Origin of the sequence: Reinekea blandensis MED297, assembly GCF_000153185.1 — a bacterium.
Taxonomy (GTDB): Bacteria; Pseudomonadota; Gammaproteobacteria; order Pseudomonadales; family Natronospirillaceae; genus Reinekea; species Reinekea blandensis.
Genome location: NZ_CH724155.1, coordinates 29,678 through 76,452 on the forward strand (window position 1 = coordinate 29,678; position 46,775 = coordinate 76,452).

A 46,775-nucleotide genomic window follows, 5' to 3' on the forward strand; every position below is an offset into this window, starting at 1 on the left:
CGGATGACTGTCTAAAACCGGTCACAAAGCCCTATAATAAGAAGTCATTCTGCAGTGGTTTCTCATGCGCGGTTCGCGTGCATCAAGTGGTGAGTTTGCGGTTTATGACGGCGTTTTCTCCGGAAAGTTTCGTCATCAGCTGCACACAGCACCCTTTTCTTGAGAACCTGGAGAACACCATGAACATTGTCATTGTAGGAGGCGGAGCAGGCGGGGCCGAACTGGCCACCCGACTGGGACACAAATACGGCAAACGAAAAAAACACAACATTACCCTCATCGACAGAAACAACACCCATCTGTGGAAGCCGCTGCTGCACGAAGTCGCCAGTGGCAGCCTGGATATGGGCGTTGATTCACTGAGTTATCGGGCCCACGCTTACAACCATCATTTCCGCTTCAAACTGGGCTCCCTTGAGGCCGTTGATCGGGAAGCGCAGGAAATCACCCTGTCACGGTTGGTGGACGAGGACGGTAACGAAATCCTGCCGGAACGGAAGCTGCCATACGACATACTGGTACTGGCCCTGGGCAGTGTCACCAACGATTTCGGCACGCCCGGTGTGCGTGAACATTCGATTTTTCTGGATGCCCCGAAACAGGCTGAACGCTTTCATCGCAAGTTGCTCAATGGCTTGCTCAAGCTGAACCGCAGCGCCATGACCGATCGTGATGCCGCCTATCGAATCGCCATTGTCGGTGGCGGTGCCACGGGCGTTGAACTGTCGGCCGAATTGCACCACACCTTTAACACCATGAAAGCCTATGGCCTTTCCGAACTGAAAACCGAACAGTTAAAAATCAGCCTGCTCGAAGCCGGACCCCGCATCTTACCCGCCCTGCCGGAACGGATATCGGGCTCGGCACATAAAGAGCTGGAAGAGCTGGGTGTACAGGTACGCACTCAAACCATGGTCGCCGAAGCGCAACCTAACCGATTTATCACCAAAGATGGCGAAGCCATTGAAGCCGACATTCTGGTCTGGGCAGCGGGCGTGAAAGTGCCGGATGCGTTCAAGGGGCTTGCCGGGTTGGAAACCAATCGCATCAACCAATGGCAGGTAAAGGGCACGCTGCAAACGACCGAAGATGAACACATCTACGCGATCGGTGACTGCGCCGCCTGCATGATGGCCGACGGTAAACAGGTCCCCCCACGTGCGCAATCGGCACACCAAATGGCCACTCATGCGTTTAAAAACATCTGCCGGCAGATCGAAGGCAAAGGCGAACTGACGGACTACGTTTACAAGGACTATGGCTCGCTGGTGAACCTGAGCCGCTATTCCACCGTCGGCAGCCTGATGGGCAGCCTGACCCGTGGCAGTATGATGATTGAAGGACGCATTGCCCGCTTTATGTATGTGTCACTTTATCGCATGCACCAACTGGCGCTGCACGGCTGGTTCCGCACCGGCCTAAGAATGCTCAGTGACAGCATCAACAAGGTCATCCGACCGCGTCTGAAACTGCATTGATGCGTCCTTCAGCCGTTGCCGGAATATCGGCAACGGCAACGCCTTTTCATAATACCAACCCTGCGCGAACCGAATGCCCTGTTGCTGCAACCAGTCCCGTTCCTGTTCGGTCTCGACACCTTCGGCAATGATGATCAGATTCAGCGATTGCGCCAGTTGCACAATGGTTTTCAGCAACTGAAAATCAATACTCTCCGGTGAGTCGATGGCGTTCACAAACCGTCGATCAATTTTCAGAAAATCCGGAGACAAGTTGGAAAAATACTCCAAACCGGACTGTCCAGTGCCAAAATCATCCAGCCCAAACAGAAAGCCCTGTTGTTTTAAGCGGCTAACCACGTCTTGAAAGCGGCGTCGACCGGTTTCCTGCAAGCCGTGTTCAGTTATCTCAAAACGAATATTGTTCGTGTTAAATGCCGGGTACTGCTCCGCCAATGCCACAATGGCCGACTCGGTGCGCTCATCCACATGATTCGGTGACAGATTGATGCTGATGTAAAAATCGTCAGGTAGAGTGCCCCCGTCCAGCGACTTAAAGACACGCTCAGTCAGCACACGGGTCAGGGTTTTAATACGCCGGCTTGCTTCGGCCGCCGGTATAAACTCGTCAGGGTAAGCGACGGTTCGGCCGGCACGGCGCCAACGAGCGAGCATTTCAGCACCCACCCATTGACCTGTTTCCATATCGACAATTGGCTGCAACTCCGGCTCAAACTCGTGCTGTCTCAAGCCAACCTGAATCTGATATTCAATGGAATTAACCTTGTTGTGGCGGTAGGCCAACCAACCCCAAGCCGCCAACAGGCTAAGGGCGATGAACAGGCTGACCTCCGGTAAGCGCTGTTGAAGTGCACTCAGATAGGAGGGCGGGTTATAGAAATAACCGACTGATACGGATGGGTATTGCAACGAGGTCTGAGTCATCAAGCTGCGACGCTCTATCACGTCAAATTCCGGATCGCCCTGTCCTAAGCCTTGCTCCAATTGCGCTATCTCTCCGGAGTTTAACAGCCCATTCATTGCAATGTGTTTTCGGGCAAAACTATTAAACAACACAATGGAATCGCCAATTGGAATATTCTGAGCCAATGCTTGGCGTAAGTAAGTCGAAGAGATCAAAGATACGATCAATGTGTTCTCAGAACCCGGTCGATACGCCAAAACGCCGGTTTTGCCAACCAAGCCAATGTACTCTTCACCGCTCAGATGCAAACCTGAATGCTGCAAGGGTAAATCAAGAGATAAGTTGCCCAGATTGCGCAACCAATTGGTACAGCGAACCTCATTGAACTGATTCACCATTGCAAAGGCTTCAACGCCAGGAAGGTCATAACTCAGACGATGCATCAAATTCCGGGTCTCGGCATCGCAATGATCGGAAGCAATTTTCAAATTGATCAAGGCACCATTCAGATGATCCAGAACAATTTCAAAATTACTCAGTGTTTCCTCGGTCAACTCCGCTACCTGTGTTTGCTTTTGCTGATGATCGACCGCTAAAACCATCAAACTGTAACTGCTGAACGGAATCAGTAGCAGAGCTAACGCGACCGCAATACTGAGCCAGTCTCGTAATGTGTTTAGCCAAGTTACCTTCACAATGTGACCCTAACGAAAAATTCTTTGGCAGATAAATTTCGATCTCCTTTCCCAGTGTCGACTGCAATCCCAGCTAGTCTCGAGGTAAAACCTAGTAGACAGACGCTTGGTTATATGACCATTCAGTGACAATTTGATGACAACCGTTTACTGCAACGCTTAAGCCTCTCTAGATGTCAGAACTTTGGCGCAAACAGCACCGATATTGCCCATTAAAACTTTATGACAGTAATGAAATGTTCGGTGTCACAAAACGTTCATCAAATTCACACACCCTCGCGCCGCTATCGTTTTAAACCTCAAAGAATCTCTGCTTATGAAAGTGAAACACAAGCTCATCATCCTGGTCTGCTTTCCAGCGCTGATCACGCTCACTTTGGCAATCGGCATTAGCCGGACGATGACACTTTTATCCGAGTCCACCGATACGGTGATCGAGCAACGACTCAAGCCCACCTTGTTGTTGAAAGAAATCAACACCCTCTACTCACGTGACATTATCGATCTGACGCATAAAACCCGAGCCCAGATGATGTTCTGGGACGAATCCGACGCTGCGCTTACCGCCGCTACGGCTGAGTTGGACAATTTGTGGACTCAGTACCGCAACCTACCTTTATCATTGGAAGAACAGGTTCTGTTAGATGAAAACGCATTGGCCTTTGAACGCGCTGAGAGCGTGGTCAATCAATTGCGCCGCTTCATCGACGACAAATCCAGCTACTCAATGGGTACTTTTGTCGACCTGGAGCTCTATGGAGAAATTGAGCCCATCTTGACCCTGTTATCGGATCTGATCGATCTGCAGCAAGCCAAAGCCGAGGAAACCGCGACTGAAGCCAATGCCCTGCGACAACAGAATCAGCTGTTTCTGATCATTCTTGGCGGCAGCCTGATATTGCTCAGCTCGATTCTGGGCATTTGGATCATCCGTGGTCTGCAAATCGATCTGAACCAACTGCTGACGGCCATTACCCACATTGAACGGACTCAAGATCTCTCTGTACGAACCGGATTGAACAAACGCGATGAGTTCGGTGACATGTCTCGGCGCTTTGATCGGATGATGGATGGCTTCGCTGCTGTCATTGAACAAACGCAACAATCAACAAGCTCTCTGCAACAGGCGACCGAAACCCTGTTGCAAGTCAATGAGGACAATCGAACGCAGAGCCATCAGCAGCGTACCTCACTGTCGTCGAGCGAGTCCGCCATGCAGCAACTGGGCGAATCTGCCGGCGTGGTGATGCATCACGTTGAACAGACCCACGCCCTTGCCGCTAACGTTCGTGAACTGTCCGAAAGTGGGAATCAAGCCGTCATCAACACCGTTCAGACCATCAATCAGGTTTCCGATCTGGTGTCTAACACCTCCGAGAGCATGGCGGCCCTGCGCAGCCACATCGAGGAAATCGGGACCGTTGTCACCGTCATCCGGAACATTGCAGAACAAACCAATCTACTGGCGCTGAACGCCGCCATCGAAGCCGCTCGTGCCGGTGAACAGGGTCGGGGCTTTGCCGTCGTGGCCGATGAAGTTCGCAGCCTCGCCAGTCGAACCGGTGAAAGCACAGCACAAATACAAAGCATCGTTGAACAGATTCAGTCCAGCACCCAGTCAGCCTGGGAACTGATGCAACGCGGAGAACAGGCCACGCACGACGCGGTCAGTCAAGCGGAAGACTCCGGAGAGAAAATTGAACGCATCACTGCACAGTTTGGTGTAATCGAAAACAGCGCCAATGCGATCAAGGAAGCATCCATGAGCCAAACGCAGACGATTGAAGAAATGCGACGTCAGATAGCGGCGCTCAGTCACCTGTCTGAAGACGGCGAGCGCCTATCAGAACAAGGGATGGAGGTTGCACGATCAATGGCAACCACGGTCGAGGACGTCGGTCTTAACATCGGTCGTTTTCGTTTGACTCAGGACGAACCGCGTTCTTAACAGGAAAGTCATCTTTGTCGACTAGGGTATCGACCATTCCCTTTGGGTTGGAGCAAAACATGAATCAACGACTGTTCGCTGCACTTGAACACCAGGTTATTGCTATCTTTGATCAGCACGGCTGCCCCGCGCATTGGCCAGAACTGGCAGACTTTCTGCGCCGAAAGGCTTCGATCGGTTTACGGGAAATCGGTCGTCAAACCTACCTGGTTGCCGACAACGGTTACGATCCGCAAACCTTCGGACTGAACCGATCGTATGTGGTGATGCTGAAACTGGATGCGCCGCTCAACCTCAAAACACTGACCGAGCCAGACTCATCAGCTGCTGCAGCTTAAACTGACCGATGCCGGGTGCTCCGGTGCCCGGTGCCACACCACCCACTCATCGCGTGATTCAAACGGCGACTGCAGCGCCGCAAACAGGCTTTCAAATGGCGCAAAGTCCTGCTGGTGAGCGGCATCGATGACGGCCTGCAAATGATGTGTTCGGGCAACTGTGGCCGGATTGACCGCGAGCATCTGTTCCTGGCGGCACTGATCATCGTTGTCCAACTGTGGCTGGATGTCAGCAAACCAGCGTTTAAACCGATCCCGATCCACAAAGTCATCTGCCAACGTTACCCAATCCTGCAAAGGTGTCGACGACAGCTCCCGAAACTTCAGATGGAAGTCCTGCTGCTCTGAGTTCAACAGCTGTGTCCACTCATTGATCTGCGCCATCGTCAGCACTGTGCCTGGGCGAGCACCCAACCGTTTGGACATCAGACGTTGATACGCCTGTTGATACAGATCGTGATACTCAGCCAGACATTCGGCCAAAGCTCGCGCATCCGAAACCGTTGACAGGGCCTGCCCAAGCCGCTGTAGATTCCACAGACCCACACTGGGTTGCTGATCGAACGCGTACCGACCCAACTCATCGGTATGATTAAACACCGCGTTCAGCTGTGTCTGATCCAAAAACGCATAAGGCCCATAGTCGAAGGTTTCGCCGAGGATGCTCATGTTGTCGGTGTTCATCACACCATGCACGTAACCATAGGCTTGCCAGCCGGCGATCAGGGTCGCCGTGCGTGAGATTACGCTCTTAAACAACGCGACCACCGGATCTGTCGCCGTGGCGGCCTCCGGGTAATGATGACGGATGACAAAATCGATCAATGCACTGAGTTTTTCAACTTGGCTGGAAAACGCAAACCACTCGAAGTGACCGAACCGGATGTGACTTTCGCTGACCCGCAGCAACGCCGCTCCGGGCTCCACGGTTTCCCGATACACCGCCTCGCGACTGCCGATGAGTGCCAGGGCGCGCGTGGTCGGAATGCCCAGCCCATGCATGGCTTCCGAACCCAGAAACTCCCGAATGCTCGAACGCAAGACAGCACGACCATCGCCAAAACGACTGTAGGGCGTTTTGCCAGCCCCTTTGAGATGCATTTCCCAGACAGTGCCGTCCGGTCGTTGCCATTCACCGAGTAACAACCCACGACCATCGCCCAGCTCCGGATTCCAGCCACCAAACTGATGACCGGCGTACTTTTGCGCGATCGGTTCATGCCCCTGAAACAACGCGCGTCCGGAGAGGACGGCGAGCAAATTGTCATCAGCCTGCGCCGGAAACTGAAGGGCTTCGGCCAGCTCAGCGTTCCAGCCCACCCAATAAGGGTCTGGCAACGGTGTCGGCATCACCTTGCTGTAGGTGTCTGGCAGTTCATTCAGGTATCGGGTGGTGAACACTCTGGTGACTCGTCGAAGGGTGTCTTTGCAGTATACGAAGACTGAGCCAAAAAAGACGGGGCTTTACTTCAATTTACCCGGACGCAAACGGCTCAAAAACGGCCGACACTGAAAACGCATGGAAATCGCATCGAGTGGAACAGGATGTCTAAAGGTTAAGAACCCGCCATGCGAACCAAGGCATCGCCTTCAAACCGGTAATACTCTTTATCGGTGACCAATCGGGCACCGATACTTCGATAGTACTCACCTGCTGTAGGATTGGTTCTTTCTGCGGTCCAATCCATACGCCAACAATGGTGATCAACGGCCAGTTTTGCCAAATATTTAATGAGGGTTAAACCAACACCTTGACCTCGGGCCGATGAGGATACAAACAGCTCTTTCATATACAGCTGCCCGGATTGCTTTGGTGCAGGGTACATGATGGCATAGGTAGCAAAGCCGATTATCGTCGTCTCTTCATAGACCGCAACGATCTTGACTCCAGAGTGCTCGGAAAACACTTGCTGTTGCAGGTAGTTCTTCAACTCTTCCTTAGTCGCCGCCTGCTCGCCGAAGTAATAGACTTCGAGTTCGCGAAAGATATCGACGAGATCAAGGCAGTGATCACGGCTCAGATGTTTTATATCCACTCGGATTCCTCTCTATTCATAAACTGGAGTTCATATCATGGTGGTCGCCGTCAAAAAACGAAACCAGCACTGCTTATTCTTTCGGGCAACGATAACGTCCTTACAATGTCGTCCAGAAGTCTGTCGTTCCTTAAGCTCGATTAGGCTGTTTGAAGACCTCAGCCCTTGGTAAACTCCACTCATCTGAGAATACGGCAACTCAAATGCGCGCAATCCTTCGAATAACTCCCTTGTTGATCATTTGTCTACAGGCACAAGCTTGGGATCGTGAACCAGCCATTGCGGCCTCCGTGGTCAGCCTGTTGGTTTGGAATCCAATGCAGTTAAACGGTGTTGGCTTTGACCAGATGAGTGATCATGATTTTGACCGGACTCGCATGCTGTGGCTTTGGGGTTTCGATGACAGCATAAAAGAATGGGGATGGCTGACGTTGGAGGGTCATCTGGAACTGGGTTTTGGTCAAACGACACCCACCCCTCCCGACGTATCAATTGGCTTAACCCCTATCCTGGAATGGACCGTTGAACGGGGTCCATGGCGGGGATTTGTCGAAACTGGTCTCGGTGCACATTACCTAACCCGAACCACGCACGAAGACCGCGATCTGTCGACACACTTCCAGTTTGGTGAGACATTAGGAGCCGGTGCCCGATACAAAAACCTACAGCTCAGTCTGCGTTTTCAACACCTGTCGAATGGCGATATCGTCAAACCGAATAACGGATACAACTTCTATGGCATCGCGCTAAAATTCTGGTACTGACGCGATGCCATAATCTGCGGTTAAAATCAGACCATCAGGTTCGCGACGGTTTTCAGAATATCGGCTTCACGTTGATGCAGGTAGCCGTCACTGACCGCCAGCTCGCGTAACATAGTCAGAACGTGCGCATCACTTTTCAATGCCGGGACTATCGGTTCCAGATAGGCGGTAATCTGGTGTTCGGCGAGAGCGTCACGACTGCGGGCAATCATGTCATGGTGAAAAGCCGACTTCGATTGTGAGCTTTTATCCCAGGGCAGTTCGGCCAACAAACGATCGAACAGTTCCTGTTCTTCCATTTTAACTTTGCCGTCAGCCTGATAGAGCAAGGTGGCGAGCTTAATGATCGCTTCTGACTTTTCCTGATCAACGGTCTCGCGCAGCTCCAGCCACTGCAGCAGTTCTTTTAGCATGGGATGGTTCCTTGTCTGTTGTTATCGTTATAGGGCGTTCAGTCTACTGAAAGCTCAATATGCTGAACAGCCAAAAACGAAATCATGCTAGTGTCCTGAGTCAGGGCACTAACTTAATCAATGCGCGACACTCTGTACCGTTTCCCGCAACCAATAGCGGGTTTTCGCGGTATCCGAAACCTGTGGCGTCTGGTAACTGTCCAAGCCACTCAACCAGGCATCCACCACGCTTAAAATAGGCTCCGGTGCGTGCAACTGCGGTTCAGACTGCTGATACCCTTCGGCTTTTTCCCACTCACTGACCAGATCGTATGCCTGATGAAACGCGTACCGGAACGAGTGCGTTTGCGGTAATGCCTGTTCAAAGAAGGCCCGACCGAAAAAGGTGAAGTCATTATCGTCGCTGCAACCAAAGGAGGTTCGATCCGCCCGGGCGGCGGTAAAGATCAGCGTGTTCGGATCTTTAAGCTCAGGTATGAACCCACCGGAAAAGCACGCACTGATACCGATGATTTTATGTTGCACAGGCAAGTCGGCAAGCACCGTGGCCAAATGCGACGCCGGCAGATCGGTCAATTCGATCTCCGGGTGTTTCAGCGACAACTGATGATCGCGGCTGCCATGGCTGGTCATGTAGACGAACAGAATGTCCTCTGGATTCATCTTCTCCGCTATTGCTTCCAGTGCGCGGGTAATCGAGGTTATGGTCGCCAACGCAAACTCGTCCGAGGTTTCATGGCTGTTGATCAGCACCTGCGTTCTGTCGACGGCTTGAAACTCACGTTCAAGCAACTGCTGAGCAAACAACACTTCCCGTTCAAATACCCGTTGTGAGCCATCCCCGGCAACGCCCAGAAAATACAGTTCGGTCTGTTCCGGATCACCTTGCGCAATCTGTTGCAGTGATTTTTCCAGCAGATCAGTCTGTGTATAGAGCGCCCGTTCGGCGGCAGGGCTTTGGTACTCACCGGTCGGTTGAAAACGTTGTTCATCCTGAAACCACTGCCCGCTGATGGTGTCACCGCTTTCAGCCAAGGTCAGCTCCCCTTGGCCGTGGCGCTGTTCACCCATCAGATACCCGACATAGTGGTCCCCGTTTGCATAGGTGACGGTCATGCGACCACTGGGCTGGCCCCATTCGAAGTCGCCTTCAATGACCATGCCCTCAGCCGTTTCCAACACGCCCTGACCGTGAAACATGCCGTGCTGAAAATCTCCCGTGTAGGTTCGGTTGTTAGAGCTCAGTGCCCCCTGACCGTGATAAGACCATTCCTGAAACTCACCCTCGTAACGTTCATCCTCGCCATCGCTGTAGGTGCCGGCGCCGGTCAGTTCACCCTGTTCAAACGTGCCTTCCCAAACCTGACCATCAGCGGTCACCACTTTGCCGGTGCCGTGCAGCAGACTGTTTTCAAAGGTTCCTTCGTAGCGGGTGCCATAAGCATCGATTTGATGACCGCTCACCAGCTGGCCATTGTCGAACTGCCCTTCAGATTGCTGACCCGTAGCCGCGGTCAGGTCGCCGGGTCCTGCTGGCACACCTTCAACAAACTCACCTACATAGCGGCGCCCATCCGACCAGACCCGTTCACCCAGCCCGTGCATGCGCCCGTCACGAAAGGCGCCCTCATAATAAGCGCCGTCCGGCCAGGTTAATCGGCCCTCACCGTGAAAACGCTGATCCTGCAGTTCCCCTACGTAGACACTGCCATCCGGCAAGGTTATCGATTCCGCCAAGGCCAATGGCAAACAGCAGTACAACAGGAGTATCCGTAGAAAAGGCATGCACCATCCTTGTCATTTTAAAAGGTTTAGTCGACATCATACCGGGCACTCGCGAACAGAAACAACAAACCCCGGCTCAAGGGCCGGGGTTTTCAATCAGCAGATTACTCGAGTCTGACGTCAGGCCGTTTCCGCGGTCCGGGCCGTCAGGTTCACCCGGGCCGCAGCGCGACCAACCGCGGAAAGCAACGCCTGCAGGTTGGCGGTGGTGGTGTCTTCGTGAATGTAGGCGGCCACCGATTCTTCGCCGTCCACCGTGACACAGACACTGGCAATGGCATCTGAGTCGGTGCCTTGGCGCAGGGCGTGTTCATCGAACTGAGTGACCTTCATGGTCACCCCATAATGCTGACTGAGCGCGTCAGCCAGGGCTTCCAAAGCGCCTTGCCCGCGGCCTTTCAGCTCCAACGGTTCCGCGGCTTCAATACGGAAGGTCGCGACCGTTTGGGAATCCTGATTACTCAGGTCGTAGCCGCGCAGATCCCAACCGTCCGGCACCTCAATAAAGTTCTCATCAAAGAGCTTCTTGATTTGCGGTCCACGTAACTCGGCACCGGCATCTTCGGCCGCTTTCTGCACAATCTTGGACACATGACCGTGCATCCATTTCGGCAGTTCAATGCCATGATCCCGCTCCAGCACGTGCGCTACACCGCCTTTACCGGACTGTGAATTAATGCGCACGACCGCCTCATAGTCGCGACCCAGATCGGCCGGGTTAATCGGCAGGTAGGCCACTTCCCAATGCGGTAACTGTTTCTCGTTGTGATACTGCAACGACTTGCGGATGGCGTCCTGATGCGAGCCGGAAAAGGCGGTGTACACCAACTCACCGACCCATGGGTGGCGAGGATGCACCGGCAAATCGGTCACATCGGTGCAGACATCAATCATTTCCTGCACATTGCTGAAATCCAGTTCAGGATCGATACCCTGCGAATAAAGGTTCATGGCCAATGTGACCGTATCCATGTTGCCGGTACGTTCGCCGTTACCCAATAACGCCCCTTCCACACGGTCGGCGCCGGCCATTAAACCGAGCTCGGTTGCGGCCACACCGCAACCGCGATCGTTATGTGTATGTAATGACACGATGACGTGGTCACGCTGCGCCAGTCCACGGCACATATATTCAATCTGGTCGGCAAACACATTGGGTGTGCTCATTTCTACTGTGGCCGGCAAATTAATGATCACCGGTTTGGTGGCCTGTGGGTTCCAGGTTTCAATGACCTGGTTACAAACATCGATGGCGTAGTCCACTTCGGTACCGGTAAAGCTCTCCGGCGAATACTGGAAGGTCCACTCGGTCTGTGGGTATTTGGCTGCATAGTCCTGCACCCACTGAGCGCCCTGTACGGCAATGCGGGCGATCTCATCTTTGTTCATGCCAAACGTCTGTTCACGCTGGACCGTCGACGTGGAGTTGTAGACGTGGACAATGGCTTTTTTTACACCGTCGAGCGCTTCGTAGGTTTTCTGAATCAGATGTTCGCGCGCCTGGGTGAGCACCTGAATCGTGACGTCATCCGGAATCAGATCCTCTTCGATCAACTTGCGGGCAAACTCGAACTCCGGCTGCGCCGCCGACGGAAAACCAATTTCAATCTGTTTAAAACCCAACTTCACCAACAGCTGGAACATGCGAACTTTTTGTTCGACGGTCATGGGTTTGATCAACGCCTGGTTGCCGTCTCGAAGATCCACCGAACACCAGATCGGGGCTTTGGTCAGCTGCTTGTCGGGCCAGGTTCGGTCACGCAGGGCTAGAGGCGCATAGGACTTATATTTACGATGATCAAAAGACCCGGCTTCAGCCATTTGCTGTGCCACGGATTTGCTGTCGTTTGCCTGTGAAATACTCATGTTGATCCCTGCGTTCATCTGGTTCGGAAAGTTTAGCGGATACGACGGCGAAAGGTACGACCAGATGGGGGCTGGACGTACCTTTCTGAAATCGTTCTGTTTTACACCGAGGGTATCGGATTGTAGGCGCGGATTTCGCGTGGCTGAGTGGATAAGGCATCACCGCCGATAAGCTGTGTGTGCAAAACGCTCAGTGGGTAGGCTGAGCGTCAAACCCGTCTGTGCCTGACTGATGAAAATAATACGAAGATCCCCCCGCAATGTCCTTGCGTTTTTTGTCTATTTCTTTATTTTTACGCAATAGAACGTTAAAAAATATCATATTTAAGCAATAAATCATCTTAAAGGTTAATAATCATGGCGGGCTCCCCTCAATTGGACCGGTTTGACCGACAGATTCTCGACTTGTTGCAGCTCGATGCCGGCCTGTCGAATCAGGAGATTGCCGAGCGGGTTGGGCTGTCGGCCTCCCCCTGTTCCCGGCGCATTCGCAGCCTGGAAGAGCGCGGATTTATTGATCAGCGCATCACGCTGGTTAACCGCAAAGCCGTCAACCTGAACCTTGTCGCGATTGTCGGCATTCGCATGGACAAACACACGCCCGATCGCTTTGCCCGCTTTGAGTCAGCGATTGCCGACATTGATGAAGTCATCGAATGCTTTCTGATCACCGGGCAGGATTCGGATTACCAGCTTAAAGTTGCCGTGCCGGACATGGATCACTACCACAATGTGCTGCTGAAGCAGATCACCACCATTGATGGTGTTGACGGGGTGCATTCCAGCTTTTTGCTCCGGGACATCATTAAAAGCAAACCCCTGCCATTGAAATACCTCGACCACCGGTAAAGTCGATTAACCATGCTCATCGTCTGTACATTCTGATGACGTACACGAGAATCGAAAATTCAGTATACTCGGGCCGTTTTTTTAAGGATTCAGTGACCTCTAATGATGCCTTCTTTGAAATCTCGCCTGATGTTGATGGTCCCCGTCATCGGACTGGGCATACTGATCGATCAACTCAGCAAGGTCTGGGCCGTTCGCTTTCTCATGGGCGGTCCGAGCTTCAGCTTTGTCGGCGATACCGTTCGCATTGGCTACGCCGAAAACCACGGCGCCTTTCTCGGCATGGGCAACAGCCTCAGCCCTGAACTGCGGTTTGTCATTTTTACCGCACTGGTAGGCTTGTTTCTGCTGGGACTGCTGGTCTATATGCTGATCGGCAAAGAGATGGACCGGATCAGCCTGTGGGCACTGAGCCTGATTTTCGCCGGGGGATTCAGTAACTTTGTTGACCGTGCCTTAAACGACGGCGCGGTTGTCGACTTTCTCAACATGGGCATCGGCGGCTTGCGAACCGGCATATTTAACATTGCGGATGTCTACATCATGATCGGCGCCGGGCTGGTCCTGATCGGTCAGTGGTTTGTGGAGCGCCATAAAAAGCAATCGAATGCCACAGATTGAGACGTCCCTGAAAACGCTGGGGCTCAGCCTGGCGACACTGTTGCTCTGTGCCTGCGCACAACTGCCGCAACCGATCACACCGGACGCCGGGTATTCTGTCACACCGGTGTTTTTTGCGACCACCCGCAATGACACCGCACGCGAAAATCTCAACAAGCGGTTCGGTTCCGAACGGGCGGACGTCAGCTATGGCGTGAATCAGGTCGCGATTCCTGCCGACTATCCTCGCGCCCATTCCGCATCGTTTATTCTCTGGAACATGACGTTGAAACGCGACCCGACCGACCAGGTCACGTTGCTCGACAGCCAGCGACAAACCAAAAAAACATTCTTCGATGGGTTAACGACACTGCAAGACCAAAGCGATGAACCCATACTCGTGTTCATTCACGGGTTTAACACGCCTTTCGAACGTGCGGCCCGCATTACCGCCAAACTGGCCTACGACCTCAATCTAAGTGAACCACCGGTGTTGTTCGCCTGGCCATCACACGACCGTGCTTCTACCTACCCCGCAGACGAAGACAACCTCAGCTGGAGTCAGCCATACATCACTCAGTTTTATCTGGACCTAATGACGAATCTGCCGGAGCGCAACTTTGTGTTTATCGGCCACAGCATGGGGACCCGGGCCATGGCCGCCGGGCTAATGGACCTGCTGGAGGTACAACCCACGCTGCGCCATCGCATTGAAGGCGTTGCCTTTGCGGCACCGGACATCGATCGTGACATTTTCGCCCGCGATATTGCGCCAACCTTGGTTCGCTTTGAACTGCCGATTACGCTGTATGCCTCACGCAAAGACCTGGCCATGTTCGCCTCCAACCGGCTGCATAAACAACCCCGAGCAGGCTACGCTGGCGAGGACATTCTGGTGATGCCCGGGATCGACACCATCGACGCCAGTTATGCCGAAGCCGAACTGATCGGCCATGAATATTTTTATCAGGGCAGCCACACCATTCTGGATCTGTATCAATGGCTCATTGAGGGCAAACCGCCCGAGGAACGCCGTCAGTTAGTCCCGGTTTATCACAGGGATGGACGTTACTGGCAGATTCAACCAGAAGACAAGCCAGAAGAGGGTTAAGCACCTGCAATTTGTGGTACGTTGAAGCTTCCGAACATCACCCTGATTCGAATGCCATGACCGACACCACTCAAACCTTCTGCGGCCAATGCCATTGCGGCAATATTCAGTTCGAGGCTGATCACGAACCTGCCACGCTGACTGAATGTAATTGCTCACTTTGTCATCGCTATGGCGTGCGCTGGGCCTATTTTAAACATCGAAAGGTCCGGATTACGGTACGTGACCGCCCGACGGAAACCTATTGTTGGGGGGATCGGATGATCCGTTTTCATCACTGCCCAACCTGCGGCTGTGTGACGCATTATACCGGCGTGACGGACACGCCTGACCCCGATGAACGCGTCGCGTTAAACGCTCGCTTGGCGGATCGCCACCTGACCGAAACCATCAGAATACGTCACTTCGATGGTGCCGATACCTGGACTTTTCTGGACTGACCGGGAGCCAATTTTTATGAGCACATTTATCTTAAACCATCACACGTTTCATCCTAGTAACATCATCTGCATCGGGCGTAACTATGTCGAACACATTCACGAACTCGGTAACGACGTTCCCGACGATATGGTCGTTTTCAACAAACCGGCGTCCTGTGTTCGTGACATTCTACTCTCCGAACAAGGCGAACCCCTGCATTACGAATGCGAGCTGTGTCTGTTGATTCGCGGGGGCCGAATTGCCGGCGTGGGTCTTGGTCTTGATCTGACCAAACGCGAACTGCAATCGCAATTAAAGACAAAAGGGTTACCCTGGGAACGTGCAAAGGCGTTCGACGGTGCCGCCACCTTCAGTCCCTTTATTGATACACCCGCTGATCTGAATCGGCTGCGCTTCACACTGCACATCGATGAGGTGTTGGTTCAGGAAGGTTCTCCGAGCCTGATGATGTACCCGCCTGAGGTTATTCTGGCAGAACTGTCTCGCTTCATGACACCGAATGACGACGATATTATTATGACCGGAACGCCCAAAGGGGTTGGTGTCGTCACCGCAGGATCTCGCTTCACAGCCAGGCTCTACGATGATGATCAGTGCCGGATCGAACACACCTGGGTCGCCCAGTAAGGAAACGCGATGAACCTCACCTTAGTTATTGGAAATAAAAATTACTCAACCTGGTCGCTTCGGCCCTGGTTGTTATTGAAGGCCTTCAACATCCACTTTGAAGAAGTATCGGTCTCCTTAAAAGACGACGGCCTGCGCGATCGCCTGCTGGAATTTTCGCCAACCGCTCGGGTGCCGGTGCTGAAAGAACGCGATTTGGTGGTGTGGGATTCCCTGGCCATCTGCGAGTACATCAGTGATGTGCATCTTGAAGGCGCCGGCTGGCCCCATACGCCTATCGACCGGGCCCGCGCACGCGCCATCACCTGCGAAATGCACACCGGTTTTAATGCCCTGCGTGGCGCCATGCCGATGAACATCCGCGCCAAGCGCCAGGTGAACATCACGCCAGAGGTCGCACAGGACATTGCCCGTATTGATGAGATCTGGTCCGCACACCACCACTCAGGCTGGCTGTTTGAAAGCTTCGGCATTACCGACTGCTTTTATGCCCCGGTCGCGTTCCGGTTCGAAACCTATGGCATCGAGTTAAGCGAAGCCGCCCGTCAGTATCAGCACCGGTTGCTGGCGCATCCGGCCCTGAAAAGCTGGGTCGATGACGCCTTAAAAGAAACGGAAATCGTAGACGCCGACGAAGCCGGCGAACCACGATAACGCCCGGTTACTTAGACGGAGCCTTAGCACCGGTCAGTGCCTTCAGCCAATGATGGTTAAGCGCATGAACCAACCGATGCACCGTTTTTTCACTCACCGCTCCCAGACTCAACAGGGAGCGGTTGCGCAACGGCAAGTCGTCAATCATCGCTTCCATCATCAGACGGTTTTCTTCCGGCAGATCGCCCATGGTTCCGCCCAGTTCTTCCATCAGGGTTCGTTTTAACCGCCGCCCCAACCAGCGGTGCTGAACTTCACCGATGGTTGAATTGACGTGAAACGGCCGAGTTGGCACCGGCGCAGGCACCTTGTGACCCAGCAGTGCCGCAAAGGCCGACTCGCTGAACTGTTCTGGGTCCGGATTGTAGTAGGCCGTCAGAGTTTCATCGGGTTCACGTCGTTCGTGGTCGGTTACTACAGCGATGCTCTGCTGCAACCGGATATCCTCTACCGATGCCGCCACTGAGAGGGTGTAATCGTCCGTTTCGACTCGCCATTGTCCGGTCTGAACATCCCAGAAAGAAAAGTCCCGCGCGCTCAGAACAAAACGAATCACACAGGATTCACCGGCTTTTAAAAACACTTTTTCAAACTGACGCAGTTCCTTTTTCGGACGCGGTACCGACGGATGCGCTTGCCCGACATAAAGCTGTACCGTTTCATGACCGTCTCGATCACCGCTGTTGATCACTGTCATCGACACGGCGATGACACCGTCATTTCGCAGATCGTCACCTTCGATTTGCAGATCCTGATAATCAAAACGGCTGTAGGACAACCCATGACCAAATGGGAACAGCGGTGGCACGCCTGCCGTGTCATGGTAGCGGTAACCGACCCAGATGCCCTCACGGTACTGACTCTGACGCAAGGTTCCCGGGAACCACCGATCACTGGCAACATCCGCCTGCTCCGCCGGGAACGTTTCGGCCAGCTTCCCACTTGGATTGGCTTTGCCGAGTAACAGACGGGCAATGGCCTGGCCACCGGCCTGACCACCCAGGTAGGCCTCAAAAATGGCCGGGATTTTATCCACATGCGGAATCACGATCGGTGCCCCATTCTGCAAAACCAGCACCAGCTTATCGGCATGAGGCAACAAGGCCTCAATCAGGTCGCGCTGTTGACGTGGCAGTTGCAGATGCTTCCGGTCAAAGCCTTCGGACTCATATTCAGGCGTTAATCCGGCAAACAATACAATGGCATCCGCCCGTTCCGCTTCAGCCAACGCATTCAACTTGTGCTGATGAGTTAAGTCGCCTTTCAGCCGGTAGCCTTCCTGATACACCCAATCAATGTCGGGAGCTTCCTGCTTCAGTGCATCCAATGGCTGAACCAGTCGATACGGATTGATTTGCGAACTGCCGGAACCTTGGTAACGCGTTTGGTTCGCCAACGCCCCCAAGACCAACACCCGACCGGAGTTTTTCAACGGCAGGCGGTTGTCGTCATTCTTCAGCAAAACAGCGCCCTGCTCGGCGGCTTCTATCGCCAACGTATGATGCTCTTCAAGGTTGGCTTGACGGGGATGCGCATCTTCGTTGGCCGTTCGCGCCCGGAGAATCAGCTTCAGCACTTCCCGTACGGAGCGGTCCAGATCGGCCAAAGTCAGCGACCCGTCATTAATGGCTGCGATAATCTTGTCGGTGTTGACCCGACCATTGTTTGGCATGTCCAGATGCTGCCCGGCGCGAATACCGTCAACACGATTGTTGTTGGCCCCCCAATCGGTGACCACCAGCCCATCAAAACCCCATTCCGTTCTCAGAATGTCGGTCAGCATTTGCGGATGTTCCGCGAGGTAGGTGCCATTGAGTTTGTTGTAGGCACACATAATCGTCCACGGTTGCGCCTGCTTAACGGTGGTTTCAAACGCGGGTAAATAGATTTCCCGCAGCGTGCGTTCATCAACGATGGCATCGACCGTCATACGACCGAACTCGTGATTGTTGACCGCAAAGTGTTTCAGACTGGCCCCGACGCCCTGACTCTGAAGCCCCTGCACCCAGGCCGTGGCTATTTGCCCTGCTAAAAAAGGATCTTCGGAGAAGTACTCAAAGTTACGCCCGCCCAGAGGATGTCTTTTAATATTCACTCCCGGACCGAGCAACACACTGACCGATTCGGCCCGCGTTTCTTCGCCCAGCGCCACCCCAACCCGTTGCAGCAGGTCGCGATTCCAGGTAGCCGCCAGCGCTGACGCTGTTGGAAAGCAGGTGGCCGGCACTGAGTTTTGCAACCCCATGTGATCGGCACCATCGGGCTGTTTGCGCATCCCATGCGGGCCATCGGTCACCATGATGGAGGGCAGATTCAAACGTTCGATACCCTGCAGGCGCCAAAAGTCTTTGCCTGAACACAGCAGCGCTTTTTCTTCGAGCGTGAGCTGGCTCAGTAACGTATCCAGTTCATTATCATCAATCATAGTGGATCAGGTCTCCGATTCAGTGTTCAGGGATGGCGATTGCGGCGCTAACCCATCGATCAGCAACTTCAGCAATATCGGGTTCAGGCTCGCGGCTTCGTCGGGTTGCAGCTCAATCAATGCCGAGCTGCGTAATAGCATTCGATGGTGGAACGCCTGGATGGCGTTCGACAGGGTCGTACCCAGCTGTCGGGCATCCAAATCTGAGCGGATCTGCCCGACCTTCTGGCCACGTTGAATCAGGACCGTTAAACGATCGAAGAAGCCGTCATCGGTTGAACGACTCAAGCGTTCGCGGAAGTCATCGGGAATGCGATTGCCGGCAAAATAGGCGTCAAACTCAGCAATGAAGCGATCGTCCAGCTCTCCGGCCGAGTCCAGGTGCAGAGATTCAAGGAGTTCACCAATGGCATCGCGGTAGCTCAGATCAGGCTGTTCAAGTAATCGATCCAGCTGCTCACTGACACTGGAGAATCGCTCGGCGAGGGCTTTTTCAAGAATCGCAAAGCCCAGGTCAAACTTATCCCGATAATAGCGGTACAGCGTATTGCGGCTCATACCAACGGCCGCAGCGATGTCTTTCATCTGCGTATCGAAAAAGCCCAGTTCGCCAAAACAGCGCTCCGCTTCGGTAAGAATTTTCTGACGGGTAGGCTCCGTCTGATAAATCATACGTTGAGACATGCGTTATGTGACACGTGTAATATTTGTCAGAAATGTAGTTGAATGCCTGGCAAAACGCAATCACAGAAACGATATCCTCTATCCTTCACGGGCCTCACCAACAGCGAATCCCCCCATTTATCGGGGCTCTCCGGATTGGTAAGCCCTGACTTCAATCGCAAAGCCCCTGAAGAAACCGCGCCATGTCTTCCAGCTGGTCAATTTCCCGGCGAGCTAGATCCAGCACATCGAGGTACTCCGCGAGATCCGTGAGCGTCGCTTCCCCGCCGCCTTGATTCGATTCCCGGACGGACTCGAGAATGGGCTCCAGCAGTTCAATTAGTTGTGGGACCGGCGACATGAACGGGCTGGCGTTATAAAGAGGACGGGAGGCGAGCTGCTCACGGCGCTGTCGGGCTTTTGACAAGGAAACAATGGTGGTCATACGGCTTTCTCCGCCTGCCTTTTTGCACACTATGACAAAGCAAGATGAACCGGAACTTAAGCCGACCTGCGTCACTGTACAGCACGTTTGGGTTGCGCTACTGTCTGCTGCATGAGTGATGACCCCAATGTAATTCAGCTGAAAGACATCAAAGCCCGAGCCGCCGGCGTCAGCCCCGAGCTTGCGGATGTCATTCGCCAAATCAACGAACGCTTTCGTATTAACATCGAACTCACCGACCCACGCCTGTCACGCTTTAAAAAACTGTTCCCCGCGTTAAGTGAAGCCGCAGCGCAGGATCATGCGGTTGAAATCAGCCCTGCTCGTGAACACGTAAAACGCGCATTCCGACAAGGCGTTGATGCCGGACGCGCACAGATGATGATGGATGTTATTGTCTGCGTTCTGGAACAGGACGGGTTACTGCAGCGCAAATGATTTTGCGATTGGCGCCTCAAGTTTGACATCTCACGCTGGCCATTATCGGCCGAAACACGGTGATTCCGCTGATTCACAATCAGTCTGGGTTACCGATTTAAAGACGGTCACAGTCAATAAAGGATGCATCACTTGCCGAGGTAAGGCGTGACCATCGACATAACCAACACCAGGATACAGCTCAAGCCAGCGCCACCGTAGTAGGCCCGGCCGATTGTTCTCCTGAACAGAAAAAAAATGGTAGCAACCACACTTGATATCACCAACGTCGATATCGATTCAAGAAAGACATTACCGATGCCTTTTTGCGACCCGCGATACATCCAATACAGCCAGAGTACACACCAGGGGGTTAGCCAGCTTATTGCACTGATTCGCTTGAATTTCAGGCTGGTCGAGGTCGCCATCGGAAGCAATACTGGTAACAACAACAAGGTCAAACCCCAGAGCCAACTCAAGGCATAGAGCACATCACCATGATCAGCGAACACGAGCACTGGTGCACTCAACCAATGAACCAGTTCCATTTCTACTCCTTAGCGCGTTAACGTGTTTCAACGACTATTGTCGATTAAGGTTCAGGAGGCCAACGCGATTACTCGGAGGCCTCCCCGGTGTTGAACCAAACGCCGGACTGACTGAACATCTGGCTTGCTGTGTTGACTCAGGTGCTAGCCTTTAGCATCAAAGGATCTGGACGAACCCTCCGTTGACATCTGCTTCGACAACTCACGAATGTCTTTCTGAATCGCGGTCATCCGATCCAGATTTTTCAGATCGATATTGATCTTGCCATCCATGATTTTTGCCAGTGGCACCAGGCTGTTCTCAAAGGTATCGGCCAGCGTACTCAACAACTTGTCGATACCGGGAACGGGCTGATTGACCACCTGAACCGGTGGCGCTTCGAACCGAAGATTGCCGAGCGCCTGTTCTAACGAGGCCAATGAGGACTGTAACGTACTTGCCGTTTGATTCTGACCAGCTTGCTGCAATAACCCTCCGACCTGCTGAATGGCGCCAACCATATCCATCAGTTGCGATACGACTTTCTGACCGGTGTCGGCATCGTCTCCGCCCAACGCTTTGGCACGCCGAAAGTCCGCCAGGATTTCCTGCCAGCGCTGCTCGGCGCGTTCGTCTGCGGTGCCTCGTAACTGAGCCAGCTTCATCAGGTTTTCTTCAGTGCCCTGCGTCAGCAACTGCGCCTCACCCTGATAGTGATCGTCCACCAGCCGGACCAGTTCACTGTCGGTCATGACCGAACTGATTTTTTCCGCCATCTTGTTCATGTTGCGATAGCTGCCCTGCAACTTGAAGGGTGGCTCCGTTCGGTATTTGTCGGCCGTTGCCGCAGAGGCGATGTACGCCTGATTGACCTTCAGCACAATCGACTGGATCGTCTTCATGTGTTTCAGTACCGCCAGGATTTCCTGCAGCTCAGCCGCGTTATAGGTGTGAGACAGCTCATTGCTGTTCACCTGTCCGCGTTGAGCCATGTCGACCAATTTGTACAGATCGGCCATCTCCCGTGTCGCCAAGGGCGCCAAGACCGAGTTAGACGTCAGGGAGTTTTCCAGATAGCTGAGCGCGAAGACGTCATCTTTACCCGAGAGCACATCGCCGAGGTTATAGATGTCTGCCCGGTTCGCCAGCATGTCCGGAATCTGGAACAGCTCGCCACTTTCCGTGTACGGGTTACCCGCCATGACCACGCTGAATTTTTTGCCGCGCATGTCGTAGGTTTTGCTTTGCCCTTGCCAAACGCCTTCAATGCGACGCGTACCGTCACACAGGGAAATGAACTTCTGCAAAAACTCCGGATGCGTGTGCTGAATATCATCAAGATACAGCATGACATTGCTGCCCATTTCCAACGCCAGGTTCAGCTTTTCCAGCTCCTGACGGGCCGCGCTGTGGGTCGCAGCCCCTGGATCAATCGACGTGATGTCATGGCCGATGGCCGGACAATTGATCTTCATGAACACCAGTCCAAGCCGGTTCGCCACGTACTCCATCAAGGTGGTTTTACCGTAGCCCGGAGGCGAGATCATCAGCAGCAAACCCATCAGGTCGGTACGTTTGCTGTCACCCACGGTACCCATCTGTTTCGCAAGGTTGTCACCAATCAACGGCAGGTAGACGTCGCTGATCAACTTGTTACGAACAAAAGATGACAACGGCTTGGCCTTGAACTGATCGAGCCGGAACTCTGAACGGTACTGTTCCACCAATCGGTTTCGAACGCTCTGCAAGCGCTGCCAGTCGGGCAAGACCCGGGTATGGTGGTCCTGAAGGCGCGCCAGAAAATCATCCAACACCAGATCCAGCCCACCGTCGTTTAACCGCTTGTGCTGTCCGTATAGGGGTTCAACACGCATCAGCAGATCCGCCTCCAGATCCCTCAGACTCACCCGAGGTTCACACAGCAGTAAAGCCCCCGCTTCCATCACAAAGGGCCTCAGAGCAGCGGGGTCTTCCTGTTGGTTCACATAGGCAGACAGCCAGCGCTCGACATGCGCCCATCGTTGACCGATGGACATGTCAGTCTGTTCCAGAATCTGGTTAAACGACTCGAGCGCATTAGCCTGATCAAGGTGCGACTGAAACGCCGTCAATAACTCGCGGGCGTATTTACTGATGGCAAACGCCAACGGCTCGCGCGACAGTTCGGTCAACAAATAGTCCGCGGCTACTGCCGCTTGTGCCGGCGTCAACGGGAGCTGCTCGGCATCAGCAAACGCCGTCAGCCTTTCCGTAACAGTTGTCTGCAATGCCTTCCAGGCGGCATGACTGTTCAACAGGGAACGTTGCGATGCCGCACTGCGGGCTTCCAGCGCCCAGTGGGCTTTCTCTGCCTGATGCACCGACCAGAACAAAACCGCCATGGCCCGAACCCGTCCTTCGAAACGGAAAACATCGGCCGCCTGATAGGTTGGTATCAACTGACACAGAATGGCCGCTGCATCGTGATCGTGAATGCCTTTTTCATAGCCTTCGCGGTATCGGGTTGCGGCATAGGGGCGAACCAACGCCAACATGTCTTCAACATCGGTCGACGCCAGTGCCAAAGCATCCAGAGACAAAGCCTCGCGATCGTAACGTGCATCTTCCAACATCTGATACGCCAGATACTCGGCCCGATACACCTCGTCGGTTTCCGACGGCAGCGCCTGCTCCCAATAGGGCTTCAGGCTGTCCAGCTCGTCATCGTTCACCGGTTCGTAATAGTCGGTACCGGTCAAATGCAAGGTTTGCACACCATCGCGAACCAATAGCGTCAGATCCAGAGTCTGGGTGTTCACACTGAACTTGTGTTTGCCCAGTCGAATCACCTGACCGTCGCCTTCGTACAGGTCGGCCTGATCTCGCAACACCCGGATCGCCTGATCTTTCAGTCCTTTCAGGCGGGCATCCAGATCGTCGGCCCGAACTACGTCGTCAAGCTCGCGCAACTCGGAAGACAGCCCACGGATTTTCTGCACCAACGCATCTGAGGCAAAGAAGGTGTTCAGCTGATCAACATCGCGGAAACTGTTGCAGCGACGTTGAATGCTGCTGAGTATGCGCTCAGCCGCCGAGAACAGGTTTTGCGCCCGACGTTGCAGCGCGGACTGCAGTGATTGCTTATGGCTTTCAAACGCTTCGTAAATTTCTTCCCGTTTACTGATGATGTCAGTCAGGAACTGATCGTAGTCGCTGAACTGGCTTTCCAGCTCTTCGAGCTGAACCAGCAGACGCGCGAGCTGTTCATCGCATTTTTCCGGCGTGTTCGCCATGCCCAGCGCGTTGTTCACGCTCTGGCCCAGCAACTTAAACCGAGCACCAAACTGCGCGACCGCTTCACTGGACCCCATGCTGTTCTTCTGCTGTTCCAGCTTCGCTTTTTGCTGATTCAACTGACCGTATACACCGGAAATCGATTCAACGATCTGCGTTTGTACCGTCGGATCCGTCACTTCTAAGGTCGCCACCAGTTCCGACAACAGATCCAGACTGTTCGATTGCGTTTCAAGTGTTTCCAGTAAGGGCGCCAGTTCTGCCACGGTCGTGCAGTCTTTGGCGTGTGACTGTACTTGAGTAATGTCATCCCGGTACGGCTCGAACGCATTATCCTGCGACAGGAACGCGAGCGTTCGTTGGTTCAAATCACGTTCGAGCTCTGCTAACTCTCCGTCCAATGCATCGAGCCGCTCGGTTTGCATGTAGCGGTAGTCACGCAACGTCAGCAAATGACCGCGTTGCTCACGAATGGACTGCAACCCGTCAACAAAGGGTTGCGGGCTGTTCCAGGTATCCGGTTTTAAATCAAACTTCAGTTTTTCAAGTGCACGCTCTGCATCCTTCAGCGCCTGCTCGGACTGCTGCCGGATCGCGGTAACTTTCTCAAACTCATCCAACACCTGCTCGGAGGTTTCACCGATCTGTCGGATGATTGGGGTCAGTGCTGCCAGCTCATCAGATTCCAGCCAGAAGTAGCTGTCGAAAAGCCCGGCACAGTGTTTTGAGAGTTGATTAAAGTGCTCCGCACTGACATCGGTTGTACGCACGGCTCGCACCACGCTGTACAGATCGGAGACGCCTCGAACGAGCTCCGCGTTGCCAATCCGACCAAAGAAGGTTGACGGTGCCGGTTGCTGACTGACGTATTCATCCGACTGATAAGGCGTTTTCCAGATCTGTAGCGGATGCACCCGCGTCGGTTCCGCCTCGGCGTAAAACAGCGCCAGCCGACCGTCATCAAACAACCCGTAACCATGACCGAACAACGGGTTCTGCATGGTTTTGCTGATCAGGTTATAGCCGAACAGACCGACCTTCCCGGCTTCGGGTTCGTAAAACACATACAGAACGTCTTCACCATTCGGCGAGCGCACCACCCGCTTAAAGCGCATGCCTACCGTATCGTCATCGAAAGACTTCAGATCGCCGGTACTGAGGTAATACCCGCCGGGAAACACGATGCCGTGATCTTCAGGTAACTGCACACAGGACTGACCGATGAGATCAATTCGCACCACACGCTCGAGTGTTTTATTGAATACCAGATAACGGGTGGTCTCTTCCCGATACGGCAATATTCGCAGAAGAATCAGTTGGCCAAGATCCGCATAGGCCAGCTGGCAATCATCCAGTGTCTGGCTTTCCACCTCAACCGGTTCACTGTAAATACCCAGTCCGCTGTCGGTGTTGTTCTCAACCTTGATAGTCAAATCACCGCGCTGGCAGTCGACAAACAGTGTATCGAGTACGCTGTAATGCGGATGCCGGCCTTCGACGATGTCGTCGCGACCGCACTCGGTCCATTCAAAGTCAAACCGCGGCGGCAAGGCAATGTCCCGCTCGCCCCGATTGTCGATGTACTCGGTAACATTACCCTGCGCATCCAGAGACCAGCGAAACACGCGCTGATCACTTAACCGGTCACCAATCTGAAACGCCGCCAACAGTTTATTGTCTTTCACCGTCAGCTGAATCAGGTGCGTCTGTTTGTAATAGGCGTAGAGTTCTTCAAACTCGGTCACGAAGCGCTGATCACTCAGGAAGGTACCGCTGAGGGCAACCTCTTCCACCTCAAACTGGCCGTCCCGTTCAACGGGTCGGAACAGTGCAAACACATCGTTGACGCGTGTGGTTTTACGCAGCCCGATGTTGACGTTGTAACCCAGCAGAATCCACTCACCGACGCGAACCAGGTCGCGTGCAATGCTGTTGTTTTCCGTGCGCAGCCGAACGCGACCGGCCACTTCCATGTCAGTACTGCCGAACTCAGCCTGACGGGCATCATTGAGTTGTTGTGTCTGTTGCTCAAGCGCCCGGCCCTGTTCCATCAACCGGTTGTGCAGGACCTCGTAGGCTCCGCCTTGCGCGACGGCCTGATCGATGTCGTGAGAATCGCTCATCTGTTTTCCTTGCAGAACGACAGCGACCTGCCTGACGACAGGCGCTGTTTGAATCCGTGAAACCCAGCTCGGTTCAAATGATAAGCCGGGTGTCTGTCAGCCGGGACTTAGTTAACCTTGTCGGCTGGGGCTGGTGTCTTACCGGCCGTCATGAAACGCTGCATGATCTGTTGCAACATCGGACTTTCGGTTAACAGACCATCGATGGCTTTGCCCATGCCCATGCCGGAGGCCATCTTGTTGAAGTAGTCGCCATCGCCACCGATGATATCGATGTTGGAGTTCTCGAAGGCCGAGGCCATGATGCTGGCCTGATCTTTGGAGATCTCTTTGTTGGCGTCCAGTTTCGCCTGAACTTCTGTCAGTGCGGCTTCAAGGCGCATCTTGAACTCTTCAAACTCACGCGCTTCGGTGCTCATGTTGTTCATGGCATTGAACTTCGCCGTCAGACCATCGGCCTCGGCATTGGCACGCTCACGGATAACCGCTGAATCGGCCAGACCTTTTTCACGGCTCGCTTCGGCTTCCGCCAGGCCTTTCTGACGGCTGGCTTCTGCTTCCGCCAGACCCTGCTCACGCAGCCCGTTGGCTTCGGCATTGAGGCGCTCTTCCAGTACTTTGGCCTGCATGAGCCCTTCTTTCTCGCGGGCAATGGCCTGGGCTTCGATGACACGCGCTTCGGCCTGACCTTCTTTCTCCAGCGCCTCGGCTTTCGCCGCCTGCACCTTGGCGGCCGCCAAACCAGAGGCCGCGTGCGTAGCCTGGTCGCCCTCGGCTTTCTTCTTTGCTGCTTCGGCTTGCTTGCTGGACGCTTCCAGTTCGGCCTGAGCCATCAGCTGAATTTCTTTGGCTTTGTGAACCGCCTGCTGTTCTTCGGCTTCGGCCGCTTTCACCTGCTTGATCTTTTCTTCTTCGGAGGTCGCTTCCGCTTCCATGATGCGAACCTGTTTCAGACGATCCGCCTCAGAAATTTCCCGCACCTCTTTAATGCGTTCTTCTTCTTCGGCGACCTTCTTCTCAACAGCGATGCGTTCAGACACGGTGTTGGCAATGATCTTACGCTCTTCTTCCAGGGCCTTTTCTTTGTCGATCCGTTGCAGTTCAACTTCACGTTCGCGGTTCACCGCTTCCAGTTCGCGCGCCTTAACGACCTTCTCTTCTTCGATCGCCAGGGCTCGTTCCTTGGCTTTATTGGCAATCTCAACCTGACGGTTTTTGTTGACATCCTGTACTGCAATTTCTTCTTCGGTACGGATGCGGGCTTCTTCCGACTTCAGTCGTTCTTCCTGCTGAACCTTCAGTGTTTCGGCTTCTTCCCGGGCTTTCAGCGTTTCCACTTCGCGCTTCTGACGGGCCACCGCATCGGCTTCCTGGCGTTCCAGTGCCAATAGGGCTTCACGCGTTTCAACATTCTTCTTGTTGATCGCCAGCGCCTGATCTTTTTCCAGACGGTTCGTCTCAATGCTTTGTGTGGCCGTCACTTCCGTGATGCGACGGATACCCTCCGAATCGAGAATGTTGAACGGGTCGAGTTCTGACTTTGGTGTCTGTTCCAGGTAATCGATGGCAACGTCTTCGAGGACATAGCCGTTCAGATCCTGCCCGATCACTTCGATGATCTGTTCACGGAACTGAATCCGGTTTTCGAACAGTTCCAGGAAGTTCATTTTTTTACCGACGGTCTTCAATGCTTCAGAGAACTTGGCATTGAACAGCTCGTTAACGGCTTCGCGATCAGACGCTCGATCTACGCCGATGGCCTTCGCCACCTTGAGCACGTCGTCCTGGGTTTCATTGACGCGCAAATAGAAAGCCACGTTGATATCGGCCCGCAGATTATCTTTACAGATCAACCCGTCCTTGGCCCGCCGATCCAGCTCCAGGGTGATCAGCGAGATCTTCATGACTTCCATTTTGTGAACAACCGGCAACACAAACCCACCGGTGAAAAACACCTTCGGTTTGGCGGACATGTCGTTCACGATCATCGCATAACCCTGCGGGATCTTTTTATAGAACGCATTAAACAGCAGGGCTAAAAACAGCAGTACGCCGAAGATAACACCGCCCCAGATTAAGATGGGCATGATCAGTTCCATTTCTGTGTGCTCCTTTGCTTAGAAATGCTCAGTACGAGTCGTCGTGGTTTAGTGTGTTTGTGCGAGCTGAAAACAGCCCTGCTCGGGAATGAATCGCACGATGGTGACCTCATCACCGGATTTATAACCGAGGTGCGCCGGTGCCCGAACCTGAATGATCAGACTGGCGCCTTCGTAGTTAAAATGGGCCTCGCCGAAGGTTTCATCGACGCGGCTTGAACGGATGGTGCAGTTTTTTCCAATGGCATAGCGACCAAGAACCTGTCGTTGTGCTTTGCCGAAGAGTTTGCGTAAGGGACGGATGGTGATCGCGGTGCAGGGAATGGCCACCACAAACGCCCCTAGCGAAATGACGGTACCAATCAGCCAACTCATCAGCCCCGCCTCGGACGGCATCACCAGGTAAGCGGCAAAGTAACTGGCTAACCAGGCGTAAAGCGCCAGCAACGTCAGGATCACCGGAACCGGGACGCCTGTCAGACCAAAGGTTGAGAGCCAGCCGGCAACACCGGGCAGCTCCGCATCGGCATCGACATCGAGGTCGACATCCACGCCCGGTATGTCAAAGTCGGCCATGCCAAGCATGGCGATGACCAGGAACAGCAGGCAGATGAGTAAAGCCGTGGTCCAGATCGCCGTCGGGAACGACAGGCTGATGTGTAAAAAAGTGTCCATGTTACTCCTCAGCAGACGAGGTTTGACTCCATTGCAGCAACTCCTGCGCTGCGCGTTCTTTAATCGCTAAGTGATCCGCCGGATCAATGCCATAGCGTTCTGCCAGCAAAGCCATTTCATCGGCGGACAGGCTGATGGTCAGACGCGGCCGAACCGGTTTTTTCACCGGTAACCCGAGAATACTGCGAATCTGATCCGACGGTGTGCGATCGGCTTTAATCGCTGATGTCTTGATCCGGCGCTGTGCGTCGGTCGAGATATCAAAGGCGATCTGCACCGCTTTTATCGCGCGTCGTTCGTCCGGCCAGTAGTCCTCGGGTTGCTTTGCCATGGCGGCCTCAGGCGTTATTCAGATAAGACTGCAGTTCGGTAATCTTACGGCCCAGTTCGGCGTCGATTTCTTCCGGGCGGACCCGATCCAGAATGTTGCCGAGAACGCGTCGTTCGTTGTCATCAATCTCACCATCACGCAGGGCAATGTTGATCAGTTCGTCAAACTCAGCGGCGTCCAGTTTACCGTCGTCGGTAAACGCCTGAATGGAGCGAAACGACAGTTCCAGATAATCACGGTTTTCCATGGTTGGTTTCCTTTTTCAGTTGGGCCAGTATGGCGTCCGGACTGTCGTCATCCCAGACGATGCCGGCTTGTTGGTATTGCAGTTTGGTGTCCTGTGACTGCTGCAGGTCGGTCTCGGCCTGCCATTGATCCTGAGCGCGCTGCTGCCGTGCGCGTATGCGCTCGACTGAGGCGCGTGCATTGGTCAGTGATTCGGTCCCCTCGGCCAGATGATCACGCAAAGCGAGAGTGGTCTGATGCATGGTTTGGCTGGTCGTCAGCATGTCTCGTTCCCGGAGCAGTTCGCCGAGATCGCTCTGCGCGCGATTCAACTGATAACGGGCACGGGCGGTCTGCGCGGAAACTTCACTCAACTCTGTTTGCAGCGATTGCATTTGGTGACGACATTCTGATATCTGCTGCGCATGTACCGCCGCCTGAGTTTCCTGACCGGCCTGCAGAGCCGAACGGGCCTGTGTTTGCAAGTGCTGCTGTTCACGTTCCAACTTGTCGAGTCGTTGTACCAGGCTCTGTTCGGTCGACTCCATGGTTCGAAACGCGGTTTCCGCCTGCGACAGAATCGATTGAGATCGGGCAATGGAAGCTTCCAGTCGGTGATCCTGTTGCTGATCGACCGTCTCGGGGACATCTCCAACCGCGCTCGATATTTCGACAACGCTGCGTTTTAACAGTGAGATCAGTTTACTGAGCATGGGTCCGTCCTCCTCAGCGCAGATAGGGTTCAAAAGCCAGTAATGCCTGTTGAGCATTTTCAGCCAGCGTTACCAGTTCGGTTGCAATCAGATGGGTATCGGAATCCAAGGCCAGGGCTCCGAAAGCGACGTAATAGTTTTCAACCAGCGCAAACGCACTTAATGGCATCGGCACGTTCAGTTCAAGCAGCAGAGCGTTCAGTTGGGTTTCGCGGTCATCACGAATCTCAGCGCGATGTGCCAGGTAGGCAATGCATAAAATCTGGGTATCGGTATGGGTGACAAAGATCGGAGGGTCATTCAAATGCTCCACTTCCACCCGCAGGACCGAATGATCGCCCTGAATCGGCATGCAATGGAAACGATGTCCCTCAAACTGACTGCTGTCGAGGAATGCGTTGAGCTGTTGCAATCGGGTCATGCCGCCTCCCTGGCTGAGCATCAGATATTGACATAATATGTCGGTCATCCTGACCGAGCGGGACATATTATGTCAAACAGTTACGAACGAAAGTGACTTTTGTCACAGCTTTTGAGTGTGTGGTTTCCATTTGGCGCAACCACCAGAAAGCCGTTAAGATCTGCCCTCCATGCTTCCAAGGATCGGGCCGTGTCCACTTCCGCCATTGCTGATGTCATCCGCTACTACCGGGATTGCTTCCAGGCGTCGTTTTTCTCTTCCGCCGGGTACGGCTTATTTGATCAGAAAGATCTGGTGCCTTTGGCCATTGCGCACCTGGATGACGGCATTCCCTGGTCGGAGCAATGGCAGCAGCAATATGTGATCGATGCCGATCAGGTCCATCTGATGCGCATCGACGGCATCACCTTGATTCCGGAACCCAACAGCGCAGCCACGACCGATGCCCACTATCGCCCGTCCCGCGTCGCGCAGATGAACGCCTGGGCCGATAACCCCCAGGCCGAGCCGGACTGGGACGAGGAGTGGCAACAACAGTTACAGGCCGATACCGAACCGGCCCCTCAATTAACGGTGGCCTCACTGCCGAGCCTGTCGAACCTGGCCGACTGGTTGCAAGAGCAGGCCGAGCAATCCACGGAACGCCGGCAACTGGCCGTCAGTGTGTTGTTTTTGATGCCCAAAAACTTTCGTGCGACCGCGCACAAAGCCGATTTCGTTGCCTATCTCGACCGGCTGACCCACCAGCATCACAACCCCGACAGTCTGCTGTGGCAAAGTCTGCTGCGACAGTCTGTTATGCCGGTTACGACCACACCGACGCCCGAACTGCCCTTTTTATCTCAGCGCCAGAACCAGGCGTTGCACAGCGCCCGTACGCGTCGGTTTTCGCTGATCCAGGGTCCGCCCGGGACCGGCAAAAGCCGGCTACTCGCCACGTTGGCGGCGCAACTGGCCAGTGACAACAAAGCCGTCTTGCTGACCAGCCACAGCGACCATGCCCTGACCGTACTGCGGGAAAAACTGGTGCAGGATATCGGTCTTGATGAGCGCTGGCTGGTTCATATCGGACCGGGACGTCGGACCCGAAAGCTGGCCGAACACCTGTCGCGGCTACTGACCCGAAGTGACGAACCTGCGGCGCCCACTCGCGCGATGCCCGGCGCGTGGGCGGACTTCCATCGCAGCGAGACACGCCTGCGCCGGCAACTGGCTCGTGAACCCCAACTGACAGAGAACTGGCTAACCGGCGAGCTGACCGGTTCGCAATCATTGAAACGCCGATGGTGGTCACTGTGGCACCGCGACCATCATCACCTCAACCGCACCATCGATACCCTGCATGCCTCGGTCGATCAACTCGCCCGAGCGTTCGGTGCCGATCTTAACCGACAACTGCACCAGGCTTTTCAGTTTTCGCGGACTAAGAACAGTGACGCCTGGTCCACCTTGGCACAGCGCCTGAAACGCGGCAGTCTTCGCGAAAGCGTTGGCCATCTGAATCAGCGCCGGGACGATGTGTTTACACCCACCGATGGGCTGAAAATCTGGTTAATCAAACTGGATGATCTGCCCGAACAGGCTTTTGGCCTGTTCGACACCGTCATCATCGACGAAGCGACGCAGGTCAATATGGCGGAAGCCATTCCGGCACTGGCGCTGAGCCGTCATGCCGTGGTGGCCGGCGACCCCCGACAACTTCGACATTACAGCTTTTTGAGCCGCGAACAGGAGGCCCGCATTGCCGGCAGCCTGAATCTGAACCCGGACGATGTCGTCAGCTTCCGCGACACCAGCCTGCTCGACTACAGCGAACAGTACCTGACAGGTATTTCAGCCTTTGATGCCTGCCACCAGCTCGACGAACACTATCGTTCCGTGCCGCCATTGATGGATTTCAACAGCCGACAGTTTTATCAGGGCGATGTCCAGGTGCTGACCGGGCTGAATCAGGTCAACAGTCTCAAGCTGCACCTGAACTGGGTGATGACCGAAGGACAACGGGTTAACAAAATCAATCAGGCTGAGGCTTCCGTGCTTATCGAGCATCTGACGCAGCTGATCAACCGCGAACGGAACCAACCGGTTAGCAAAAAAACGACTCTCGGGGTGCTTTCATTTTTCCGCGATCAGACGGAGCACCTGAAACAACAGATTCTGCAAACCTGTTCACTCAGTGACATTCGCGCGCATCAGGTTAAGGTGGGTACGCCCTTTTCGTTTCAGGGTGAAGAGCGCGACCACATGCTGATTTCCTGTGCTATCGACGATCACAGCCACCCCGGCACCTGGGGGTATCTGAATCAACCGGATGTATTCAATGTGGCGACATCCCGTGCCAGACGCCAACAGACGCTGTTTCTGTCGGCCAGTCCAGCCGAACTGCCGGTTAACTCGGTGCTACGCAGCTATTACGATTTCAGCCGCACACCACCAACCTCGGCAACCGCACCGGAACAGAGCCTGCCCTGGTTACGACACCTGTTACCCGCACTTCAGGACGCGGGCTTCCGTACCCTGGCACAGCAATACATCGCCGACATCCCCATCGATTTGATTCTGGAAGCCGATGGCCGGACGCTGGCTGTCGACCTGATCGGTTTTCCTTCCGAGGTCGGTCAGGCGATTCATCTGGACCGTTACCTGGCCCTGTTCCGCGCGGGTATTCCCTTGTTTCCGTTCAGTGCCCGGGAATGGGTCTTAAACCCCAATGGTTTGATCGAAGACCTGCTTCGCTGGGCCGGACAATACGATCATCGACTATCGATGGAGTCCCCCAAGGAAACAACACCCGGCTCTGACTTCATTCCTGCCAAACTCTGGCAAGGGCTTTCTCGATGCCAGCAAAGTCCGGACGTGCAACAGGAGTTCACCGATGCTGAGTTGCAACTCACTGACCAGATTCACCGGCTTGAAACCCTGTTGAGCAGCCTCTTTCAACCCGGCTCAGTGACGTATCTACGATATCAATCGGCTATTACCTCAGTGGCAGGTCAGACACTGGAAAACCTGGAAACCTACCGGTTGCTGTTCAGTCAGGTCTGGGAACAGGGCAGTCAGGATCATGCTTACTGGAATGGCTTGGTAGCCCCCATTAAACAACGGCATTTGGATTACCTGTCGGCGCTGCAGCGGTTGCAAACCTCGTTGACCGAAACCATCGCTCAGCAGAAGCCCGATACCTTTCAGCTTAACGATCTGGAAGCCTTAACGGAGCGGCTGAAGCATTATCAGTAAGGCATGTTATAACGTTTAAGAATGGTTTCCTGTTCGGGTCGCACACGATCCAGCGCGGCCTGGAAGGCGTTGACGACGTCCTCCGAGACACCAAAACTGAAGGCATAATGCCCACGGGTTTCCCGTGTGGTAGCCAACAGGCGCAAGGCAAACCCCTGTTCATCCGCCAGCTTTACCAAGGTCCGATAGGGCGCTTCTGACAGCGAAAACAGGCGGCTACGTTGCCGGCTTACCAGGGTAAACAGCGTTTCCGGCGAATCCACGAGATCGAGCTTTTCAGGGGGGTAGCCCAGTTCTTCCATGGCGTACTGGCTGATGTCCGATTGAATCGCCACCACCCGTTCGGTGTGATCAACTCGGGGGTTATAGCTTTCGATACCGCTGCCCACGAAAGTGAACAGGAAACTGTAGGAAGAATGCGTGTGGCCCACCCATTGAAACAGCGGCTCACGCGCCGGGGTCCGCGACATGGTGAACAGCATGACCGGGCGCTCGGATTGTGCCAGATGATAGCCTCGCGCCCAGGGCATCACGTCGATGTCGGGAAACTCAACGCCCAGCTCGTCGTAAACCAGCTGAAGAATTTCCACAGACAAACCCGTCAGTTCGCCGTCCTGAAAGTAGTTCAGCGGCGGGTAATCTTCGGTTATGACCTGCAGATTGCGGATCTGGGCCGTTAAATCATTTGCTGTCGCCACACTGAAAAGCAGCAGGCTCCAGACGACCAATTGCCTCAACGGAATACCCTCGGATGGTGTCAGCGATTGAAGTGTAGACCACCCTCACGGGTTTGCTTCAATTACAGCCTCCCGAAGGGCGACTTCTATCGGATTTTTCGATGGTCATTTATGATTTTTTAAAATTCCATCGATGAGTCACTAGCCTATACTGAACTCAGGTTCCAGAGGGGAAGGTCGATGGCAGGCAAACACCACAGATTTCAACAGCGGTTCACAACCGCCGCACAGGCAACCAACACGGCGACCAGCCACCGGGCTCAGTTTCAGCAATGGTGGCAGCTGCTGTCCGATGCAGCTCGGGCGCAGGCCCTGTTAGCACCCTAATACTTGAATGCCCGGTTAAGACCGGGCGCTCGGATCGGCATTAAAGGAACTGGCAGGCTGGAAACGGAACAGTTTCGCCAACACAACATCCGGCAGTTTTTCGATTTGCGTGTTGTAGAGTTCTACCGAGTCGTTGTACCCCTGACGGATCAAAGCAAGCTCGTCCTCGGATCGGGTCATCTGATCACGGAACGTCTTTACCAGTGAGTTGGCTTTCAAATCCGGGTAATCTTCAACGCGCGCGATAAAGGCATCCACCACCTTATTTTCGAAAGCCAGCTGTTTTTCTGCCTGGTCCGGGTTTTCCGAATAACTGGATTGACCATTACGCAGTTTCACCATGGCGGCCATCAGCTTTTTCTCATGTGCCATATACCCCTGCACCGTCGTCAGCAATCTTGGCCACAGGTCATGACGTTTCTGCAACAGAGTGTCGATGTCGGCCCGGGTTTTATCGACTCGGTTCTTCAAGAACACCAACCCGTTGTAATGCAGGATGGCGGTAATCAATAACAGCAGCAACGGCACAATCAACGACACTTTGATCAGGTCCAGAGGCGTTAACAGGCCACTGCCGCTGAGTAACACGGTCCCCGCCATCAGGCTGAAGCCAAGAGCCAACCCGGTGAGCATGAAACCACTGGCGCCCCGGCCTTTCACGACCTCGTCTTCTTCCTGAGTGGTGATCAGGTACTCGAAATCTTCGCTTTTCTGAATGCTGAGCCGGTCGGCATCGGCATCGGCGATGCCGGCAAAGCCAAGACAGTAAACGTTGCGGAAAGGGGGTAACCAATATTCGGTGTAGCGCTTACGGCCCTGCCGATCGACATTTTTTTCAGGGTACACAATGTTGGCACCGGCCGGGTTTACCGCGACCTGACCCATCTCATCTTCAAGCCAGAACTCCGTCTGCGCTTCCCCTTCATCCAATGTCACCCACTTCGCGTTTTTGCCGCTGCCACGCCGCTCTTCAACGCAATAACGATAGGCCACACATTTGGCGCTGTTCAGCTGACTGGTCAGAAAGGGTTTACGGTCATCGACATTGATCATGCCAAACAACTCGGCAATGCCATACGCCAGTCCCGTTGTTTGAGACGTCGGGACAAACTCCACCAGCCGCTTAAAGCGAATCGCTTTCAGCGCCAGCCAGATCAGCACCGCCGTACCCAAGGTTCCGCCGGCCGCCAGCACATAAACCACCCACTGCTGAGAATATTGACTGCCCGAGGTGTCCTGCAATCGGCTTTCGATGCGCTGCTGTTCATTGGTCGACAAGGCGGGTGGTCGAAACGATTCATTTTCAGCCATACGGAACAACAGGCTGTCCGGCCATTGCGAAGCACTGCGTTTAATCAACGCATACATCGCATAGAGGTCTTCAATGGCCGCCGGTTCCCGGCTGGCTAATGCGCCTTCGGATCGTTCCTGATAGAGCGCCGCCGCATCTTGCCAATCTTTCTGCAGGTGAATCAGCCCAATACTCCACAGGGCAGCCAACAGTCCCAGCGTCATCACGACGACAAAAACCCAGTAACGATGAACGCCAAACACCACCAATGCCGCCGCCAGTCCGACTGCCAGTAATCCGGTCGCCGCGGAGATCAGCAGACCCGATACAAAGAGGGTGTTGCCACCTTCGGTCTGCAAGGTTTGATAGGTCACAATGGTTTCCAGTTCCGCCGGCATTCTCGACAACTCAAACGCCTCACGTTGATAGTCATACCAGGCCATCATCTGAATCATATCGCCGGGGCGAATCGAATGTTCGGTATAAATCCGGTCGCCGGATTTGCGCCGATACGTCTGCCGGGCATGCCATTCGATATCCCCAATGGCTCGGCCGGGGTTAATCTGACGTTCGCTCAGGCTGTCCTCTAACAAAAAGGTTGTGGCGCTCTCGCCGGAATCCAGTGTCCGGGTTTTCCGGTTGCCTTCAGAGTCGGTGTATTCTTCTTCCAGTTTGTAATGGAAGTACACCACCCGGTCTTTGGCATAGGGAGTGGTGATCAGGGCGTTCTGTTCAGCCACCCGACCTTCAATGGCGTACACACCTTGCGTGACAGCATCCAGTGAGGACAACGGCAACCGGTCGAGCTGTCGAACATCCGATAACTGGGCAAAACCCCAGCGAAAGCAAAATAATGAGGCAATGATCAGAACCACACTGAGCACTGCAAAGCCGAGTCGTTTCCACATTGTTTTTCGTTCCTTCTGGTCAATCGGCCATGGGAAGGGCATGATCTTGCACGCGGACGGTAACCGTCCAGTGCCAAAAGCCGTAAACCGGTCAGGACCTTTCCTCTGAGTCCTGATTGCCGGGGCCTGATAACACTAATTCAACCCTACCGGTCTGGCGCGGATTCATTACACTACGCCATCACGACCCAGTTCAACCGGCAAAGAAGGAAATCTCATGACCAAACTCAGCGTCAACGTTAATAAAATCGCCTTATTACGAAACTCACGCGGGCACGATGCGCCCAACGTGGTTGAGTTTGCCCGACGTTTTATTGAGCTTGGCGTAACCGGCATCACCATTCATCCACGCCAGGATGAGCGGCACATTACCCGCCAGGATGCCCGCGATCTGGGCGATCTGATTCGCCCGTTGAATGACATCGAACTGAACATTGAAGGCTATCCGTCGGAAACCTTTCTGCAATTGATTGAAGAGGTTCGTCCCGACCAGACGACCTTGGTACCAGACGCACCGGACCAGCTCACCAGTGATCACGGCTTTGACTTTCATACCCAGGCAGAGTTTCTCGACCCGATCCTCACCCGTTTGAAAGCGACCGGAACCCGGGTGTCCGTGTTTCTCGATCCGGATGTTGAACAGGTTAAGCTGGCTGCGCAATCCAAAACCGATCGGATTGAACTGTATACCGAAGAATACGCCAGTCAGTTTCATCGCCCGCAACACACCGAGGTGCATCAGCGCTTTCACGATGCTGCCGTTGAAGCCCAAAAACTGGGACTCGGTGTCAACGCCGGACACGACCTGAACCTTGAAAACCTGCCGGCATTTCTGAACATTCCAGGCATTCTTGAAGTTTCCATTGGGCATGCGCTCATTGTGGAATGCCTGGAATACGGGATGCCGTTTGTCGCGCGTCGCTACCTGGATATTTGCCGACGCAGTGCACTGACCCACTCGGAGCAATAAGATGAACAACGGCGCCGACATTCAGCATCTGGTATTTGACATGGGCGGCGTGCTGATCGATATCGATTGGCACGGCAAAATTTCCGGCCTGCTCGGCCGGGACATTCCCTTCGACCAGATTCATGCATTATGGGGCGCTTCCGAAGCGGTTCACCGGTTTGAAACCGGTCAGTGCGATTTCAACACCTTCACCCACGATTTCATTGAAGAGCAGGGGCTGGACACCACACCCGAAACCTTTGAGCAGGCGTTCCGGGAAATCATCATTGATGCCTTCCCCGGTGTCGTTGAGCTGCTGCAGGAACTCAAACCCCGATTCACGCTCAGCCTGCTGAGCAATACCAACGCGGCCCATTGGCAACAGGTGCAGACCGACTACGATTTTATTCCGTTGTTTGACCACCCCTGGACCAGTCTCGACTTCGGCATCATGAAACCGGATCCGGCCATCTACCAGGCACTGCTGGATAAGCTGCAGACATCGCCCTCATCAGTGCTGTTTTTTGACGATGGTGCTGCCAATGTGCAGGCCGCCAGAGACGTCGGTTTACACGCAGAACGGGTCTTCAATCCGGATGACATCCGTCAGGTGCTCACCGACTACCAGCTGCTCTGATATGCAGAGCCGTTTTGAGGGCACTTAGGATTCAAACGGAAAAATGGGGCCGTGCTCGCGACGCAGGCTTTCCAGCAGTCGTGCCAGCTGCAGGCTGTCCTGCTGTGTGTGCACGGACGCTTCCAGATCGCCCGCGGCAATGTGCGTGTTGACCTGATCGAACTCGGTGCCCCAACCTCGATTCGGCAATGGAACATGCTCTGTTACCACCGGCTTACCCGCTTCACCCCAGTGCAGCGCATTACCGGCAAAAAATGGCGCTTCGAGTTCCACCCAACCTTTTGATCCGGAAATAGTCGCCTTCATCGGCATCATGGCATCGAATCGATACGACAGTGCTGCGCTGCGACCCTCACCAAACTCCAGAATGACATCCGATGACAAATCCACACCCATTTCGCCGTGCGTCACAACGGCGGTTGTTTGCGTGGGCTCACCCATCAGTGCCATCGGTAAAAACAGGGTATACAACCCGATATCGAGTAAGGCACCGCCAGCATGCTCGGGATTTAACAACCGATGGCGGGTATCCGACAGGTCAATCGTAAAGGCAAAGTTCGCACTGACATGGCGAACATCTCCGATGCGGCCTTCGCGGAGCTGGCGAATCAGGCTTTGGTAAGTGGGTGAAAACTTGGTCCATAAGGCTTCTGCACAAAAACAGTTGTTTTGCCGGGCGGCATCAAAAACCGCGCGGGTCTGTGACTCGCTGAGCGCCATGGGTTTTTCGACGAGAACATGTTTGCCAGCCTGGAGCGCTTTGATCGCCTGAGGTGCATGATTCGGGTGAGTACTGGCAATGTACACGGCATCAATGGCGTCGCTGGCCAGCATTTGATCAAGATCGCTGTAAGCCGATTCCAGCTCATGTTCACGGGCAAAGGTCTCGGCCCGCTCCTGATTGTGCGAGTACACCGCGGTGAATCGCCCTTGCGTACTGTTTTGGCAGTCTCGCAGAAAGAGACTGGCCATGTTGCCACTACCAACAACGGCCCATCGAATCATGTTGTCATCCCGTCAGACTAGTGATCGTCCCCCATGGACGATGCCTCTAAAACCTGCATGAGTTCATGAATTTCCATGGGCTCAGGCGGTTGCCGGCTATGGTACACCAAACGACTTGGCGATTGCTGTCTGAGAAACCGGATCTGATCGCACAGGGCTTTAAAGTACTCGAGGTTTTCCGCTTCGCGTCCACCGAAAGCGATGACGACGGCCTCCGGGACAATGTCTTCATCGTTGATCGGATCACTGCGGCCCTGCTCGAGTGCACGTTGCGAAAGAAAATGGGGACTGCACATTGACCAGTGGTCTGGCATGTCCTGGCCACGCAAGCCTTCGGCAATGCGACGATCCAGGTCAACAAACACCATGTCGGCGTCAGGGATCTCACCATAGAGATGATACTTGATGCCGTGTTCGCGCAACTGATGCAGCAAATACACCAGCGCGGGTGGAACCGGCAAATGGCCGAAGATCGGATCAGACATCGTCCTGCCAGTGGGTCAGAAGTTCAGCAGGCAGTTTAGACCAACCTCACAAATCTGTATGCCCAGTAGATCCGACAGGTGACGACGCTATCGAGTTGTGCTTTTTACCTCAAAGCGGTCTTAACCGGGAATCGCATTGGCCAGAAACACACCGGCCCGCTCAACACGGGACTCCATGCTCGGCTTATACAAAACCGACACCTTCACCCAACGGTTATCATCGAGCAAATACCAACGGTGCTGTTGTACACGAGACTCGGCGTCGAAAAAGGCATATCGGGCGGCACGCTCACCGATCACCAGAGGCTCCTGAACCGCACCATTGACGGTACTGCGATCCTGCTCTGCAGCCTCACGAACCAGCGCTTCAAAGGTGCCGTCGAGCGTGTCGCTCTGCACCAGGAATGACATGCGCTTACGCGTCAGACCCCAGGCCTGTGGGTTGCTGTCTGACTGAACCTCAGGCTCGGCTTCCCATTGCACGGTAAAACCGTTCACCGGTTGCTGAACGATGTACTCCGGTTCGGGTGTCGTGCGTACCCGGGTCGGCCATTGCACGTAGAGAAAGCCCAGAACCATCACAATGACGACCCAGCCGGTCGGTTCTTTCAGTAATCGGGGAACGGTAAACGCCATGAACTCACACCAGAAATCGAGGAGGCGAAAGTATACAGGGGAAGTTATTTAAGGGCACCCGGTGAGCCGGCGAACCGGCTCAATCCTGTATTTTTGAAAACTCGCGATCCAGCTCAAACCGCTTGGATGTCACGTAACGCTCCATACGTCCGACGCGATCCACGACTTCGTTCATTCGCTCCTTGGCGGTGTCCAGTCGATCGCTGGCACTGCCCTGATAACGAAACATATTGACTGGTCGATCCTGGTGCAGGTTTTCATCATAACGATAACGCTGATGAATCACCGAGCCTTTCGGCCGAGGTGCCATGGCAAACCAAGCGCCAATGTAGGCCCACACCATCAACATGTTAAAGAAGAAAAAACCGCCAACGGTAATCAGGCGCACGACCCAAGGCTCAACATTAAAGTGATCGGCCAGGCCAGCACAGACACCGGCCACCTTTTTGTCTCGCGTATTGCGATAAAGGTTCATACCAAACCCTTGTCGGCGGCGTTCCCACCAGTCTTCCGGTGAGTAGGGATCCGGTCGGTGCCGGCGCGCACGTCGATCCTGTTTTGAGTAACTCATATCGCCTCCTTACTCCCGAGTCGCATCACGGCGCCAGCGCGGGTTCCGTTCATCGAGTATGGACTCCAGTGCTTCCATCCGATCGGCCAGAGAGTCCAAGGTTCTGAGCAAATCGTCCAGGGTCGCCTGATCACTGTCACTCAGACCCCGACTGGTTTTGCTTTTATGTTTGTAGTGCATGACCAGCCAGATCGGCATGACCACGACCATAAACAAAATGGTCGGCACAAATAGAAATTCGAAAAATTGCATAACTGTCTCCTGTTAAAACAGCTTCGCACCAAGGGTCCGAAGCTGTATGTCCTGTTATCGCCGGCTGCGAGCCATCGTACCGAGGCGATCAGTCGTCCTTCTTAGGAGACAGGTCAGCTTTCAATCGTTCCAGTTCGGCATTGATTGAATCATCCTGTGCCAGTGAATCAATTTCATTTTTCAATGACTGCTTCACATCGCGACCCAGATCTTCCGCTTCCAGCTGACTTTCCATGTTATCCATCCGGCGCTCGTAGTGCTCGAACTTTTCAAAGGCATCGTTGAGCGCGTCCTTGTTCAGTTGCGACCGTGTTTTCATCCGCGTTGATACGGTTTTCTGTCGCATCATCATGGTTTTCTGCTTCGCTTTGGCATCGTTCAGTTTGGTCTGCAGCTGAGCGATTTCTTCAGACAAGTGCGCCAAATGATCGTCGAGAGCATTAAACTCCTGCTCGACCACTTTGATTTCATCCAGCAGACCTTGCTTTTCAGACAAGGCCGCCCGGGCGAGATCTTCACGACCTTTTTCCAGAGCCAGTCGCGCTTTGCCTTCCCAGTCATCGGCTTCGGATTGCAACCGGTCCAGACGACGTTGCGCGTCTTTCTTATCGGCGATGACCCGGGCCGAACTGGAACGGACTTCCACCAAAGTTTCTTCCATTTCCTGAATGATCAGGCGAATCATTTTTTCCGGATCTTCCGCACGATCCAGAATCGCGTTGAGGTTACTGTTAATGATGTCGCTTAAACGTGAAAAAATACCCATTGTCTTTCTCCTGCGATAAATAAAAGTCAGTCGGTTCCGCGTCCGTCTACAGGCGTTTCAGCCAGCGGGACACCGATTCAAGCACCAGGGCACTGAGACCAAAGCCAAGAATGCCTGCCCACACCACGGTCACGGTTGCCAACGCGCTGTTCAGCGTGATCAACCCGAGATAGAGCGGTGCGCGATCGGATACATTGATAAGTTCCATTTTCAAACCTCCTGATGAGTGTTCTTGATATTCCTTTATCAGGATCCGTGCCATTTCTTTAACTCATTGATTTAAAAGGACTTATTAAACAAATGACCTATAGCCCATCGTATTGACTGAGCAAACTGACTATATTGTTTAGCCAATTCAGCGAAACAAGGTCGCGACCGATGTCCCGGAACCAACCGCAGCGCCTCATTGGCGAAAGCAGCGCCCTGTCCGATGTGCTGGATCAGGTCTCGCAGGTCGCCCCGTTAAACCGTCCGGTACTGATCATCGGTGAACGAGGTACCGGTAAAGAGTTGATTGCCGAGCGCCTTCATTTCCTGTCGTCCCGATGGGAGCAACCCTTCCTGAAGGTCAACTGCGGCGCCATCAGTGAATCTTTGCTGGACGCCGATCTGTTCGGCTATGAACCCGGCGCGTTCACCGGCGCTAACCGTGTCCATAAAGGACGTTTCGAGCGCGCGGATGAGGGCACACTGTTTCTGGACGAGTTGGGCAATATGTCCCAGGCCCTGCAGGAAAAACTGCTGCGCATCATCGAGTACGGCGAGTTTGAACGCCTCGGTGGACAGAAAACGCTGCATGCGAACGTCCGCATCGTTGCGGCAACCAATGAAAACCTGCCGAAGCTGGCGCGGGAAGGTCGTTTTCGTGAAGACTTATTGGACCGCTTAGCCTTCGATGTGCTGACCTTGCCACCCCTGCGCTCACGCGATAACGACATCGAACGGTTGGCGGAACACTTTGCGATCGCCATGAGCATTGAGCTGGGCTGGGAAGACTTCCCAGGCTTTACCGACCGAGCATTGGCGCAATTAGCCGCACACCCATTTCACGGTAACGTACGTGAGTTGAAAAACGTCATTGAGCGTAGTGTGTACCGATGGGGCATTCCGGCTGAGCCGATTGACCATCTGGTGATTGATCCGTTTGACTCGCCGTGGGCACCGGCCTCATCGTCCACCGCGGAACAACAAGGCATCCCGATGAGCATTGATCCGGCACTGGGGTTCAGTGAACAGGTGGCCCGCTATGAGGTTCACCTGCTGAAGCAAGCGCTCGACCAAAACGATGAACATCAGGGTAAAGCCGCTGAGGCACTAGGGCTGACCTATCATCAGTTTCGCAGTCAGTTGAAAAAGCATGGGTTGATTGGGGTTAAGTAGCTGCAAGCTGCAAGCTGCAAGTGTTCAGAGTGGTAGAGGTTCACCTCTTATCAATCCGTAATCCATATCCATTTTTTCATTCTGGTCACGGGCTTTACGAGGCCACAATTCAGAAAGATGTCAATGTCCCACTTGCCGCTAACATCTTGCCACTAACCGCTAAAAAAGCATTTCGGTTTTTTCACCGACCAAAGTCCAATTGAGGCATCTGGCAAAAACCCGGTTAATGACAGCAACGCATCCTAACCGGAGACCGCTCATGCCGATGCAACGCATCTTCCCAACCACCATTCTGACGCTGTTATGCCTGTTTGCCGCTGGGTTATGGCTGCAATCGCCTTATCAGTTATGGATTCTCATGGCACTGCTGGGTCTGGTGACCGGAACGGTCTTTCTGACCGGCCAACGTCATGTCATTACCGGTTTCGGACTGGGCATTGCGATTACATTGTTACGCGAAATAGGCATGTATGGGCCGGGCATTATCGAAGTCACCGGTTTGGTATACGCTGCTGGCTATCTGTTTGCCGTGGCGACAACCATCAGCATGCGCACGCTTCGGGTCAAGTTCAGCCGCCGCCAAGCGATCCGGACCGGTTAACCCCGCAGGTTCATCTCACCAAAAAAAACGCCGGTCTTAACCGGCGTTTTTCATGAGCGCTGAACAGAGTATCGAGTTAAACGGCTTCGACGCCGGTTTCACCGGTACGGATACGAATCACCTGTTCCAGTGACGACACAAAAATCTTGCCATCACCGATTTTGCCGGTAGCAGCAGCGCCGGTGACGGCATCAATCACGCCATCCACCTTGTCGTCGTCAATAGCGATTTCCAGTTTAATTTTCGGCAGAAAATCGACAACGTACTCCGCGCCACGATACAGCTCTGTGTGGCCCTTCTGACGTCCAAAACCTTTAACTTCGGTAACCGTAATCCCCTGTACACCCACTTCAGACAGCGCCTCTCGGACGTCATCCAGCTTGAACGGTTTAATAATGGCAGTGACTAGTTTCATCGGGTCTTCCTCGAATGCTTTTGTTTTCTGTGATTAACGCCGGACCGGGTCAATGCCCCGGCCGTTATTCTTTGATGCTTCAGACTTCGGAAGATGACCGTACGACCTTATCGACAATGCCGTATTCAATGGCTTCATCGGTGGTCATCCAGTTGTCTCGCTCGATATCTTTGCGAACACGATCAATGGGCTGGCCGGTCTGCTCTGAAATGATTCGGGCCAACCGCTCGCGCATGCGAATGATCTGCTCGGCCTGAATCGCAATGTCGCTGGCCTGGCCACCCACACCACCGGATGGCTGATGAATCAGGAAACGCGTGTTCGGCAAGCAGTAACGGTCCCCTTTGTCGGCGGCGAGGAAAATGTGCGTCCCCGCGCTGGCAACATAACCGGTACCAACCACTTTCACGCGCGGTGCAATAAATTGAATGATGTCATGAATGGTATCGCCGGCTTCGACGTGACCGCCCTGGCTGTTGATAAACAGAACAATGTCATCATCGGACTCTTCAGCCAACGCCAGCAACTGCGCGGTGACCTTTTTGGCCATTTCCTGATTGATCTCTTCGCAGATCAGAACTTTTCGACCGCTGAACAAACGTTCACTGACCGGGTCCTGGCTTTTCTCGTCTTTCACAGGCGTCTCCTTATCTGAATCCCTGTAACGGATGGGTTATCTGAGTATAGACAGACATGGTCGACTGAATCTATACACATTGAACGAACGTTGAGGCAACTGGTCATTGCAAAAATGGAATGCCATCAACGGATTTAACTAACTCATTGAAAAAACTGATAAATTTTGACCTGCTCAATTACAGCGCAAAAACAGGTAACGCCCACCAGAGCTCACTCTCAGCCATCTGCAAAGATGTTATTCAAAGAGTTATCCACAGTTAATGTGGATGACTCGGTGCAAGGCCGATCGCTCAGGACGCGTCCTCATCGAACGCTTCCAGCGCTTCCTGCGCCTGCATCCAGACCTCTTCCCAATGGCTCAGTTCCTGACTGAGTTCGCCCTGGCTCTTCAGCAAAGTCTGAAGCTGATCTTTGTTCTCGGCTTCATATAAGGTGGTATCACCGAGACGATTTTCAATCTCTGTCAGCTGACTCTGAAGCGCTTCCATCTGTTTTTCGGCCTTGCGAATGTCATCACGCAACGGTTTCAGCTTCTGTCGCTGTTCGGCACGAGCCTGCCGCTGAGCTTTTTTATCCACACTGCCAGCGTCGGCTTCCGGACGCGCCTCTGACCGGGTTGCCGGCGCTTTAAGCAGTTCCTGGAAATAATCCGCCAGATCGCCGCGATAGGACTCCACCCGACCATGACGAACCCACCAGAACTCTTCCGCCGTTGCGTTTAACAGGTAGCGATCGTGCGAAACAAGAATGACCGCGCCCTCGTATTGCTGCAGGGAAAAGTTCAGCGACTCCCGCATTTCCAGATCGAGGTGGTTGGTCGGTTCGTCGAGCAGCAACAGGTTCGGTTTCTGCCAGGCAATCATCGCCAGCGCCACCCGGGCTTTTTCACCACCGGAAAAATGCGCCACCGGCTCTTCACTGCGGTCCCCGGAAAAACCAAACCGACCGATGAAGTTGCGGATTTCCTGATCCCGAACGTTTGGATCCAAACGTCGGATGTGCAGAAACGGACTTGCCTGCGGGTCCAGAGACTCCAGTTGATGCTGAGCAAAGTACCCGACTTTCATGTTCTGACCGCGGTGGATGTGACCC

The 46,775-nt window shown here is 54.0% G+C and carries 46 protein-coding genes; 17 read left to right on the top strand and 29 right to left on the bottom strand.

Going from position 1 to position 46,775, the window contains the following annotated elements; all coding sequences use genetic code 11:
- Nucleotides 1-179: 179 nt before the first annotated feature.
- Nucleotides 180-1,478: an NAD(P)/FAD-dependent oxidoreductase gene (locus MED297_RS19525; RefSeq protein ID WP_040557751.1), complete on the top strand. Its 1,299-nt coding sequence runs from the start codon at nucleotides 180-182 to the stop codon at nucleotides 1,476-1,478.
- Here the strand turns inward: MED297_RS19525 and MED297_RS19530 are convergent.
- Nucleotides 1,419-3,077, bottom strand: a complete 1,659-nt coding sequence (locus MED297_RS19530; protein ID WP_040557721.1) for an EAL domain-containing protein — start codon at nucleotides 3,075-3,077, stop codon at nucleotides 1,419-1,421. The two genes, MED297_RS19525 and MED297_RS19530, sit on opposite strands and share 60 nt — an antisense overlap.
- 316 nt (nucleotides 3,078-3,393) lie before the next feature.
- On the opposite strand from MED297_RS19530, the gene MED297_RS19535 reads away from it, so the two are divergent.
- Complete coding sequence (locus MED297_RS19535; protein WP_008048106.1) at nucleotides 3,394-5,025, top strand: methyl-accepting chemotaxis protein; 1,632 nt, start codon at nucleotides 3,394-3,396, stop codon at nucleotides 5,023-5,025.
- 59 nt (nucleotides 5,026-5,084) lie between these two features.
- Nucleotides 5,085-5,363 (top strand): hypothetical protein, encoded by a 279-nt coding sequence (locus tag MED297_RS19540; protein ID WP_040557722.1) that lies wholly within the window; start codon nucleotides 5,085-5,087, stop codon nucleotides 5,361-5,363.
- On the opposite strand, the gene MED297_RS19545 is transcribed toward MED297_RS19540, so the two are convergent.
- Together MED297_RS19545 and MED297_RS19550 are read right to left on the bottom strand one after the other, a co-directional pair.
- Nucleotides 5,346-6,764, bottom strand: a complete 1,419-nt coding sequence (locus MED297_RS19545) for a protein adenylyltransferase SelO (protein WP_008048109.1) — start codon at nucleotides 6,762-6,764, stop codon at nucleotides 5,346-5,348. The two genes, MED297_RS19540 and MED297_RS19545, sit on opposite strands and share 18 nt — an antisense overlap.
- A 155-nt stretch (nucleotides 6,765-6,919) precedes the next feature.
- Nucleotides 6,920-7,399 carry a GNAT family N-acetyltransferase gene (locus MED297_RS19550; protein WP_008048121.1) on the bottom strand — a complete coding sequence of 160 codons (480 nt, stop codon included), beginning with the start codon at nucleotides 7,397-7,399 and terminating at the stop codon, nucleotides 6,920-6,922.
- Nucleotides 7,400-7,602: 203 nt separating this feature from the next.
- On the opposite strand from MED297_RS19550, the gene MED297_RS21640 reads away from it, so the two are divergent.
- Nucleotides 7,603-8,163 (top strand): acyloxyacyl hydrolase, encoded by a 561-nt coding sequence (locus MED297_RS21640; RefSeq protein WP_083779495.1) that lies wholly within the window; start codon nucleotides 7,603-7,605, stop codon nucleotides 8,161-8,163.
- Between the two features lie 26 nt (nucleotides 8,164-8,189).
- Here the strand turns inward: MED297_RS21640 and MED297_RS19560 are convergent, their stop codons facing one another.
- The 3 genes from MED297_RS19560 to leuA form a co-directional block, all read right to left on the bottom strand.
- Nucleotides 8,190-8,576 (bottom strand): tellurite resistance TerB family protein, encoded by a 387-nt coding sequence (locus MED297_RS19560; RefSeq protein WP_008048123.1) that lies wholly within the window; start codon nucleotides 8,574-8,576, stop codon nucleotides 8,190-8,192.
- Between the two features lie 117 nt (nucleotides 8,577-8,693).
- Nucleotides 8,694-10,361, bottom strand: coding sequence for a C13 family peptidase (locus MED297_RS19565; RefSeq protein WP_083779496.1), 1,668 nt, complete (start codon nucleotides 10,359-10,361; stop codon nucleotides 8,694-8,696).
- Between the two features lie 120 nt (nucleotides 10,362-10,481).
- Nucleotides 10,482-12,227 carry a 2-isopropylmalate synthase gene (gene leuA, locus MED297_RS19570; RefSeq protein WP_008048125.1) on the bottom strand — a complete coding sequence of 582 codons (1,746 nt, stop codon included), beginning with the start codon at nucleotides 12,225-12,227 and terminating at the stop codon, nucleotides 10,482-10,484.
- A 357-nt stretch (nucleotides 12,228-12,584) separates the two neighbouring features.
- Here leuA and MED297_RS19575 point away from each other — a divergent pair, with 357 nt between their 5' ends.
- From MED297_RS19575 to MED297_RS19600, 6 genes are all read left to right on the top strand, one after another.
- Complete coding sequence (locus tag MED297_RS19575) at nucleotides 12,585-13,076, top strand: Lrp/AsnC family transcriptional regulator (RefSeq protein ID WP_008048126.1); 492 nt, start codon at nucleotides 12,585-12,587, stop codon at nucleotides 13,074-13,076.
- 114 nt (nucleotides 13,077-13,190) lie between these two features.
- The gene (lspA, locus tag MED297_RS19580) at nucleotides 13,191-13,697 is read left to right on the top strand and encodes a signal peptidase II (protein ID WP_202594576.1); all 507 of its coding nucleotides are present in this window, start codon (nucleotides 13,191-13,193) and stop codon (nucleotides 13,695-13,697) included.
- On the top strand, nucleotides 13,684-14,787 hold the full coding sequence (locus tag MED297_RS21645; RefSeq protein WP_008048128.1) for an alpha/beta hydrolase: 1,104 nt from the start codon (nucleotides 13,684-13,686) through the stop codon (nucleotides 14,785-14,787). Before lspA ends, MED297_RS21645 begins: the two co-directional genes overlap by 14 nt.
- Before the next feature lie 56 nt (nucleotides 14,788-14,843).
- Nucleotides 14,844-15,227 carry a GFA family protein gene (locus tag MED297_RS19590; RefSeq protein ID WP_040557757.1) on the top strand — a complete coding sequence of 128 codons (384 nt, stop codon included), beginning with the start codon at nucleotides 14,844-14,846 and terminating at the stop codon, nucleotides 15,225-15,227.
- Between the two features lie 16 nt (nucleotides 15,228-15,243).
- Nucleotides 15,244-15,855 carry a fumarylacetoacetate hydrolase family protein gene (locus MED297_RS19595; protein WP_008048130.1) on the top strand — a complete coding sequence of 204 codons (612 nt, stop codon included), beginning with the start codon at nucleotides 15,244-15,246 and terminating at the stop codon, nucleotides 15,853-15,855.
- Nucleotides 15,856-15,864: 9 nt separating this feature from the next.
- Nucleotides 15,865-16,509, top strand: coding sequence for a glutathione S-transferase family protein (locus MED297_RS19600; RefSeq protein ID WP_008048132.1), 645 nt, complete (start codon nucleotides 15,865-15,867; stop codon nucleotides 16,507-16,509).
- 7 nt (nucleotides 16,510-16,516) lie between these two features.
- Here MED297_RS19600 and MED297_RS19605 read toward each other — a convergent pair whose 3' ends face one another.
- The 3 genes from MED297_RS19605 to MED297_RS19615 form a co-directional block, all read right to left on the bottom strand.
- On the bottom strand, nucleotides 16,517-18,934 hold the full coding sequence (locus MED297_RS19605) for a glycoside hydrolase family 3 C-terminal domain-containing protein (RefSeq protein WP_008048133.1): 2,418 nt from the start codon (nucleotides 18,932-18,934) through the stop codon (nucleotides 16,517-16,519).
- Nucleotides 18,935-18,940: 6 nt separating this feature from the next.
- Nucleotides 18,941-19,618, bottom strand: coding sequence for a TetR/AcrR family transcriptional regulator (locus MED297_RS19610; protein WP_050762966.1), 678 nt, complete (start codon nucleotides 19,616-19,618; stop codon nucleotides 18,941-18,943).
- A 151-nt stretch (nucleotides 19,619-19,769) separates the two neighbouring features.
- On the bottom strand, nucleotides 19,770-20,042 hold the full coding sequence (locus MED297_RS19615) for a hypothetical protein (protein WP_008048136.1): 273 nt from the start codon (nucleotides 20,040-20,042) through the stop codon (nucleotides 19,770-19,772).
- Between the two features lie 111 nt (nucleotides 20,043-20,153).
- Between MED297_RS19615 and MED297_RS19620 the strand changes: the two genes are divergently transcribed.
- Nucleotides 20,154-20,480 carry a hypothetical protein gene (locus MED297_RS19620; RefSeq protein WP_008048137.1) on the top strand — a complete coding sequence of 109 codons (327 nt, stop codon included), beginning with the start codon at nucleotides 20,154-20,156 and terminating at the stop codon, nucleotides 20,478-20,480.
- Nucleotides 20,481-20,608: 128 nt separating this feature from the next.
- Here MED297_RS19620 and MED297_RS19625 read toward each other — a convergent pair whose 3' ends face one another.
- The 8 genes from MED297_RS19625 to MED297_RS19660 all read right to left on the bottom strand — a co-directional run bounded on the left by MED297_RS19625 (nucleotide 20,609) and on the right by MED297_RS19660 (nucleotide 30,847).
- Nucleotides 20,609-21,007, bottom strand: coding sequence for a hypothetical protein (locus MED297_RS19625; RefSeq protein ID WP_008048138.1), 399 nt, complete (start codon nucleotides 21,005-21,007; stop codon nucleotides 20,609-20,611).
- A 144-nt stretch (nucleotides 21,008-21,151) separates the two neighbouring features.
- Nucleotides 21,152-26,383 carry a DNA repair ATPase gene (locus MED297_RS19630; protein ID WP_008048139.1) on the bottom strand — a complete coding sequence of 1,744 codons (5,232 nt, stop codon included), beginning with the start codon at nucleotides 26,381-26,383 and terminating at the stop codon, nucleotides 21,152-21,154.
- 107 nt (nucleotides 26,384-26,490) lie between these two features.
- On the bottom strand, nucleotides 26,491-28,482 hold the full coding sequence (locus MED297_RS19635) for a hypothetical protein (protein WP_008048140.1): 1,992 nt from the start codon (nucleotides 28,480-28,482) through the stop codon (nucleotides 26,491-26,493).
- A gap of 48 nt (nucleotides 28,483-28,530) precedes the next feature.
- The gene (locus MED297_RS19640; RefSeq protein ID WP_008048141.1) at nucleotides 28,531-29,157 is read right to left on the bottom strand and encodes an OB-fold-containig protein; all 627 of its coding nucleotides are present in this window, start codon (nucleotides 29,155-29,157) and stop codon (nucleotides 28,531-28,533) included.
- 1 nt (nucleotide 29,158) lies between these two features.
- Entirely contained in the window at nucleotides 29,159-29,488 is a 330-nt protein-coding gene (locus tag MED297_RS19645) for a hypothetical protein (protein ID WP_008048142.1), read from the bottom strand.
- Between the two features lie 7 nt (nucleotides 29,489-29,495).
- Complete coding sequence (locus tag MED297_RS19650; RefSeq protein ID WP_008048143.1) at nucleotides 29,496-29,735, bottom strand: hypothetical protein; 240 nt, start codon at nucleotides 29,733-29,735, stop codon at nucleotides 29,496-29,498.
- Nucleotides 29,722-30,426 carry a PspA/IM30 family protein gene (locus MED297_RS19655; RefSeq protein WP_008048144.1) on the bottom strand — a complete coding sequence of 235 codons (705 nt, stop codon included), beginning with the start codon at nucleotides 30,424-30,426 and terminating at the stop codon, nucleotides 29,722-29,724. The genes MED297_RS19650 and MED297_RS19655 overlap by 14 nt, the downstream gene beginning before the upstream one ends.
- 13 nt (nucleotides 30,427-30,439) lie before the next feature.
- Nucleotides 30,440-30,847 carry a DUF2170 family protein gene (locus MED297_RS19660; RefSeq protein WP_040557762.1) on the bottom strand — a complete coding sequence of 136 codons (408 nt, stop codon included), beginning with the start codon at nucleotides 30,845-30,847 and terminating at the stop codon, nucleotides 30,440-30,442.
- 189 nt (nucleotides 30,848-31,036) lie between these two features.
- On the opposite strand from MED297_RS19660, the gene MED297_RS19665 reads away from it, so the two are divergent.
- A complete protein-coding gene (locus MED297_RS19665; RefSeq protein WP_008048146.1) occupies nucleotides 31,037-34,084 on the top strand; it encodes a DEAD/DEAH box helicase in 3,048 nt (1,015 codons plus the stop codon).
- On the opposite strand, the gene MED297_RS21650 is transcribed toward MED297_RS19665, so the two are convergent.
- Entirely contained in the window at nucleotides 34,078-34,821 is a 744-nt protein-coding gene (locus MED297_RS21650; protein WP_161599322.1) for a substrate-binding periplasmic protein, read from the bottom strand. The two genes, MED297_RS19665 and MED297_RS21650, sit on opposite strands and share 7 nt — an antisense overlap.
- 180 nt (nucleotides 34,822-35,001) lie before the next feature.
- Here MED297_RS21650 and MED297_RS22205 point away from each other — a divergent pair, with 180 nt between their 5' ends.
- Entirely contained in the window at nucleotides 35,002-35,148 is a 147-nt protein-coding gene (locus MED297_RS22205) for a hypothetical protein (RefSeq protein WP_008048149.1), read from the top strand.
- Nucleotides 35,149-35,163: 15 nt separating this feature from the next.
- Here MED297_RS22205 and MED297_RS19675 read toward each other — a convergent pair whose 3' ends face one another.
- Entirely contained in the window at nucleotides 35,164-37,347 is a 2,184-nt protein-coding gene (locus MED297_RS19675; protein WP_008048150.1) for a LemA family protein, read from the bottom strand.
- A gap of 217 nt (nucleotides 37,348-37,564) precedes the next feature.
- Between MED297_RS19675 and MED297_RS19680 the strand changes: the two genes are divergently transcribed.
- Nucleotides 37,565-38,317 (top strand): pyridoxine 5'-phosphate synthase, encoded by a 753-nt coding sequence (locus MED297_RS19680; RefSeq protein WP_008048152.1) that lies wholly within the window; start codon nucleotides 37,565-37,567, stop codon nucleotides 38,315-38,317.
- 1 nt (nucleotide 38,318) lies between these two features.
- Nucleotides 38,319-38,933 (top strand): HAD family hydrolase, encoded by a 615-nt coding sequence (locus tag MED297_RS21655; RefSeq protein ID WP_008048153.1) that lies wholly within the window; start codon nucleotides 38,319-38,321, stop codon nucleotides 38,931-38,933.
- Between the two features lie 24 nt (nucleotides 38,934-38,957).
- Here MED297_RS21655 and MED297_RS19690 read toward each other — a convergent pair whose 3' ends face one another.
- The 7 genes from MED297_RS19690 to MED297_RS22210 form a co-directional block, all read right to left on the bottom strand.
- Entirely contained in the window at nucleotides 38,958-39,938 is a 981-nt protein-coding gene (locus tag MED297_RS19690; protein ID WP_008048154.1) for a Gfo/Idh/MocA family protein, read from the bottom strand.
- Nucleotides 39,939-39,955: 17 nt separating this feature from the next.
- Complete coding sequence (locus MED297_RS19695) at nucleotides 39,956-40,423, bottom strand: hypothetical protein (RefSeq protein WP_008048155.1); 468 nt, start codon at nucleotides 40,421-40,423, stop codon at nucleotides 39,956-39,958.
- Nucleotides 40,424-40,543: 120 nt separating this feature from the next.
- Nucleotides 40,544-41,059: a hypothetical protein gene (locus tag MED297_RS19700; protein WP_008048156.1), complete on the bottom strand. Its 516-nt coding sequence runs from the start codon at nucleotides 41,057-41,059 to the stop codon at nucleotides 40,544-40,546.
- A gap of 79 nt (nucleotides 41,060-41,138) precedes the next feature.
- Nucleotides 41,139-41,630 carry a PspC domain-containing protein gene (locus MED297_RS19705; RefSeq protein ID WP_008048157.1) on the bottom strand — a complete coding sequence of 164 codons (492 nt, stop codon included), beginning with the start codon at nucleotides 41,628-41,630 and terminating at the stop codon, nucleotides 41,139-41,141.
- A gap of 9 nt (nucleotides 41,631-41,639) precedes the next feature.
- The gene (gene pspB, locus MED297_RS19710) at nucleotides 41,640-41,882 is read right to left on the bottom strand and encodes an envelope stress response membrane protein PspB (RefSeq protein WP_008048158.1); all 243 of its coding nucleotides are present in this window, start codon (nucleotides 41,880-41,882) and stop codon (nucleotides 41,640-41,642) included.
- A gap of 88 nt (nucleotides 41,883-41,970) precedes the next feature.
- Nucleotides 41,971-42,648 (bottom strand): phage shock protein PspA, encoded by a 678-nt coding sequence (pspA, locus tag MED297_RS19715; RefSeq protein WP_008048159.1) that lies wholly within the window; start codon nucleotides 42,646-42,648, stop codon nucleotides 41,971-41,973.
- Nucleotides 42,649-42,694: 46 nt separating this feature from the next.
- Complete coding sequence (locus MED297_RS22210; protein ID WP_154651017.1) at nucleotides 42,695-42,856, bottom strand: hypothetical protein; 162 nt, start codon at nucleotides 42,854-42,856, stop codon at nucleotides 42,695-42,697.
- A gap of 170 nt (nucleotides 42,857-43,026) precedes the next feature.
- Here MED297_RS22210 and pspF point away from each other — a divergent pair, with 170 nt between their 5' ends.
- Nucleotides 43,027-44,028 carry a phage shock protein operon transcriptional activator gene (gene pspF, locus MED297_RS19720; RefSeq protein ID WP_008048162.1) on the top strand — a complete coding sequence of 334 codons (1,002 nt, stop codon included), beginning with the start codon at nucleotides 43,027-43,029 and terminating at the stop codon, nucleotides 44,026-44,028.
- Nucleotides 44,029-44,287: 259 nt separating this feature from the next.
- Complete coding sequence (locus tag MED297_RS19725) at nucleotides 44,288-44,629, top strand: hypothetical protein (RefSeq protein WP_008048164.1); 342 nt, start codon at nucleotides 44,288-44,290, stop codon at nucleotides 44,627-44,629.
- Nucleotides 44,630-44,705: 76 nt separating this feature from the next.
- Here MED297_RS19725 and glnK read toward each other — a convergent pair whose 3' ends face one another.
- The 3 genes from glnK to MED297_RS19740 form a co-directional block, all read right to left on the bottom strand.
- Nucleotides 44,706-45,044 carry a P-II family nitrogen regulator gene (gene glnK / locus MED297_RS19730; RefSeq protein ID WP_008048170.1) on the bottom strand — a complete coding sequence of 113 codons (339 nt, stop codon included), beginning with the start codon at nucleotides 45,042-45,044 and terminating at the stop codon, nucleotides 44,706-44,708.
- 79 nt (nucleotides 45,045-45,123) lie between these two features.
- The gene (locus MED297_RS19735; protein WP_008048171.1) at nucleotides 45,124-45,681 is read right to left on the bottom strand and encodes an ATP-dependent Clp protease proteolytic subunit; all 558 of its coding nucleotides are present in this window, start codon (nucleotides 45,679-45,681) and stop codon (nucleotides 45,124-45,126) included.
- 292 nt (nucleotides 45,682-45,973) lie between these two features.
- Nucleotides 45,974-46,775: ATP-binding cassette domain-containing protein (locus tag MED297_RS19740; protein WP_008048172.1), on the bottom strand; the 802-nt coding region annotated here is incomplete at its 5' end.

Bases quoted from the DNA above. Each gene is read 5' to 3' on its own strand.
- MED297_RS19525 (WP_040557751.1), top strand. From the start codon at position 180: ATGAACATTGTCATTGTAGGAGGCGGAGCAGGCGGGGCCGAACTGGCC.
- MED297_RS19535 (WP_008048106.1), top strand. From the start codon at position 3,394: ATGAAAGTGAAACACAAGCTCATCATCCTGGTCTGCTTTCCAGCGCTG.
- MED297_RS19540 (WP_040557722.1), top strand. From the start codon at position 5,085: ATGAATCAACGACTGTTCGCTGCACTTGAACACCAGGTTATTGCTATC.
- MED297_RS21640 (WP_083779495.1), top strand. From the start codon at position 7,603: ATGCGCGCAATCCTTCGAATAACTCCCTTGTTGATCATTTGTCTACAG.
- MED297_RS19560 (WP_008048123.1), bottom strand. From the start codon at position 8,576: ATGCTAAAAGAACTGCTGCAGTGGCTGGAGCTGCGCGAGACCGTTGAT.
- MED297_RS19565 (WP_083779496.1), bottom strand. From the start codon at position 10,361: ATGCCTTTTCTACGGATACTCCTGTTGTACTGCTGTTTGCCATTGGCC.
- leuA (WP_008048125.1), bottom strand. From the start codon at position 12,227: ATGAGTATTTCACAGGCAAACGACAGCAAATCCGTGGCACAGCAAATG.
- MED297_RS19575 (WP_008048126.1), top strand. From the start codon at position 12,585: ATGGCGGGCTCCCCTCAATTGGACCGGTTTGACCGACAGATTCTCGAC.
- MED297_RS21645 (WP_008048128.1), top strand. From the start codon at position 13,684: ATGCCACAGATTGAGACGTCCCTGAAAACGCTGGGGCTCAGCCTGGCG.
- MED297_RS19590 (WP_040557757.1), top strand. From the start codon at position 14,844: ATGACCGACACCACTCAAACCTTCTGCGGCCAATGCCATTGCGGCAAT.
- MED297_RS19595 (WP_008048130.1), top strand. From the start codon at position 15,244: ATGAGCACATTTATCTTAAACCATCACACGTTTCATCCTAGTAACATC.
- MED297_RS19600 (WP_008048132.1), top strand. From the start codon at position 15,865: ATGAACCTCACCTTAGTTATTGGAAATAAAAATTACTCAACCTGGTCG.
- MED297_RS19605 (WP_008048133.1), bottom strand. From the start codon at position 18,934: ATGATTGATGATAATGAACTGGATACGTTACTGAGCCAGCTCACGCTC.
- MED297_RS19610 (WP_050762966.1), bottom strand. From the start codon at position 19,618: ATGTCTCAACGTATGATTTATCAGACGGAGCCTACCCGTCAGAAAATT.
- MED297_RS19615 (WP_008048136.1), bottom strand. From the start codon at position 20,042: ATGACCACCATTGTTTCCTTGTCAAAAGCCCGACAGCGCCGTGAGCAG.
- MED297_RS19620 (WP_008048137.1), top strand. From the start codon at position 20,154: ATGAGTGATGACCCCAATGTAATTCAGCTGAAAGACATCAAAGCCCGA.
- MED297_RS19625 (WP_008048138.1), bottom strand. From the start codon at position 21,007: ATGGAACTGGTTCATTGGTTGAGTGCACCAGTGCTCGTGTTCGCTGAT.
- MED297_RS19630 (WP_008048139.1), bottom strand. From the start codon at position 26,383: ATGAGCGATTCTCACGACATCGATCAGGCCGTCGCGCAAGGCGGAGCC.
- MED297_RS19635 (WP_008048140.1), bottom strand. From the start codon at position 28,482: ATGGAACTGATCATGCCCATCTTAATCTGGGGCGGTGTTATCTTCGGC.
- MED297_RS19640 (WP_008048141.1), bottom strand. From the start codon at position 29,157: ATGGACACTTTTTTACACATCAGCCTGTCGTTCCCGACGGCGATCTGG.
- MED297_RS19645 (WP_008048142.1), bottom strand. From the start codon at position 29,488: ATGGCAAAGCAACCCGAGGACTACTGGCCGGACGAACGACGCGCGATA.
- MED297_RS19650 (WP_008048143.1), bottom strand. From the start codon at position 29,735: ATGGAAAACCGTGATTATCTGGAACTGTCGTTTCGCTCCATTCAGGCG.
- MED297_RS19655 (WP_008048144.1), bottom strand. From the start codon at position 30,426: ATGCTCAGTAAACTGATCTCACTGTTAAAACGCAGCGTTGTCGAAATA.
- MED297_RS19660 (WP_040557762.1), bottom strand. From the start codon at position 30,847: ATGACCCGATTGCAACAGCTCAACGCATTCCTCGACAGCAGTCAGTTT.
- MED297_RS22205 (WP_008048149.1), top strand. From the start codon at position 35,002: ATGGCAGGCAAACACCACAGATTTCAACAGCGGTTCACAACCGCCGCA.
- MED297_RS19675 (WP_008048150.1), bottom strand. From the start codon at position 37,347: ATGTGGAAACGACTCGGCTTTGCAGTGCTCAGTGTGGTTCTGATCATT.
- MED297_RS19680 (WP_008048152.1), top strand. From the start codon at position 37,565: ATGACCAAACTCAGCGTCAACGTTAATAAAATCGCCTTATTACGAAAC.
- MED297_RS21655 (WP_008048153.1), top strand. From the start codon at position 38,319: ATGAACAACGGCGCCGACATTCAGCATCTGGTATTTGACATGGGCGGC.
- MED297_RS19690 (WP_008048154.1), bottom strand. From the start codon at position 39,938: ATGATTCGATGGGCCGTTGTTGGTAGTGGCAACATGGCCAGTCTCTTT.
- MED297_RS19695 (WP_008048155.1), bottom strand. From the start codon at position 40,423: ATGTCTGATCCGATCTTCGGCCATTTGCCGGTTCCACCCGCGCTGGTG.
- MED297_RS19700 (WP_008048156.1), bottom strand. From the start codon at position 41,059: ATGGCGTTTACCGTTCCCCGATTACTGAAAGAACCGACCGGCTGGGTC.
- MED297_RS19705 (WP_008048157.1), bottom strand. From the start codon at position 41,630: ATGAGTTACTCAAAACAGGATCGACGTGCGCGCCGGCACCGACCGGAT.
- pspB (WP_008048158.1), bottom strand. From the start codon at position 41,882: ATGCAATTTTTCGAATTTCTATTTGTGCCGACCATTTTGTTTATGGTC.
- pspA (WP_008048159.1), bottom strand. From the start codon at position 42,648: ATGGGTATTTTTTCACGTTTAAGCGACATCATTAACAGTAACCTCAAC.
- MED297_RS22210 (WP_154651017.1), bottom strand. From the start codon at position 42,856: ATGGAACTTATCAATGTATCCGATCGCGCACCGCTCTATCTCGGGTTG.
- pspF (WP_008048162.1), top strand. From the start codon at position 43,027: ATGTCCCGGAACCAACCGCAGCGCCTCATTGGCGAAAGCAGCGCCCTG.
- MED297_RS19725 (WP_008048164.1), top strand. From the start codon at position 44,288: ATGCCGATGCAACGCATCTTCCCAACCACCATTCTGACGCTGTTATGC.
- glnK (WP_008048170.1), bottom strand. From the start codon at position 45,044: ATGAAACTAGTCACTGCCATTATTAAACCGTTCAAGCTGGATGACGTC.